Here is a 53,626-nt window from a genome sequence, read left to right as displayed (position 1 = left end):
CGCAAGCGAGATGGCTTCGGTCAGGTCTTCCGACAGCCCCAGGCTGCGCGCCAGCGTGCGCGCAATCTGCGCCACTTCCAGGCTGTGCGTAAGGCGGGTGCGGAACAGGTCGCCTTCGTGGTTCACGAAGACCTGCGTCTTGTATTCCAGGCGGCGGAACGCGCCGGAATGAACGATGCGGTCCCGGTCGCGCTGAAACTCGGTGCGGTTTTCAGGCGGCGGTTCAGAATAAGTCCGGCCGCGCGATTGAGACGGGTCGGATGCGTAGGAAGCCAGTTCTTTCATCTGCAACACCGTCTCCATCACGGTTACTGAGTGGTTCGTGCCAGGACGGCGCGCACCGCGTCGTCCGGGGCGGCGCGCATGAACGCTTCGCCAATGCGGGGCATGAGCACGTAGCGGATTGAGCCGCCTTCGGTCTTCTTGTCGACCTGCATCAGGTCCAGCCAGCGATCCGCGCCCAGGTCGGGCGCCACGACCGGGCAGCCAATCGCCGCCACCAGCGCGCGCACGCGTTCAACGTCGGCCCGGGCAAAGCCCGCCACGTCGGCGGACAGCTCGGCCGCCTGCACCATGCCGCAGCCCACGGCTTCGCCGTGCAGCCAGGCGCCGTAGCCCAGCCCGGACTCGATGGCGTGGCCAAAGGTGTGGCCCAGGTTCAGGATGGCGCGCAAGCCGGACTCGCGCTCGTCCTTGCCCACCACCTGCGCCTTCAGCTCGCACGAACGGCGGATGGCGTGGGCGACGGCCTGCGGGTCCAGAGCGCGCAATTTTTGCGCATTGTCTTCGCACCACGTCCAGAAGTCGGGGTCCAGGATCAGGCCGTACTTGATGACTTCGGCCAGCCCGGCCGACACTTCGCGCGCAGGCAGCGTGTTCAGCACATCGGTATCGATTTCCACCGCAACCGGCTGGTAAAACGCGCCGATCATGTTCTTGCCCAGCGGGTGGTTCACGGCCGTCTTGCCGCCCACCGATGAATCCACCTGCGCCAGCAACGTCGTGGGCACTTGCAGGAAGCGCACGCCACGCATGTAGACGGCGGCAGCGAACCCGGTCATGTCGCCAATGACGCCGCCACCCAGGGCCACCAGCACGCAGCGGCGGTCCAGGCGGTGGGTCAGCAAGGCGTCAAAAATCAGGTTCAGCGACTGCCAGTCTTTGTAGGCCTCGCCGTCGGGCAGTTCAATGCGCAGCACGCGTTTACCGGTGCGAGCCAGCGCGGCTTCGGCGCGTTCGCCATACAGCGCCGCCACCGTGGGGTTGGTGACGACCGCAATCGCGGTGGCGTCGGCGGGGATGCATTGGTCCAGGGCATCGATGCGGCCGGGGCCGATGTGGATGGGATAGCTTCCGCCCGGGGTGTCGACGTCAACAACGTTCATATACGCTTCTCAAAGGCTTGTAATTGCGGCAGCAACGCCTTGACCAGGGTGTGGATGGGCATCGCGCCCGTTTCCACCACCAGGTCGGCGACTTCCTTGTAGAGGGGTTCCCGCAGGGTCATCAGGTCGCGCAGGGTGCCGCGGGGGTCCGCCGTAGCCAGCAAGGGGCGGTTACGGTCGCGGCAAGTACGGCGGAACAATTCGTCCACACTGGCCCTCAAATAGACGACGATTCCGCGTTCGTGCAGCCGCTGACGATTTTCGGCCGCCAGGATCGCGCCCCCGCCGGTTGCAAGAATAATGTTGCGCCGTTGGGTACACTCTTCCAAGGCGGCGGACTCTCGGCGACGAAAACCGGCTTCGCCCTCGATTTCGAAGATAACCGGCACCCGCACGCCGCAACGCGCCTCGAGCTCATGATCCAAATCCATAAACTCGCGCCCCAGCGCACGCGCCAGGCTACGGCCGATGGTGGTCTTGCCTGCGCCCATCATCCCGACCAGGAAGACGGGCAGGTCGTGCGGCAACGACACGGTCTTGCCTGTGCACTCCATGGCGCAAGGCAAGTTTTCAGGCGCCTCGTCGGAGGGCGCTGGGTCCGGGTCAGCCTCCGGACATGAGTGGGCGGAAAAGTTCATGTCGGCATTATCACATCTGCCGCCAGTTGCCCGCGTACCACACAGAACTATCTTGTTACAGAAACCGATCCCGAGCGCTGAGCCGGGACCGGAGTTACCCGTAAAATCGCCGCGATGAGCAAGCCCCAGAATTCCTCCAAGAAAGACAAGCCCGCCAAGAGCGGCTCCCCGATCCTGCGATTCTTCGTAAAAACCGGCATCCTCTTTGCCGGCCTGTTCCTGTGCGGCGTATTGCTGGCGGGAATGGCGCTGGCGCTGGCCTGGCCCAACCTGCCAGACCTGAACGCCATGACGGACTATCGCCCGCGGGTGCCGCTGCGCGTCTATACGGCGGATCGCGTCCTGATCGGCGAATTTGGCGAAGAACGCCGCAACGTGCTGCGTTTCAATGAAATTCCGGACGTCATGAAGTCCGCGGTGCTGGCGGCCGAAGACGACCGCTTCTATCAGCACGGCGGTATCGACTGGATGGGCGTTGCGCGCGCGGGCCTGACGAACCTGATCAACATGTCGAAGACGCAGGGCGCCAGCACGATCACGATGCAGGTCGCGCGCAACTTCTACCTGTCGTCGGAAAAAACGTATTCGCGCAAGTTCTACGAACTGCTGCTGACGTTCAAGATCGAGTCCGAGCTCACCAAGGACCAGATCCTTGAGCTCTACATGAACCAAATTTATCTGGGCCACCGCGCCTACGGTTTCGCCGCCGCCTCGCGCACTTACTTCGGCAAGCCGCTGGCGGAAGTGACGCCGGCCGAAGCCGCCATGCTGGCCGGCATTCCGAAGGCGCCTTCGCGCTTCAATCCGATTTCGAACCGCCCCCGCGCCGAACTGCGCCAGCGCTATGTGCTGGGCCGCATGCAGTCGCTGGGTTACCTGACCGAGCCGGAATACAAGCAGGCGATGGCGCAGCAGATCGTCATGAAGTCGGCGGAAGGCACGCCGGCCGGCGGCTATTCCATTCATGGCGAATACGTGGCGGAATTGGCGCGCCAGCTGCTGTTCAACGTCTACCAAGACAACGTCTACTCGCGCGGCATCAACATCTACACCACCGTGCAGTCGAAGGACCAGGAAGCGGCATACCGCGCCGTGCGTGAAGGCGTGCTGGAATACACGCGCCGCGCGCCCTACCCTGGCCCCGAGGAACAGCTGGACCTGCCCCCCGGCACCGAAAACAATCCGGCGGCGCTGGACGAATTCCTGGATGGCGTGTTCGACAAGTTCAGCGATAGCGGCGACCTGCTCACCGCGCTGGTCCTGTCGGCCAGCCCCACCGAAGTGAAGCTCGCGCGCAGCTCGCGCGAAATCATCACGGTGACCGACAAGAAGGTGCTGGGCGTTGTCGCCCGCGCACTGAACGACAAGGCCAAGCCCGAACAGCGCATCAAGCGCGGCTCGGTGGTCTACATCCGCAAGTTCGGCGACAACTGGGAAATCATCAACCTGCCTTCGGTGCAGGCAGCGTTCGTGGCCCTGTCGCCGCAAGACGGCGCCATCCGCGCCATGGTCGGCGGTTTCGACTTCTATCGCGGCAACTTCAACCGCGTGACGCAGGCGTGGCGCCAGCCGGGCTCGAACATCAAGCCCTTCATCTACGCCGCCTCGCTGGAACGCGGCCTGACGCCGGCCACGCAAATCTCTGACCAGCCGTTCGAACTGACCGCCGCGCAAACCGGCTCCAAAGCCTGGAACCCCAAGAACTACGGCAACCAGTACGAACCGATGCTGACGTTGCGCCAGGGCTTGTACAAGTCGAAGAACATGGTGTCGATCCGCATCCTGCAAGCCATCAGCCCGCAGTACGCACAGGACTACCTGACCCGTTTCGGTTTTGACAAGGCCCGCCAGCCGGCCGTGCTGCCGCTGGCGTTGGGCGCAGGCTCCGTCACGCCGCTGCAACTAGCCGGCGCGTTCTCGGTGTTTGCCAACGGCGGCTACCGCGTCACGCCGTATCTGATTGACCGCGTGACCGACAGCAACGGCAAGGTCATCATGCAATCCAAGCCGGTGGTGGCGGGCGACGCCGCTGCCCGCGCGATCGACCCGCGCACCGCCTGGGTCATGGACGACATCCTGCGCGGCGTGGCCACCTACGGCACCGCGGCGCGTGCTCGCGTGCTGCTCAAGCGCAACGACATCGCGGGCAAGACGGGCACGACCAACGAATCGGTGGACGCCTGGTTCTCGGGCTACACGCCGAACCTGGTTGCAACGTCGTGGCTGGGCTTTGACCAGCCGAAGTCGCTGGGCTCGCGCGAAACGGGTGGCGGCGTCGCCATGCCGATCTGGGTCGACTACATGCAAGACGTGCTCAAGGGCGTGCCGGAAGAAAAGCCGCGTGCGCGCCCCGACGGCATCATCGTGGAAAACGGCGAGTTCTATTTCTCGGAATTCCCGCCTGGGCAGGCCGTGGCCCGCCTGGGTCTGGCCGAGGCCGACACGCTGGGTGAGTTCCTGCATGGCTTGGGCAGCAGCAGCAACGAAGATACGAAGATCAAGGTAGCGCCGGGCGTGGGAACGCAAAACGCGGCCCCGTGGTCGCAGAAGATCCCGTTCTGATGAAAAAAGGCCGGCCTGTGATGGCCGGCCTTCAGTTGCTGATGGGCAGCCGGCTTTCTACTGAAGCACCGCTTCGGCCGGCCTGAACCGCTTGAAATCCCAATGCCGGCCCGGCGCGGCGTCCAGCAACTGGCGCGTGTAGCCATCCTGCGGCCGGGTCAGCACCGCGGCCGCCTCCCCCGCTTCGACGATCTGCCCCGACTTCATCACAACAATCGAATCGCAGATCTGCGCCGCCACGCGCAGGTCGTGTGTGATGAACAGCACGGCCGTATCGGTACGGGTGCGTATGTCTTCAATCAGTTCCAGCACCTGCGCCTGTACCGACACGTCCAACGCGGAGACCGCCTCGTCGGCGATCAGGATGTCGGGCCGCAGGGCCAGGGCGCGCGCAATGCAGATGCGCTGGCGCTGCCCGCCCGAGAACTGATGCGGATAGCGCTCCATGGTGTCCGCGCCCAGCCCGACGATATCCAGCAGCTCTATCGCCCGCGCTTGCGCCTCGTCTTGTGGCACGCCGAAGTTGCGCATGCCCTCGATGATCGAATCGCCGACGCGAAGGCGCGCATTCAGCGACCGGTACGGGTCCTGGAACACCACCTGGATGCGCTTGCGCACAGGATGGAATGCCCGTTTGCTGGCCGTGGCGATTTCGGTGCCATCCAGGCGCACGCTGCCGGAACTGGGATCGATCAGGCGAGCGATGCAGCGCGCCAGGGTGGACTTGCCCGAACCGGATTCGCCCACGATGCCCACGATCTCTTTCTTGCGCAGTGTGAAGCTGACATCGCGCACCGCGTGCACCGCGCGCTTTGCCTTGAAGAAGCCGCGCTCGCTATAGGTCTTTTGCAGACCGTTGACGACCAGCACAGGTTCGCCCTTGGGCGCCTGCCGAGCCGACGGCGCCAGCCCCGGCACCGATGACACCAGCATGCGGGTGTAAGCCTCTTTCGGACGCGCCAGCACCTCGTCGCGCGTACCCACCTCGACCAGCTTTCCGCGGTTCATCACCGCAATGCGATCGGCAATTTCCGCCACCACGCCGAAGTCATGCGTGATGAACAGCACCGCAGTGTTGTGCGACTTCTGCAACTCCAGAATCAACGCCAGGATTTGCTTCTGGGTAGTCACGTCCAGCGCGGTGGTGGGCTCGTCGGCGATCAGCAGCTTGGGGTTCAGAATCAGCGCCATGCAGATGACGATGCGTTGGCGTTGTCCGCCTGAAAGCTGATGAGGATAGGACTGGTAGATGCGTTCCACGTCCGGCAGCCGCACCGACTCCAGCATGTCCAGGATCTTGCGCTTGCGTGAGGCCGCGTCCATGGCGCTATGGGTGCGCAGTACCTCGTCGATCTGCCAGCCCACCGTGCGCACCGGATTGAGCGCCGTCATGGGCTCCTGGAAGACCATGGACATGCGGGTCGCGCGTAGTTCGCGCAGGCGCTCCGGCGTGCACGCCAGCACGTCTTCGCCGTCAAGCAGGATGCGCCCTGCGCTGGGCCGCAGCGCATCCGGCGCCAGCAGGCCCATTACCGAAAATGACGTTACGGATTTGCCCGATCCGGACTCCCCGACCACACACAGTGTTTCACCGGCGTGTATGTCGAAGCTGATGCCTTCGACCACGTGGCGCGGCTCATCCACCGGCGCGCCTACGAGCGACACCGACAGATTCTGCACTTGCAGCACGGGCATTGTGGAATCGTTCATGTCAGACCCTTCTCGCCATCTTGGGATCAAGGGCATCGCGCATGGCGTCACCCAGCATGTTCACGCTAAGCACGGTCAGCGCCAGGAACACGCCTGGCAGCAGAATCAGCTCCGGCTTGATCTGGAAGTACATCCTGCCTTCGGCGATCACGTTGCCCCAGGACGGAAACTCTGGCGGCATACCGACGCCCAGGAAGCTCATGACCGCCTCGGACAGCATGGCGGACGCAAAGATGAAGGTGCCCTGCACGATCAGCGGCGCCACCGTGTTCGGCACCAGATGGCGCAGCATCAGCACGTGCGTGGGCGTGCCCAGCGAAATGGCGGCTTCCACATAAGGCTCGTCACGCAGGCTCAGGATCAGGCCGCGTACCAGGCGCACCACTCGCGGAAACTCAGGCACGGCAATGGCGATGAGCACCGTCAACATGCTGGCGCCGGTTACCGCCACCAGCGCGATGGCAAGCAGGATGCTCGGCACGGACATGATGCCGTCCATGACGCGCATGATGACCATGTCCGCCGTGCGAAAGTAGCCCGCGATCACGCCCAGCGCCAGCCCGGGTATCAACGCGGCCACGGCCGTGCCCGCCCCGATCATCAGCGAAATGCGTGCGCCATGGACCACGCGTGACAGCACGTCGCGGCCATAGGCGTCGGTGCCAAACCAGTGCTCGGCGGAAAAGCCCTTCAGGCGCTGCATGGGATTGATGGCCATCGGGTCAGCCAGGCCCAGCAGGTTGGCCGAGACAGCGGCCAGGACGATAAGCGCAAGCGCCGCCAGCGCCGCCATGACAGGCCAGGTGGACAGCGTGCGAACCAGCGCGGACGCGGGTCGCTTGCGGATGGCAGGCGCAGCGCCGGCCCCACCCGCGATCGAGTGTATGGAAGTGGACATGCAAGTTCCTTCAATAACGGATGCGCGGATCGAACACCGAGTACAGAACGTCGATGGTCAGGTTCACACCGATGTAGACCAGTGAAAACAGCAGGATCAGCCCTTGGATCAGCGGATAATCCCGGGCCAGCACGGACTCGACCACCAGCCGGCCCAGGCCGGGCAGGTTGAACACCGATTCCGTGACGACCACGCCGCTGATCAATAACGCGATGCTCACGCCGATCACGGTGATGATGGGAACGGCCGCAGTTCGCAGCGCATGCGCCATCATCACGGCGCGTTCGGTGATGCCCTTGGCGCGCGCGGTGCGAATGAAGTCTTCGCCCATCACCTCCAGCACGCTGCTGCGTGCAATGCGCGCAATCAAGGCGACAAAGCCCGTGCTCAGTGCGATGGTGGGCAGCAGCAGGTGCAGGCCGAAGGCCACCAAGCCCGCCGACGGCGACTTATAGCCTTGCACGGGCAGCCAGCCCAGCTTCATGGCAAACAGCAGGATCAGCGCGTAGCCGGTGACAAAGATGGGCACCGAAAAACCCAGCACCGAAAATGCCATCACCGCCCGGTCTGTGCGGGTGCCGCGCCGCCACGCCGAGAACACACCCAGCGGCACCGCGATCAGCGTGGACAGCAGGATGGTCGACAGCGCCAGCGCCAGCGACGGCCCCACGCGGGCACTGATCATCGCAGTGACGGGCGTGCCCGAATGCAGCGACACGCCCAGATCGCCTTGCAGCACCTGGCCGCTCCAAAGAAGGAACTGGGTGGCCAGCGACCGGTCCAGCCCCATGTGCTCGCGAATCTGGGCCAGCTGCGTCTCAGTGGCCGCATCGCCTGCCAGCATCAGCGCCGGGTCCCCCGGCGTCAGACGCAGCAGGCAAAACACCAGCACGGCCACCGTCAGCACCACGGGAACGGTTGCAAGGATGCGTCTGAGTAGGTAGCTGAACATGCTGGCTTACCGGCTTTTCTTAATGTTCCAGAACACCGGCGCGGGTGATTCCAACACGCCCGACAGCTTCTTGCTGTAGGCGGCGGCGGTCTCGATCTGGCCCAGTGTGACGGCTACGCCTTCGTCCAGCATCACGTCCTGAAGCTGGTCGGCGATCTGCTTGCGTTCAGGTTCCGTCGCCGCCACCAGGAACTGATCACGCAGTGCCTCGACTTTCGGCACGGTCGGCCAACCAAACCAGGCCTTCTCGCCGTTGGCCGACACGCCATAGTTGCGCAGCGGGTCCATGATTTCGCTGACGTGCCACGTGGTCACGAAAATGCTCCAGCCGCCCTTGGCGGGCACGTCGCGGTTGGCGCGGCGCGACAGCATGGTCATGAAGTCCATGGCCTGCAATTGAACGTTGAAGCCAGCCTGGCGCAACTGCTGCGCCATCACCACGGGAATGGCGGACGCCATGGCGATGTCGGTGGCATGCAGGATCACGACGGGCGCGCCGTCATACTTGGCCTCCTTCAGAAGCGCCTTCGCCTTGTCGATATTGGACGGCACGATCATGTCGGCACGGGTATCGCTGGAATACGGCAGGCCGCAGCCGAACACCGCGCCACAAGTCTTGAAGAACTCCGGATCGCCCACCTGCGCCTTCAGGATGTCGCCCTGCCCGACCGCATACATGGCGGCCTGGCGCACCAGCTTGTTGTCGAAGGGCGCATTAAGTTGGTTGAAGCGGTACATGGGCTGGTAGCCCATCTTGTCCAGCACGCGCAACGTCACGTCCGGTGCACTTCTGACCATCGGCACCAGGTCAAAAGGCACGGTCTCGATGTAATCGACCTCTCCGCCCAGCAGGGCATTGACGGTCGTCATCGGGTCGGCCATGGCCACCCATTCCACGCGGTCCACGTTGACCACCTTGCCGCCGGCCGTCCAGCTGGGCGCTTCCTTGCGCGGCACGTAGTCGGTATTCTTTTCGTAGACCGTCTTCACGCCCGGCTGGAATTCCTTCTGCACGAACTTGAAGGGCCCGGACCCGGTGTAATCGCTGATGGCCTGCGCCACCGGCGTTTGCGCCACGCGCTTGGGCATCATGAAGCTGGGCAGGCCGCTGGGTTTGCCCAGTGCGGACAGCACGTCCGCCGGCGCCGTCAGCACGATCTTGAAAGTCTTGTCATCGATGACGTCCATCGATGCAACCAAGGGCATGAGCTGGCGGCCGGTCTTGTCCGACTGTGCCCATCGCTGAATCGAAGCCACGCAGTCCTCGGCCTTCACGGCGGCGCCATCGTGCCATTTCAACCCATCGCGCAGCGTGAACGTATAGGTCTTGCCGTCCGGCGAGACTTCCCATTTGTCCGCCATCTGCGGCTGGATCTTGTTGTTCGCGTCCGTCGCCAGCAGCGTGTCGTAGATCATGTAGGCGTGGTTGCGCGTCTGGTGCGACGCCGTCAGCACGGGGTCCAGCACCGTTAATTTGCTGGCCATCACCACGGTCAGGGTTTCCGCCTGCGCGGGCGCCCAGGCCAGGGCAACGGCGCAAGCCAGCGCGGCGCCGACGCGGCCCAGGCCGTAGCGAGATTCAACTCTTTGAGCGTTCAGAAAAGCCATGTCATTCCCTTGAAGTTTTATGGAAGAACGGGGCCTGTGCCGGCCCTTCGGATGGAGTTGCGATCAGGTCACACAACGTCAAATGACAGCGGCGACATCTGTTGGGCGCTGCGGCCGGCCACCAGATCGCGCGAAGGCACCAACGCCTCGGCGCGGCGCTGGGCCTCGTCCACCTGCTCGGCGGCCTTGCGGTAATCCAGCGAGTGCACCTGCCCTTCGTGCAGCACGCGGCGGCCGTCGATGTACACGGTGTGCACGGCGCGGTCCGCAGCGGCGTAAACCAGACTGCGCACCGGATCGCGCGACGGGCGCATCAAGTGATGCGTCATGTCCACCATCACGAGGTCGGCGCGCGCGCCCACCGCGATGCGGCCCAGGTCTTCTCGGCCCAGCGCCTTCGCGCCGCCAACCGTCGCGGCGTGGAACACTTCGCCGGTGGTGACCGCGCGCGGTGTTTGCGCCATCAAGCGAGCCAGGTAACCCACGTGGCGCATTTCCTCGATCATGTTGTGCGGATAGGTATCCGTGCCGATACCCAGGTTGATGCCCGCGCGTCGATAGCGCCCAAAGTCGCGCAGCGCCATGCCCCGGCGCATGAAGACCGTGGGGCAATGCGCCACGCTGGCGCCCGTTTCGGACAGGATGGACAGGTCGGTCGCCGTGCCCCAGTGCGTATTCGGATGGTCGTCCACAAAGATGCCGTGGCCCACGATGCTGCCGGGGTCCAACACGCCCAGGCTGTGCAGCCACTGAACGGGTGTAAGCCCATGGCGGCGCGTGATTTCGTGGAATTCCGGAAGCGACTGTGCGGCATGTGTCTGCCAGCCAATGCCGCGACGCTTCGCCTCTTGATGACTGGCCTTCAGCAGTTCGGGCGTGCAGGTGTCGATCTGCGCGGGCACCAGCATGCCCGTCAGGCGGCCGCACTCGTGCGCCTCGGCCTTGTCGATCAGCGCCAGCGCGCGCTCCATGCCCGCCTCGCCGGCCTTCTCGTTCCAGTCGTACTCCACCACATGGCCGTTGCGCGTGTACCAGCGCGCCGAGCGGAACATGGGCGCGATATAAGCCCGCAGGCCGCTTTGCACCATGATGTCGATCCAGTGCTCGTGCGCGACCGACATGTCCACGACGGTCGTCACGCCCGACATCAGCAGTTCGGCGGCGGCCAGCGTCAGCTGCGCGGGCGCGGCTTCGTCGTCGCCTTCCATCGTGGGCATGTACTCGTACAGATTCGAGTTGTACAGGCCCGGTGACCCGGTTTCGTCCGTGTAGCCCTTGTTGATGGGTTCGTGCACCAGATGGCTGTGGATGTCCACCAGACCCGGCATCACCATCATGCCGCTGCCGCTGACGATTTGCGCATCCGGCGTGGCCGCCTGCGCCCCCGCCCCGACGTGCGTGATACGGCCGTCCGCAAACGCCACGTCGGCGTTCTTCATGTAGACGTGCTGCTGGCGCGTGTCGTCCCAGGCAACCACGAATTCGGCGTTCTTGATCAAGGTAGTCTTCAACGCAATTTCCTCCGAAATGATTTTCGAGTGTCCATGTGGCGCGTTGCGTTAGCGCCAGTCTGGCCGCGTGCCCTTGCGGGCGCTTGGCGGCGCCAGGCTGGGCAGCCCGCGCGGCAAAAACTCTCCTTGACCCGGCGCGCCCGTAAAGCGCTTGCCGTCCCAAACGACTTGTCCACGCAGCAGCGTCATCGCGGGCCACGCCCGCAGCGTCATGCCCGCGTACGGCGTGTAGTCCACCGCGTGGTGCAGGTGTTCATTGGCGAGCGTGAATTCACGCTCTTCCCAGATCACCAGGTCGGCATCGCTGCCGATGGCCAGCGTGCCCTTTCGCGGGTACAGGCCATAGGCGCGCGCCGGCTGGGTGGCGGTCAGCTCTACGAAGCGGTTCAGGCTGATACGACCGGCCAACACCCCTTCGGAATACAGCAACGGCATGCGCGTTTCGATGCCGGGGATGCCATTCGGAATATGACGGAATGCCACTTCTTGGCCGCCGGGCGTCTTGCCGTCCTCGCCCGTCAGGTTGAATGGCGAGTGGTCAGACGAAAACACCGTGAAAAGGCCGTCTGCCAGCCCCTGCCAGATCTGCTCCTGGCTGGACTTGTCGCGCGGCGGTGGGCTGCACACGCAGCGCGCGCCGAAATAGCTGTCGTCCGTGCCAAGATCCGCGGCGGTCAGCAAGAGGTACTGCGGGCAGGTTTCGGCATAGACATTCAGGCCCTTGGCGCGCGCCTCGCGGATTTGCGCAACCGCTTCGCCGCCCGAGATGTGCACCAGCAGGATGGGCACGTCGATGAGCTCGGACAGAGCGATCGCGCGATGCGCGCCCTCGCGCTCCACCAGCATCGGCCGCGAAACGGCATGAAACCGCGGCGCCGTGCGGCCCGACGCCTCCAGCCGGCGCGTCAGCCAGGCGATGCAGTCGGAGTTCTCGGCATGGATCATCGCCATGCCGCCATGCACGCGCGCCACGTCCAGCACGTCCAGGATCTGGGCGTCGGACAACTTCAGCGCGTCGTACGTCATATACAGCTTGAACGAGCTGTAGCCGGCCTCTATCAGGCGCGGCAGCTCTTCAGCCAGCACGGTCGGCGTAGGGTCGGTCAGGATCAGGTGAAACGCATAGTCCACGCAGGCTCGGCCGCCGGCGCGCTGGTGGTAATCGTCGATGGCCGCCTGCACCGTCGCGCCCTTGCGCTGCGCCGCGAAGGGGATCACGGTGGTCGTGCCCCCGCAGGCGGCCGAGCGCGTACCGGTAAAAAAGTCATCCGCCAACTTCACGGGCGGCGCCATCGGCTGGTCCAGGTGGCAATGGGCATCGATGCCGCCGGGCGTGACCACTCGTCCGGCCACATCGATTTCACACATGCCCGGCGCCAAGCCGCGGCCGATCTGCACGATGCGGCCGTCCACGATCCCCAGATCCGCGCGACAGGTATCGCCAGCCGTTGCCAGCACCGCGTCACGCAGCACCAGATCAAAACCTTGCTTCGTCATATGCGTCAGCCCGTCTGATCCGCCCTTCCCCTGCCGCGAAGGCGTGGCGGGATGGGCATGTTGTGAGCGGATTCTAGGCCGAATACAAAAATGATTACGCTAGTGATTACCCTGAAATATACATTTCACGGCTGAATTGTTAACATTATTTTGGGCGCTGGCTGGCGGGCCTTGTCCAACGGCGGCGGCTGATCGGGTATCTTCACGTTCATCCGCCATGTTGCTGGCAACATGCGGCCTACAAGCGGCAAGCGACTGCTCATTACCCACGGCGGCGATCCCGCCCTGGCTTCTCACGCGCAAACCAAGAACGAGCCCATGGCATCAGACAAACGCGAAAACTCGGTCACCGGCATCTACGAGCGCATCTACCGCGCCATCCTGGACAACCGCCTCAAGCCCGGCACCAAGCTGGTCGAAGAGCGTCTGGCCGAAATCTTTGAAGTCAGCCGGCCGCGCATCCGCGAGGTTCTCGCGCGCCTGGCCCACGAACAGATCGTCGAACTATTCCCCCAGCGCGGCGCCTACGTCGCCAAGCCGTCCATCGAAAAAGCGCGTGACGTCTTCGAGGCGCGCCGACTGATAGAGCCTGCCGTCGTGCGGCGCCTGACGCAGAACCTTACGCCCGAGAAGCTGGCGCGCCTGCGCGAGCACGTCCTGTTGGAACACGATGCCCGCAAGCGCGACGACAAGCGCGCCATCATCCGGCTGGCGGGCGAATTTCATATTCTGCTGAGCGAGCTGGCGGGCAACGGCGAACTGGCGCGCACCATGCGCGAGCTGTCCACGCTGACCTGCCTGGTCATCTTTCTGTACAACCTGCCCACCGCCACCAGCTGCCGCGACGACGAACACGAGCTCATTACCGAAGCCATCGCTGCGCGTGACGCCCAGCGCGCCGAGGAACTGACGCTGCATCATCTGGAGCACATCGAACAAAGCGTGAAGCTGGAATCGGTGGAAGAATCGGTGGATCTGGAAGAAGTCTTCAAATTCTGACCCACCTTGACCCATGCCCCAGCGAAAATAACGAAAAGCCCCGGGGGGTAAAACCCGGGGCTTCTTGGCACCTGAAAAGCCGGACTATGGCGGCCGGCCTATTTTTTACTGACCGGACACGCCAGCTTTATAGTTTCAGCGTAACGGGCACGCCCGCCGCGGCGGAACAGATTTGAGACAAGGCGTCCGGCATCTGCGGGCCGCCTCGGGTATCGTTCCAGTGCTGGCCGTCATAGCGGTAGTGAAAGCCACCGCTGCGCGCGGCGACCCACAGCTCCTGCATGGCAGCCTGGCTGTTCACGACGACGTGGGTATTGTCTTCAAAAACCATTGTCAGCACATTGCCGCTGCGGCTGGTTTCAACGTCGACGTCGAGCGAAGCCGCCCAGTCATCGGCCTGGCTTTCGATGCTGTCCAGCACCTGGTCGATCAACGCAAGAAATTCGGTTTCGGTCATAATCGAGCCTGCAAGAATTACGGAGTTCCCAGTGTTCCAATTGGCATTCAGCCGCATGGCTCTTCGCATTGTAGCCACGCTCGTGGCCTCCGGCATGGTCGCGGCCTGCGGGTACAAGGGGCCTTTGTATATGCCGACCCCTGACGGCAAGCCGCCCACGCGGTCGCAAACGCCGGCATCGCAAATCCCGCCCGCGCCATCGATCCCATGACCGCCGCCTTCCCCACGCCGCCAGAACTGGCCGGCCACCCTTACTTCCAGTACCGCAACAACGTACTGTACGCCGAGGATGTGCCGCTGGACCATCTGGCGCATGGGCTAGGCACACCGCTCTACGTCTATTCCCGCGCAGCGCTCAAAGGCGCCTGGGAAACCTACCGCAGCGCCATTGGGCAACGCCCCGTCCTGGTCTGCTACGGCATGAAGGCCAATTCGAACCTGGCGGTGCTGAAGGAATTCGCACGGCTGGGCGCGGGCTTTGACATCGTGTCCGGCGGCGAACTCAAGCGCGCGCTGGCGGTGGGCGCCGATCCCTCCAAGATTGTGTTTTCCGGCGTAGGCAAACAAGCCTGGGAAATGCGCGCTGCGCTGGCGGCCCAGGTGAAGTGCTTCAACGTCGAGTCCGAAGCCGAGCTGCACCGCTTGTCCGACGTGGCTGAAGAACTGGGCGTGCGCGCCCCCGTGTCGCTGCGTGTGAACCCCGATGTGGACGCGCAGACGCATCCCTACATTTCCACCGGCCTGAAAGAAAACAAGTTCGGCATTGCCATTGAATCCGCGCTGGACGTCTATCGCGTCGCGCAGTCTTTGCCGGGCCTGGACATCGTGGGCGTCGATTGCCATATCGGTTCACAGCTGACCGACATCAGCCCCTATTTCGATGCGCTGGAAAAGTTGCTGGACCTGATCGACGCGCTGGATCAGGAAGGCATCCGCATCGCCCATCTGGACCTGGGCGGTGGCCTGGGCATCCGCTACACGGATGAGACGCCCCCGTCACCCCAGGCGCTGCTTGACCGCGTGTTTGAACGCCTGAACGCGCGCGGCCAGGGGCACCTGCACCTGGTGCTGGAACCAGGCCGTTCGCTGGTGGGCAATGCGGGGGTGCTGCTGACTACGGTGCAATATCTGAAGCACGCCGAAGCGCGCAACTTCGCCATTGTCGACGCCGCCATGAACGACCTGCTGCGCCCCGCGCTCTACGAGGCGTTCCATGGCGTGCAGCCGCTGCGCCCGCGCGCCGGCGATCAGGTGGAATACGACATCGTCGGCCCGGTGTGCGAAAGCGCCGACTGGCTGGCCCGGCAGCGCAAACTGGCCATCCAGCAAGGCGATGTGCTGGCGGTGGAATCCGCAGGCGCTTACAGCATGGCGATGGCCAGCAACTACAACACGCGCGCCCGCGCCGCTGAGGTGATGGTGGACGGGGCCAATTACCACGTGGTGCGCCAACGCGAGACGCTGGACGATCTGCTGCGCGGCGAATCCACACTGCCTTGAACGCAACCCGCGCAGTGCGTGTTGCCCCCAATGAAAAAGGCCCCTCGCGGGGCCTTTCTCTTTTCCCTTTCCGTCATCGGCAGCACGCCGCAAGACGCGATCCGGAATTACAGCTGCCCGTACGAGTGCAGGCCCGACAGGAACATGTTCACGCCCAGGAATGCGAAGCCGGTGATCAGCAGCCCCATCAGCGCCCAGTAGGCCGCCATGGTGCCGCGCAGGCCCTTGATCAGGCGCATGTGCAGCCATGCCGCGTAGTTCAGCCACACGATCAGCGCCCAGGTTTCCTTCGGGTCCCACTGCCAGTACGCGCCCCAGGCATCCGCGGCCCACAGCGCGCCCAGAATGGTTGCGACGGTGAAGAAGGCGAAGCCGATCGCGATGGCGCGATACATGATGTCGTCCAGCACCTCAAGCGAGGGCAGCGCGGCCGCAATGCGGCGGCGGCCCAGCAAGATGGCGCCCACAATCACCGCCCCCACGCCGAAGTACAGCATCCAGGTGGCCGACAGGCCATCGGTGCGAAACACCATCGGTTCGGCGCACAGCAGCACGCCCAACACGAACAGCGGCGCCAGCTTGGCCCATGACGTAGTCTGACCATGTTGCTTGACGAGGTACGCGAAACCCACCATCGCCGCCAGCGAGAACGTGCCATAGCCGATGAAGTTGGCTGGCACGTGCAGCTTCATCCACCAGCTTTTCAGCGCGGGCACCAAGGGCTGGATCTGCCCCGCATCCCGCGTGAACGAATACCAGAGCAGGAACACGACGGCGGACGTCACCACCAGCAGCACGAAGCCGCCCAGCGCGCGGGTCGCGTATTTGCGTTCGTAGTACAGGTAGAACAGCGCCGTGATCAGCGAGAACAGCACGAACACTTCGTACAGGTTGCTGACCGGGATGTGGCCCAGGTCCGGGCCCATCAGATGGCCTTCGCGCCAACGCACCAAGAGGCCGGTGACGCCCGCGAAGACTGCGCCCCAGGTCAGCGCCGTCCCCAGCCATGCGGCCGTGGGGCTGAACACGCCGATCCAGTAGCAGACCATGGCCAGCGCGAAGAGCGCGCTCATCCACAAAATGGCTGACTGGGACGAGAACAGATACTTCAGGAAGAACACCTGCTCGGCGCGGGCAAGGTCGTTGCCGTACAGCATCAACGCCAGCCCCGACGAGATCGCACAGGCGATCATCAGGTGGCGCATCGGACGCCACAGCCAGCCCATCCAGGCCAGTGCGGGCACGGTGCCGCAGAGAATGATCTTCTCGTAGTAATCCATCGCGTTGCCGTAGCGGGTCAGCGCGAAACCCGCGCCCACTGCCAGCAACAGGAAGAAAACGACATCGGTCCAGTCAGGCTTGCCGCGCCGGGCGCGGCTGTCGCCGGTTTCCGACAATCTGTCTTGCCAGAGCGTGTCGGGCGACGCGGCGAGCGTGTCCGGTGAGGAAGGATGCGTGGTGGTCGTAGTCGACATAAAAAACCTTAAGACCGGTTCTGGCGCAGCAGCGCCTGCTTGAAGCGTTCGAACTCTTGATTGAAGTCGAGTGTACGCTTCTGGGACGTCATGGCCGCCAGGACGCTGCTGCCGTTACCTTGCGGCTTGACCCAGATCCAGACGCGGCGGTCTCGAATATAGAACATCGAGAACACCCCCAGGACCAGCAACAGGCTGCCCAGGTAGACCGTGTTCTTGCCCGGCGTGCGGCTCACTTGGAACACACTGGCCTGCACGTGGTTGAAATCCGCCAGCGACAGGAAGACGGGCGCGGGGTAGACCGTCAGGTCCGACAACGCCGCCACGGCCAGACGCGACCACACGGCGGCGCGTTCGCCTTCGGGGCCTTCGACCGCCACGGCGGGCAGGCCGGCGCGCTCGCGCTCAATGGCGCGCAATTCATTCATGCTGGCGCCGATCAGGCGGATCACCACGTCAGCCGCGCGCTCCAGGTCGGCGGCGGGCGTATTGGCTTGCAGGAAAGCCGCCACGGCTTGCAGGCCACCCGATGCGAAGGTCTCCAGCGCGCGCTCAGCGGCCGTCTGCAAGGGCTGGCGGTCGGCGCCTGACGGGCTGTTGCGCTCGGCGAAGCGGCGCGCGGCTTCCTGGCGTGCTGCCGGGTCGGCGAGTGTGGCGCGCAGGCGCATGAACTCGGCGATCGAGCTGTCGTCGTCCGCCGGAATACGCAGGTAGCGGAACGGTTCGGCGGCGTTGTTGCGCACGCCAGCCAGGAACACGCTGGCGCCATCCAGCTGCATGGGCAGCATGTAGTTCTGGAATTCGTGCGCCTGGCCCGCGTCGTCGATCAGCTTGTATTCGACGCTGGGACCCACGTTGCGCAGGTTCTCGTTTTTCTTGCCCGCAGCGCTGCCGGAGACCGACGCCACATGCTCGGCAAAGCTCTGGTTGGCGCCCTTGGGGTCGCCACGCGTCAGGTCTTCAACGTTGATCGGGCGCATGGCCGTGATCTCGACGCCCATGCTGCGCGGGCCGCCCGTGGTGCTGGCGGTGACTTCACTGGTCTTGCCCACGGTGCCGTTGACGTTGAACGTGGCGGCGTTGGAACCTACCAGCGGGTAGCCCTTCAAGACGACCGTGCTGCCGCCGTCATCGAAGCTGGACTGATAAACGGTCATGCCCTTGAAGCGCAGCGGCTCGTTGACTTCGATGGTGGAATCGAACGTCTTGCCGGTGTCGGGGTCGGTCACTTCCACTTCGCTGGCGAAGCGGCTGGGCATGCCGGTGGAGTAGTAGTCGACAACGAATTTCTTCAGCTTCAGCGTGAAGGGCATCGGCTGCACCAGCGCGCCATCACCCACCATCACAACCGCCGTGCTGGCCTGGCCGCCTTCAGGCACCAGCACGCTGGCGCGAAAGCTCGGGTTATTGACCGACAGGCGCCCGCTTTCGGGTACTTCGGAAATCAGCATGTTGTCGACAATCGGCTGCTTGCCGCCGAACATCACCTGCAAACGCACCGGCAATTCGCTATCGAGCAAGCCGCCGATACAGATGATGACCATGGCTGCGTGCGCAAACACATAGCCCAGGCGGTTGGCGCTGCCTTTCTTGGCCGCCAGCAGCACGCCGTCGCTGTCCTGCCGTTGGCGCACCGCGTAACCCAAGCGTTCCAGCAGCAGTTTCAAACCGGCCGCGGTTTGCGGCACATCGGTGGGTTCCTGGGTTTCCACGCGATGCGGGAAGGCGCGCAGGCTGCTTGCCCGCACATGCTCGCGGAACGAACGCGCATCGCGCAGCATCTTGGGCGCATTGCGGATCAGGCAGACCGAGGTAGACACGACCAGGAACCCCATGATCACCAAGAACCACCAGCTGTTGTAGACGTGCCAGATCGAGAATTTGTCGAACACTTCGTACCAGAACGGGCCGAATTGATCGATGTAGTTGTTGGACGAGCGGTTCTGCTGCAACACGGTCCCGACCAGGCTCGCCACGCAGATGAACATCAGCAGGCTGACGGCGAAACGCATCGAACCCAGCAGTTCGAAGAAGTCGCGGGGCAGGCTGCGCAGGGAGGGTCGGGTATGGGTTCGTGTTGAATTCATGAAAAAAGGGGGGCCGCGCAATCGGCTACCCCCCTCATAGACAGCGCGCAACGGAATCAGGTTCCGTCACGCCCAAGTTGCATGAACGCGGACCAGCCGCGCGTGTTGCGGGCTTTCGCCTACCGCAGGCCAGCCGCGTAGTCCGACACCGCCTTGATATCGGCGTCCGACATGCGATCCGCGATCGCGAACATGATGTCGTTCTTGCGGTCGCCGCTGCGGAACAGCTTGAGCTGCTCTTCGATGTACATGGGGAACTGCCCCGACAAGCGGGGGTACTGGGCGGGCATGCCCGCGCCATTGGCAGAGTGGCACGCCGCGCAAGCCGGGACGTTGCGTTCAGGCAAACCGCCGCGCCAGATCTTCTGACCCAGATCAACCAGTTTCTCCTGGCCTGCCGTGGCGGGCTCCTTGAGAGGCTGCTGCGCCAGGTAAAGCGCGATGTTCTGCATGTCGGCCGGCGTCAGGTTCTGCGCCATGGCCGTCATCGGGGTGGGGTTGCCGCCCGCGCCGTTACGTACCGGCAGCTTCGCACCCTGCTTGATCTGGAAATCCGCCAATTGCTTGGCCAGGTATTCGTGGGGTTGCGCGGCCAGGTTAGGGTTCACCGGGATGGTGCTGTTGCCCGCCGCGCCATGACAGGACGCACAGGCGATGATGCCTCTTGAGGCGTCGCCTTGGTCAAACAGCTGACCGCCCTTGGCGGCATCTGGCTTGGCCGGGCCCGCAGCGCCGTCAGCGGCGAAACTGGGTGTAGAGAAGGCGGAGGCGCCGAGCAACAGCCCGCTCGCAACCAACATCCGGGACAGCACACGCTTCATGAAGACCTCGACGATCACATCGATCAAGGCGCAAAAAGGCGCCCACGCCTGCCCCGCACACCCTGGAATACCGTATCGAACCTCATTTGCCCGTTCTGCCTGCCAAGTTGCGGAAAACAACCTAAACAGTAAGCAAAAAAGACGGCTCCGCGCACGGGGACCACTGTTGCAAACGCCGGATTATACAATAGGGCTCGAAACCAACCGTATCCAAAGCCCATCCGTGTCCCTCCTACATCGCGCCTCCTTCCTTACCTCCGCAGCTCGCCTCGACCAGTTGCCGGCCGCCGGCGCTCCCGAGGTCTGCTTTGTCGGCCGCTCGAACGCCGGCAAATCCACGGCAATCAACGTGCTGTGCAACCAGCGCCGTCTTGCGTTTTCCAGCAAGACGCCGGGCCGCACGCGCTTGATCAATATGTTCGGCTTGCCCGACCCGTTGGACCCGGAAGGTCACATCGGTTTTCTCGTCGACTTGCCCGGCTACGGCTACGCGTCTGTCGCCCGCAATGAAAAAGAAAAGTGGGCGGACATTCTCGGCGGCTATCTGCGCGATCGCGAATCGCTTGCGGGCATCGTGCTGCTGATCGACATCCGCCGCGGCGTCACCGAGCTTGACCGCCGCCTGGCCAACTTCATCGCCCCCACCGGACGCCCCGTGCTGGCGCTGCTGACCAAGGCCGACAAACTGCCTTATGGCCAGCGCATGCGAACCGTCTTCTCGGTCCGCAAGGACCTGGCGGATATCGGCGCCCTGCACACCATTCCTTTCTCGGCGCCCGAGCGCATCGGTCTGGAAGAGGCCGGCGCCCATATCGAAAATTGGATTTCCCCCAAGGTCGAATCATGAACCCGCAGATCATCACCCCCGAGTTTCCGGTTTCCCGCCCTCGCCGCCTGCGCCGCGACGACTTCACCCGCCGCCTGGTGCGCGAGAACGCGCTGACGGTCAATGACCTGATCTACCCCGTCTTCGTCGCCGATGGCACAGGCGTGCAGCAAGCCGTGCCGTCGCTGCCCGGCGTGGTCCGCTATTCGCTGGACACGCTGTTGCCGGTGGCTGAGCAATGTGTGGAATTGGGCATTCCGGTGATGGCGCTGTTCCCCGTCATCGACCCGTCTTTGAAGACGCCCGACGGCATCGAAGCGACCAATCCGCGCGGCCTGATTCCGCGCGTGGTTGGCGAACTGAAAAAGCGTTTCCCCGAGCTCGGCATCCTGTGCGATGTGGCGCTGGACCCCTACACCAGCCACGGCCAGGACGGCGTCATCGACGAAAACGGCTACGTCATCAACGAGATCACGGTTGAAATCCTGGTCAAGCAGGCGCTGACGCAAGCCGCCGCCGGCGTTGACATGGTTGCGCCCAGCGACATGATGGACGGCCGCATTGGCGCCGTGCGCCGCGCGCTGGAAGACAACGGCCACATCCACACGCAGATCATGGCCTACTCGGCCAAGTACGCCAGCGCGTTCTACGGCCCGTTCCGCGACGCCGTGGGCTCGGCGACGAACCTGGGCAAGTCCAACAAAATGGCTTACCAGATGGACCCGGGCAACCTCGACGAAGCGCTGCGCGAAGTCGCCGCCGACTTGCAGGAAGGCGCCGACATGGTCATGGTCAAGCCCGGCATGCCGTATCTGGACGTGCTGCGCCGCGTGAAGGACACGTTCCGCGTGCCGACCTTCGCCTATCAGGTCAGCGGTGAATACGCGATGATCAAGGCCGCCGCCGCCAATGGCTGGCTGGACCACGACAAGGTCATGATGGAAGCGCTGCTCGCGTTCAAGCGCGCGGGCGCCGACGGCATCCTGACCTACTTCGCGATCGAAGCGGCCAAGCTGCTGAAAGCCCAGCGCTGATTGCGCGGCAAGACAGGCTCGGGCGTGCGGTCCGGGCCTGTCCCGTCATCGCGCGGGATCAGCGCATGTCGCCTGGCTGGCTTGCCACAGGCGCACTGCGGCGCAATCCCAGATACGTTCCGCCCAGCACGCAAGCAAGGCCCATCACATGGGTCAGCGTGACGTGTTCGTCCAGAAACAGTGACGCAAACAGCAGCCCGAAGATCGGCAGCCAGTTCACGAACAAGGCCGCGCGGCTGATGCCCAGCCGCGCGATGCCGGCATTCCAGATGATGTTGCTGACGCCCGAGGCAATCACCGCCGAGAACAGCAGCACGATCCACGGCCAGCCCGTCATCTGCCACGTATCGGTCTGGTAAGACGACGGCGTGATCGCCGCATGCACAACCAGCATCAGCCCGCCCGCCAGGTACATGTACCAGAGCATGCCCAGCGGGTCCATGGAACGCGACATGCGTTGAATCACGAGCCCGCCGAACACGAACACCAGCACAGCCACGAACACGATGGCGTCGCCCCAGCCCGTCAGGCCGAATTGCGCGCCACTACCGGCCACAACCATGCCCACGCCAAGCAGGCCCAGCAAGGCGCCCGAGATCCGCACCAGCGTGAGTTTTTCGCGATAGAAAAGCGCCGCCAGCAACGCCGACAGCAAGGGGCTGGTGGCCATGATCAGCGTGCCGTTGGCCGCCGATGAAAAGCGCAGCCCCGACACCAGCGCAACCTGGTGCGCGTACACCACTAGAAAGCCGGCCAGCGCCACCCAGCCCAGCTGCACGCGGCCCAGCTTGGGGATGCGGCCGCGGCGCGCCTTGATGATCAGGGTGACGGTGATGAACGCAATGACGATCCGAACGGCGGCAAGCGCCTGGATGTCCATGTGTTGCGTGAGGTACTTGATGGAGACGATGTTCAGGCCCCAGGTGGCCATGACGAACATCAATTGAAGATAGATAAGACCTTGCGGGTCCTGGCTTGCATCAACTGTTGGGGACGTCACGGGCGCCGGCCTGATGGGAGGGTGGTGCGCCGCCCACGCGGCGCAGCAGCCATGGTATACGTCCGCGCGTCAGCGCACCAGCACCTTATCCAGCGATTCCGTGAAGCGCTTGGCATCCTGGAAACCCACGACGCGCGCATCGGGCAGCTCTTTGCCGCCGGGTTCAAAGAACATGATTCCGGGCGGGCCGAACAAGCGGAAGCGCTTGAGCAAGGCGCGGTCATCGGCGTTGTTGGCCGTCACGTCAGCCTGCACCAGCAGCATGCCCGACATGCGTTGCGCGACGCCGGGGTCGGTGAACGTGAAACGCTCCATCTCGCGGCACGACACGCACCAGTCGGCATAGAAATCCAGCATCACCGGTTGGCGGCTTTGCGCCAGCAGCGCGTCCAGCTCGGCGTTGTTGCGTACCCGCGTAAAGTGGACATCGCCCTTTGTGGCGGTGGCGCCCGCCACGCCCGCCTGGCCATCCGCGCGCGCGGCGAAGTGCGACAACGGTTGCAGCACATCGCGTCCGCCGCTTGCCGCGCCGATCAGCCACGCTGCGGCAGCCAGCGCCAGCAGCAAGCCCAGGCCCTTGCCGAACATGCGCGCGGCCCCTGCCCCCGCGGGCAAGGCGTCAAAGGCGCGCAGCATTACCGCGGAGACGATCGCCAGGAACGCCCAGCCGGTCATCTGCACCCACGTCGGCACCACGGGAATCAGCATCCACCAGGCGGTGCCCAGCAGCAGCATGCCGAACAGGCGCTTGACGCCATCCATCCACGGGCCCGCCTTGGGCAGCAAGGCGCCGGACGATGCGCCCACGATCAAGAGCGGCACGCCCATGCCCCAGGCCATGGCGAACAGCGCCGCCGCGCCCAGCACGACATCCCCCGTCTGCGAGATATACAGCAGTGCGCCAGCCAAGGGTGCGGCCACGCAAGGCCCGACAATCAGTGCGGACAAGGCGCCCATCACCAGCGCGCCCGTGTAGCGGCCGCCAGGCACCCGCGAGGAACGGTCAGACAGTTTGGCCTGGATGCCCGAGGGCATCTGGAAGGTGAAAACGTCGAACATCGCCAGCGCCAACACGGTCAGCAACAAGGCGAACAGCGTCAGAATCCAGGGCGTCTGCAACCACGCAGCCAGCCCCGCGCCACTTAGGCCCGCAGCCACGCCCAACGCGGTGTAAACCACCGACATGCCCAGCACATACGTGGCGGCCAGCGCCAGCCCGCGGCCGCGCGAGGGCCTGGGCTGCGCCACGCCGCCCAGCACAATCGACGACAAGATCGGAATCATCGGCAACACGCAGGGCGTGAACGCCAGCAACAGTCCCAGCACCAGGAAGACGCCGGCGGTCTTGATCCAGCCCAGGCCACCCAGCGCATCGGCCAAGCCGGTGTCGCCTGCGGTGAACAGTGCGCCAAGTCCGCCCGACGATGTGCTCGATGTTGAGGCAGACGATGATGCTCCGCCTGTTGCGGCCCCGCCCGCCACCGCGTAGCCCCCCGCCACCGGCGTGAGCTTGACGCTGCTGTCCATCGGCGGATAGCACAAGCCCGCGTCTGCACAGCCTTGCCCGGTCAGGGTCAGCGTGAAGGGTTGATTGCCCGCGCCCACCGGCACGCGGATCACGACGTCCTTGTGGAAGACCTCCATGTCTTTCTCAAAGGTCGGGTCGTACTTGACCTCGCCCTTGGGGTAGACGGCCTCACCCAGTGTCGTGGCGCCAGCCGGGCTGATCGTGATGCCGAAGCGCTCGCGGTACATGTAGTAGCCCGGGGCGACCTTGTACCGCAGCTCCAGCGTGTCCGGCGCGGCCATCTGGGCGCTGAACACAAAGGCTTTTTCGGGTTCGAGGAATTCGGTGTCGGCCTGGGCGGCCGCCTGCCAGCCCAGCAGCAACAGCGCCGTCGCCAAAAACATCAGGCAGTGCCTGAGCAGGGCGCGCATCGCGCGCGTGGCGTGAATCGGGCGCGAGGGCGCGCCGACAATACCGGCAAGTTGCAACATCAGTCTCTCTTGTTATTCGTGACGGCCGTCTGCTCGCGCACCCAATCCAGGTAGGGCGCCGCGCCGCCAATGACCGGCAGCACGATGATTTCGGGCACATCATAGGGATGCATCTGCGCCAGGGCCTGAACAACAGCTTGATGGCGCGCGTAAGTGGTCTTGATGTGGATGGGGACTTCTTCCGTCCCCTCGACCGTTCCATTCCACAGGTAGATGGACAGGCCGGGCGCGCCAAGGTTCACACAAGCGGCCAATCCGTCTTCGACCAGCACATGCGCGATGCGCTTGGCCAGCAACAGATCCGGCGCATTGCTGATGACCAGCACGACGTCGTCATCGCGCAACATGGAGCCTCCTTGGGATACCCGTGTGGGATGGTAGTCGAGGTATTTTATCGGTATTGCCGCCGCCGTCCGGAACTGCCGGAAGCGCGTTCAGCTTCATGCCACCCGTTTTCACCGAGGCTTGCATGACCGATAACTGCTTGTTCTGCCGGATCGCCCGGCACGAGATTCCCGCGCACATCATTCACGAAGACGACCGCCTGATGGCCTTCCTGGACATCCAGCCCGTGCGTCCCGGCCATACGCTCATCATTCCCAAACAGCATTACCCGTACTACGAAGACATGCCGGCCGACCTAGCGGGGCATATCGTGAACCTGGGGCAGAAGCTGGGGCGCCACATGAAGCGCCTTTATGGCGTGGAACGGGTAGGGTTTGCGTTCACCGGGATCCACGTAGCGCACACGCACGCGCACGTCATCCCGATGCATCACACGCAGGACGTCACGTCCACGCAATACATCGAACAGCAGAACCTGACGTTCAAGATGCCGCCCCAACCGCCTCAGGAGGCCCTGGCGGCTACCGCAGCCGAGTTGCGGGGGGAGTTGCACGCTTCGTGATTTGAAGCCCGTGGCGGGCGTGCAGATCGGGTGAGCAAATCGCTCGTACAGATCGCTCGTACAGATCGCGCGTGCGGATCGAACGCGCAAATAAAACAAGGGCGGGTCCGAAGACCCGCCCTTGTCGCTTATCGAGCTACCGAGAATTACTCGGCGCTGTCCGCAGCGGCTTCATCAACTTCCGGACGGTCAACCAGTTCCATGAAAGCCATGGGAGCGTTGTCGCCTTGACGGAAGCCCATCTTCAGCACGCGGGTGTAGCCACCGTTACGGGCCGCGTAGCGCGGGCCGATTTCGGCAAACAGCTTCACCACCGCATCGCGATCGCGCAGACGGGCAAATGCCAGACGCTTGTTCGCCAGCGTGGGCTCTTTGCCCAGCGTGATCAGGGGTTCGATGACGCGGCGCAATTCTTTCGCCTTCGGCAGCGTGGTCTTGATGGCTTCGTGGGTGATCAACGAAACGGCCATGTTGCGGAACATGGCAAGACGGTGACTGCTGGTGCGGTTGAGCTTACGCAAGCCATTACCGTGACGCATGATAAGTTTCCTTTGAATCTAAAGATGGCGTTCGCCATCGGGTTGCCGGCTCTTCTATCAACCTGCAATCAGGCCGCGGTCCGGTAGAAAACGGTGCATTTTACGACGAATTCGCAAACCGCCCGGCGGGGTTGCCGGGCGTTGCAGGAGACGCCCCATTTCTGAGGCGCCACCTGTTTAAAGCTTAGGGACGCTCGAGGCCCAGGGGCGGCCAGTTCTCGAGCTTCATGCCCAGAGTCAGACCACGTGCAGCCAGAACTTCCTTGATTTCGTTGAGCGACTTGCGACCCAGGTTCGGGGTCTTGAGCAGCTCGTTTTCGGTACGCTGGATCAGGTCGCCGATGTAGTAGATGTTTTCGGCCTTCAGGCAGTTGGCCGAACGCACGGTCAGTTCCAGGTCGTCGACCGGACGCAGCAGGACCGGGTCGATCTGCGGCGTGCCGCGGACCGGCGCTTCGTACGAATCGCCAGCACCTTCCAGAGCAGCGAAGACCGAGATCTGGTCCATCAGGATGCGAGCCGACTGGCGCACCGCTTCCTCGGGCGAAATAACGCCGTTGGTTTCGATGTCCAGAACCAGCTTGTCCAGGTCGGTGCGCTGTTCCACGCGGGCGCTTTCCACCGCGTAGCTGACGCGGCGAACCGGGCTGAACGAAGCGTCCAGAACGATGCGGCCGATGGTGTGGGTGCGGTCTTCCGACAGCGCGCGCACGTTGCCCGGCACGTAGCCGCGGCCCTTTTCAACCTTGATCTGCATTTCCAGCTTGCCTGCGTCCGTCAGGTTGCAGATGGCATGGCCGGGGTTGATGATCTCGACGTCGTGCGGCAGTTCGATGTCGCTGGCCAGCACGGTGCCCGCGCCGGTCTTGCGCAGAACCAGGGTCACTTCGTCGCGATTGTGCAGCTTGAAGACCACGCCCTTCAGGTTCAAGAGGATGTCGACGACATCTTCGCGAACGCCCGGGATGGTCGAGTATTCGTGCACCACGCCCGTCATTTGGACTTCGGTCGGCGCGTAGCCGGTCATCGAAGACAGCAGGATGCGGCGCAGGGCGTTGCCCAGCGTGTGACCGTAGCCACGCTCGAACGGCTCCATCACGAYCTTGGCATGGTGCGTGCCGACCGGTTCGACTTCAATGGAGCGCGGCTTCAGGAAACCTTGAGTGGACATTTACTGTGTTCCTTTTCAATACCCTCGGCTCGTTACACCGATAAGGCTGATGGACAGGGTGAAACATGAAACTCGGACGGCGCGAAAACGCCAGCCGATACTTACCGCAAAGCCCGCCCCACCAAAAGGCGGAAAGCGGGCTGCTGCGAGACGTGCAAACGGGTCGCGGGACCAGTAGCCGGCACACCTGCGAAGGAGGCGCCGGCCGACCTGATTAACGCGAGTACAGTTCGACGACCATCGATTCGTTGATGTCGCGAGCGACGTCAGCGCGGTCGGGAGCCGACTTGAACGTACCGGTCAGCTTGGTCGCGTCGACTTCCACCCATTGGGGGATGCCGATGCTGGTGGCCAGGTCGAGCGATTCCTTGATACGGCCTTGCTTCTTGGCCTTTTCACGGATCGAGATGACGTCACCAGCCTTGACCAGCATCGAAGCGATGTCAGCCGTGTGGCCGTTCAGTTCGATGGCGCGGTGGCTGACCAGCTGGCGAGCTTCGGCGCGCGTCGAGCCGAAGCCCATGCGGTAGACGACGTTGTCCAGGCGCGATTCCAGCAGCTGGATCAGGGTTTCGCCGGTGTTGCCACGGCGACGCTCTGCTTCAGCGAAGTACTTGCGGAATTGCTTTTCCAGCACGCCGTACATGCGCTTCAGCTTTTGCTTTTCGCGCAGCTGCAGGCCGTAGTCGGAAGTGCGGGCACCCGAAGTGCGGCCGTGTTGGCCAGGCTTGGAATCCAGCTTGCACTTGGAATCCAGCGAGCGACGGGCGCTCTTCAGGAACAGGTCAGTACCCTCGCGGCGCGAGAGCTTGCATTTGGGTCCAATATAACGTGCCATGTGGATTCCCTTTAGATACGACGACGCTTCGGCGGACGGCAGCCGTTGTGCGGAACGGGCGTGATGTCGGCGATGGACGAAATCTTGATGCCCAGCGCGTTCAGAGCGCGGACAGACGATTCGCGGCCAGGACCGGGGCCCTTGATGCGCACTTCCAGCGTCTTGATGCCGTATTCCAGCGCGACGCGGCCAGCCGTTTCAGCGGCGACTTGCGCGGCAAACGGGGTCGACTTACGCGAACCCTTGAAACCAGCACCACCCGAAGTGGCCCACGACAAAGCGTTGCCCTGACGGTCGGTGATGGTGATGATGGTGTTGTTGAACGAAGCGTGAACGTGCGCGATGCCGTCCGAGACGTTCTTCTTAACCTTTTTGCGCACGCGCGAAGCGCCGCTGGTGGAAGCTTTCGCCATAATCCAGTTCCTCGATTATTTCTTCAGGGACGCAGCAGCACGACGCGGGCCCTTACGGGTCCGGGCGTTGGTGCGAGTGCGCTGGCCGCGCACGGGCAAACCGCGCTTGTGACGCATACCGCGGTAGGTTCCCAGGTCGATCAAACGCTTGATCGAGAGCTGTACTTCACGACGCAGGTCGCCTTCAACCGTGAACAAACCAACATGTTCGCGGACGCGTTCCAATTCAGCGTCGTTCAGATCCTTGACCTTTTTGTCAAAGGGTACGTTTGCCGCTTCGCAAATTTTGCGAGCGCGCGTACGACCAATGCCAAAAATGGCGGTCAGTCCGATCTCGGCGTGCTGTTGCGGCGGGATGTTAATGCCAGCAATACGGGCCATGACTATTCCTTGAATAAATCTGTTGCGTAGTCGCTAACCCGAGTTAGCCTTGACGCTGCTTGTGACGCGGGTCGGTGCAGATAACACGCACCACGCCGTGACGTTTGATAACTTTGCAGTTGCGGCAGATCCGCTTAACCGATGCCATTACTTTCATGGTTGACTCCTAATTTTCCGTAATCCGGTTCCGCTCATTTGGAGCGGAAAACTATCCTGGCTCGCGTCAGATCATAGGGCGTGAGCTCCACTGTGACCTTGTCACCCGGCAGGATCCGGATGTAATGCATACGCATCTTGCCGGAAATATGGCCCAACACCACGTGGCCGTTTTCGAGCTTGACGCGAAATGTCGCGTTCGGGAGGTTCTCAAGAACCTCGCCTTGCATCTGAATGACGTCGTCCTTGGACATTCTTTTGCTTACCGCATCGGCAAACCCGCGCCCTTGAAGTTAGCCTTCTTGAGCAACGAGTCGTACTGGTGAGACATCATGTAGGCCTGAACCTGTGCCATGAAATCCATCGTCACCACCACAATAATCAACAGAGACGTACCACCGAAGTAGAAAGGAACGTTCCAGCGCATCACCAAGAATTCAGGCAACAGGCACACCAAAGTGATGTACAAGGCACCCGCGAGCGTCAGACGCATCAGGATCTTGTCGATGTAGCGCGCCGTTTGCTCGCCCGGACGAATACCCGGAACAAACGCACCACTCTTCTTCAGGTTGTCCGCCGTTTCGCGGCTGTTGAACACCAGAGCCGTGTAGAAAAAGCAGAAGAAAATAATCGCGACGGAATACAGCGTGATGTAGAGCGGTTGACGAGGCGACAGGGCCGCAGCCAGATCGCTAAGCCAGCGCATGTTCTCACTGCTGGAAAACCAGCTCGTGATCGTGGCCGGGAACAGAATGATCGACGATGCGAAGATCGGCGGAATCACCCCTGCCATGTTCAGCTTCAGCGGCAAATGCGAGCTTTGACCACCGTAGACCTTGTTGCCGACCTGACGCTTGGCGTAGTTCACCGTGATCTTGCGCTGTCCGCGTTCCACGAACACCACAAAAGCGGTAACCAGCACCACCAGAGCCACAATGAACAGTGCCGAAAGCACGGACATCGCGTTGGTGCGGACCAGGTCCAACAGTGCAGCCAGCGCCGCGGGCAGACCCGCAACGATACCTGCGAAGATCAGGATGGAAATCCCGTTGCCAAGACCACGTTCAGTGATCTGTTCACCCAGCCACATGACGAACATGGTGCCAGTGACCAGGGTCACAATGGTCGTGAAGCGAAACAGCATACCCGGATCGATCACCAGTCCCTGCTGGGACTCCAACGCTACCGAAATGCCCACTGCTTGCACCAGCGCCAGCACGACTGTGCCGTAGCGGGTGTATTGGGTAATCTTCCGACGTCCGGACTCGCCCTCTTTCTTGAGCGCTTCCAGCGACGGCACCACCACCGACATCAACTGCATGATGATGGATGCCGATATGTACGGCATGATCCCCAGGGCAAAAATCGAGAAACGCGAGAGCGCCCCGCCCGAGAACATGTTGAACAGGCCCAGGATCCCGCCCTGGTTCTGACGGAACAAGTCCGCCAGCGCATCCGGATTAATACCCGGTACGGGGATGTGTGTACCCAAACGGTAAACCACCAGGGCGAGCACCAGGAACACAAGACGGCGCTTCAAATCACCGTACCGTGCTCCGGTTTTGCCTAATGCCTGCGCGTTAGCCACTCGTCACCTCATGATCAAGCAAGCGAGCCGCCCGCGCCTTCGATGGCGGCGCGAGCGCCGGCCGTCGCGGTAATGCCCTTGAGCACGACCTTGCGCGAGAGTTCACCCGACTTGATGACCTTGGCGTAACGAACCGCCTGGCCAATCACGCCAGCCGCCTTGAGCACTTGCACGTCGACTTCGTCGATGGGCAGGGCTTGCAGGTCCGACAGACGAACTTCGGCGTACAGGTGTTGACCGAGCGGGGTGAAACCACGCTTGGGCAGACGACGCTGCAGCGGCATTTGACCGCCTTCGAAGCCAACCTTATGGAAACCGCCCGAGCGCGACTTCTGGCCCTTGTGACCACGGCCGGCGGTTTTACCCAGACCCGAACCGATGCCACGGCCGACGCGGCGCTTGGCGTGCTTGCTGCCCTCAGCGGGCTTCAGCGAATTAAGTTGCATATCCGACATGGTGATTCCTTAGGCTTCCGAGACGGAAACGAGATAATCCACCTTACGGATCATCCCACGCACCTCGGGCGTATCGACCAACACGCGGCTGCTGTTGATGCGGCCCAAGCCCAAACCGCGAACCGTATCACGGTGCGATTGCTTGGTACCGATCACCGAGCGCACGAGGGTCACTTTGATCTGCTTCTGAGCCATGATTTACCCCAGGATTTCTTCGACCGACTTGCCGCGCTTGGCAGCAACATCGGCCGGGGTCAGGGAAGCGCGCAGACCGTTCAACGTGGCGCGAACCATGTTGTAGGGGTTGCTCGAGCCCAGGCTCTTGGCAACCACGTTACGCACACCCATCACTTCAAAAATAGCGCGCATCGGGCCGCCGGCGATAACGCCAGTACCTTCAGCAGCGGGCGAGATCAGCACGGTAGCGGCGCCATGCTTGCCAACCACGGTGTGGTGCAGCGTGCCGTTCTTCAGCGCAACCTTGAACATGCCGCGGCGGGCTTGTTCCATTGCCTTCTGAACGGACACCGGCACTTCACGCGCCTTGCCCTTACCCATGCCGACGCGACCATCGCCATCGCCAACCACGGTCAGCGCGGCAAAGCTCATGGTGCGACCACCCTTGACCACTTTGCTCACGCGGTTGACCGCGATCATCTTTTCGCGGAGGCCGTCATCGTTCTCTTTTTCCGCGGCGTTCTTGCCTTGTACTTTAGCCATTTGACAGATCCTCGCTTAGAACTTCAGGCCGGCTTCACGCGCGGCATCGGCCAGCGCTTTCACGCGGCCATGGTAACGAAAGCCCGAGCGATCGAAAGCGACCAGTTCAATACCGGCAGCCTTGGCCTTTTCGGCCACGCGCTTGCCAACCAGCGAAGCAGCGGCAGTGTTGCCACCCTGACCGGTTTGGCCGGCCAGTTGCGCACGCACTTCGGCTTCCACCGTCGAGGCGCTGACCAGAACGCGATCGCCTTCCGGCGAAATGATGTTGGCGTAGATGTGCTGGTTCGAGCGGAAGACCGAGAGGCGGTGAACGCGCAGCTCGTTGATCTTCCGGCGGGTCGGAACCGCACGACGCAAACGGGAAACTTTTTTGTCCATGATTCGTCCTTGCGTGCGCCGTTATTTCTTCTTGGTTTCTTTGATGACGACGCGTTCGTCCGAGTAACGCACACCCTTGCCCTTGTAGGGTTCGGGTTCGCGGTACGCGCGGATTTCAGCGGCCATCTGACCGACGACTTGCTTGTTGGCGCCCTTGATGACGATTTCCGTCTGGGTGGGGCATTCGGCCTTGATACCGGCCGGCAACTGATGCAAAACGTCGTGCGAGAAACCGAGCTGCAGCTTAACGGCATCGCCTTGGATCGAGGCGCGGTAACCCACGCCAACCAGGGTCAGCTTGCGCTCGAAGCCCTTGCTCACGCCGGTAACCATATTGGCCACCAGAGCGCGCACGGTACCCGACATGGCATTGGCGTGACGAGTTTCGTTGGCGGCGGCAAACGTGAGCTTGCCTTCGTCCATCGCAACCGTGACGTCGCCAGTCAGGGCTTGAGTCAGGGTGCCCAACGGGCCCTTGACAGTGATCTGATCCTGCTTGATGTCAGCTTCGACACCCTTGGGCAGTTCGACCGGATACTTAGCGATACGTGACATTCGAATTTCTCCTTAGGCCACGTAGCACAGCACTTCGCCGCCGACGCCGTTGGCGCGAGCCTTACGGTCGGTCATGACGCCGCGCGAGGTCGAAACGATAGCCACGCCCAGGCCGTTCATGACCTGAGGAATGCTGGTACGGCCCTTGTAGATACGCAGACCGGGGCGCGAAACGCGTTCAATGCGCTCGATAACCGGACGGCCAGCGTAGTACTTCAGGGTGATCTCGAGCTCAGGCTTGGCCTGGGTGCCCTTGATTTCAAAGCTGTCGATGTAGCCTTCGTCTTTCAGCACAGCAGCAATAGCTGCCTTCAGCTTCGAGGAGGGCATGCTCACCGTAACTTTGTCCACTTGCTGCGCATTGCGAATGCGGGTCAGCATATCGGCGATGGGATCGCTCATGCTCATAATGTATCTCCTACCAGCTGGCCTTGGTGATGCCGGGGATTTCGCCCTTCATCGCCATTTCACGCAGTTTGTGACGCGTCAGGCCGAACTTGCGGAACACGCCGCGCGGACGACCGGTGACCACGCAACGGTTACGTTGGCGCGTCGGATTGGCATTGCGCGGCAGCTGTTGCAGCTTGAGCCGAGCTTGGTAACGTTCTTCGTCGGTCTTCGACTGGTCGTCGATGATCGCCTTCAACTCAGCGCGCTTGGCAGCGAACTTGTCAGCCAGCTTGGCGCGCTTGATGTCGCGATTGATGAGGGAAAGTTTAGCCACGTCATCAGCCCCTTAGTTACGGAACGGGAAGCTGAAGGCCGTCAACAGCGCCTTGGCTTCTTCGTCGGTCTTCGCGGAGGTGGTGATGCTGATGTTCAGCCCACGCAGCGCGTCGATCTTGTCGTACTCGATTTCGGGGAAAATGATTTGCTCTTTCACCCCGATGTTGTAGTTGCCGCGGCCGTCAAACGCACGACCCGAGATACCACGGAAGTCACGCACGCGAGGCAGCGCGACCGCAACGAGGCGATCCAGGAATTCGTACATGCGTTGACCACGCAGCGTGACCATGCAACCAATCGGGTAGTTTTCGCGGATCTTGAAACCGGCGATAGCCTTCTTGGTCTTCGTCACGACAGGCTTTTGGCCAGCGATCTTGGTCAGGTCCGACACCGCGTGTTCGATAACCTTCTTATCGGACACGGCTTCCGAGACACCCATGTTCAGGGTGATCTTGGTGATGCGCGGCACTTCCATGACGCTCTTGTAGCCAAACTTGGCCTGCAGGTCGGCAGCGACCTTGCTCTTGTAGAAATCTTGCAAACGAGACATGTCTATCGCCCCTTACGCCTTGGCGCCGACAACGGCACCATTGGAACGGAACACGCGGACCTTGCGACCTTCGACTTCTTGAACGCCCACGCGGTCGGCACGACCGGTTGCGGGGTTGAAGAGCGCCACATTCGAGATGTGGATCGGCATGGTCTTTTCGACAATCCCGCCCGGGTTGTTAGCCATCGGGTTGGCTTTGACGTGCTTCTTGGCAACGTTGACGCCTTCGACCAGGACGTGGTCGGCATCGACGCGAGCCAGCACGGTACCGCGACGCTTCTTGTCGCGGCCGGTCAGGACGATGACTTCGTCGCCTTTACGAATGTTGTTCATCGTAGGGCTCCTTACAGCACTTCCGGGGCCAACGACACGATCTTCATGAACTTCTCGGTACGCAGTTCACGCGTAACGGGTCCGAAGATGCGGGTGCCGATGGGCTCCAGCTTGGCGTTGAGCAATACGGCGGCATTGCCACCGAACTTAATCAGCGAACCGTCTTTACGGCGCACGCCCTTGGCGGTACGAACCACCACGGCATTGTAAATTTCGCCTTTCTTGACGCGTCCGCGCGGAGCCGCATCTTTGACGCTCACCTTGATGATGTCGCCGATACCGGCATAACGGCGCTTGGAGCCACCGAGCACCTTAATGCACATGACATGACGCGCACCAGTGTTATCGGCCACGTCCAGCGTGGTCTGCATTTGGATCATGATTTTTCCTGTTCCAACTTAACTGGAAATACTGTTTTCCCGGGGTTTTCCCCCCGAGGAACTCTGCAATTCCTGCCAGTTTTGGTCCCGTCAGGTCTGCCGCCCTGCTTTTGTGTTGTAGACCTAGAGCTTTCGCTCTACCTCTGCAACGGGTTGGCAACGCAACGACCCTGGGTTGAAATCCTGCGGGTATTCCCCCAACTCGATGAGCTAATTTTTCCTTAACTCAATCGACAATCTGGGAAAGCTGATCATTCTAGCGTGGTTAAATTTTGAGCGCAAGTACTTTGTTGGAACGGCGCACAAAAGACCACGCTCCCCTATAAGGGGAACGGTTTGCGGGCTATCTGCCCCCTATTTCTGGCGGTAGTAGCCCTTCTCCCAGGCGTCATGATTGGCTTTGCCGCGACGGATTTCGTCCGTGAACGGGGCCGCTCTGAGCACCAGGCGATTCAGCCATTTTACCGGAACGCGGCAAGGCCGTTCAAAGTCGACGAACAGCACCGCCCGCAGCCCGGGCGTGTCGTTGTGGACCTGGTGCGGGTACAGGTCGTCAAACACCACGGCCCGCCCTTCCCGCCAGCTGTACCGTTCGCCCCCAACTTCGATCCAGCATTGGTCGGCAGGCTCTGGCACGACCAGGCCCAGGTGCAGGCGCAGCACGCCGTTGTACGGACCCGTGTGCAGCGGAATCCGCTTGCCCGGTTCAAGGATGGAGAAGAACGCGCTGCGTATGCCCGGAATGCCTTCCAGCGCCCGCGCGGTGGCCGGGCAGCGCGCCAGGTTGCGCTCGGAACGCAGCCCGTATCCCATAAAGAGGAAGGTCTTCCATTGATCGTCCGATGTGATCATGCCGACATCCGGCGAGATCTCATGGAACGCAGGCAGGTGCTGACGTTCGGCCAGCAGCTCGGTCAGCTCGGCGCGGATGGCTGGCGTCTGCGCTTCCAGCGCGGGAATCCACGGAAACTGGCTGTTCTGAAAGATGGGCCGGTCGCCCACCAGCGATGCACTCGCAATTCGCTGACGCAACCAATCAATGAAGCGGAAGAACACGCGGGAGTAAACACTGGACTTACCGGCGGGACGCGCGTCAACGGGTTGCACGATAGATTCAGACATAGCAGCCAAGGACGCCTTATTGTGTCCAAGCGGACTCGTACTGGCAAGGCGGCCGGGCCGCGCGCACGAACGCCTATTGGCTCCAAGGCCGCGATGCCGATTGGACCTCCCCGCCGCGGGAAAGAAGGTTTAGACTGGCGTGGGCGATACGCGATCGCACTCCACTCCCGCATTCCATTCCCATTTCGCAAGGAAAGACAGGCATGTATGAACAGTTGGCGCTGTATATCGACGGCGAATTCATCTCCGGCGAGGGCAGGCGCACCCAGGACGTCATCAACCCGGCCACGCTGGAAGTGCTCGGCCAGCTGCCTCACGCCACCGAAGCGGATCTGGACCGTGCGCTAGCCGCCGCCCAGCGCGCGTTCGAATCGTGGAAGAAATCTTCTCCCATGGATCGTTCGACCATCCTGCGCAAGGTCGCTACGCTGTCGCGCGAACGCGCCAAGGAAATCGGCCGCAACATGACGCTGGACCAGGGCAAGCCGCTGGCCGAAGCCGTGGGCGAAGTCACCTCCTGCGCTGAACACGCCGACTGGCACGCCGAAGAATGCCGCCGCATCTACGGCCGCGTAGTCCCGCCGCGCAACCCGGACGTGCGCCAGTTCGTCGTGCGTGAACCCATCGGCGTCTGCGCCGCGTTCACGCCGTGGAACTTCCCGTACAACCAAGCCATCCGCAAGATCGCCGCCGCACTTGGCGCCGGTTGCACGGTGGTGCTGAAGGGTCCGGAAGATTCGCCCAGCGCCGTCATGGCCATTGCGCGCATGTTCCACGATGCCGGCCTGCCCAAGGGCTGCCTGAACATCGTCTGGGGCGAACCCGCCAAGATCTCTGACTACCTGATCCGTTCGCCGATCGTGCGCAAGGTTTCGTTCACCGGTTCCGTGCCGGTGGGCAAGCAGCTGGCCGCGCTGGCCGGCGCGCACATGAAGCGCGTCACGATGGAACTGGGCGGCCACTCGCCCGTGCTGGTGTTTGACGACGCCGACATCGACCGCGCCGCTGAAATGCTGGCCAAGTTCAAGGTCCGCAACGCCGGTCAGGTCTGCGTGTCGCCCACCCGCTTCTACGTGCAGGAAGGCGCCTACGAACAGTTCCTGGCCCGCTTCTCGGACGTGCTGAAGAACATCAAGGTCGGCGACGGCCTGGAAGCTGGCACCGACATGGGCCCGCTGGCGCACGAACGCCGCGTGCCCGCCATGAGCGCCTTCATCGACGACGCCAAGAAGCACGGCGGCAAGGTCGTGGTTGGCGGCGGCCCGCTGGATCGCAAGGGCTTCTTCTTCGCCCCCACGGTCGTGACCGATCTGCCGGACAACTCCATGCTGATGACCGAAGAGCCCTTCGGCCCCGTCGCACCGGTCGTCCGCTTCAAGGACACTGACGAAGTCCTGCGCCGCGCCAACAGCCTGCCGTTCGGCCTGTCGTCCTACGTGTTCACGAACTCGCTGAAGACGGCCACCAAGGTCTCCAACGGTCTGGAAGCCGGCATGGTCAACATCAACCACTTCGGCAGCGCGCTGGCCGAGACGCCGTTTGGCGGCATCAAGGACAGCGGCATCGGCAGCGAAGGCGGCCTGGAAACGTTTGACGGCTACCTCGTCACGAAATTCATCACGCACATCTGACCGGTTCCGACCGTCAGCCAAAAAGCCCCGCAAGGGGCTTTTTTTTCGCCCCGCACCAAGCGGCGGCATGCACGGCGATGCGTTTCATGATGGTGTCACAGGCGTCCGGGAACATTGCGCCTCGCTGACAGGCAGCTGACCTTGAGCAAGGCACTGCCTGGCCCACTTTCCAGGAAATGTACGCGCAATGAATGCCCTCTCCCGCTTCGCCCGCACGGCCGGCGCCGCCACCCTCGTGGCGCTGCTCGCCGCTTGTGGCGGCGACGATGACGACAACAACTCCCCCGTCGCCGAGACGCCTCCGCCTGTCACGGAAACGCCGGCCGCACCGCCCGCCCCCGTGCAAGTCGCGTTCATGCCCGACATCCACTTTCATGACGTCTACGCCGACTTCAAAGATGGCTCGTTTCCTGGCATTCCGAATCCGAAGCATGGCGACAACGCCACCATTCGGACGATGTACGCGCAACTGACGTCGACCCGCCTGTTCAACGAAAACTACTTCGCGTTCCTGGCCGCGCTGGATGACGCCGTGTCGCGCGGCGTGAAGTACATCGCCCTGCCCGGCGACTTCTCGGATGATGGCCAGCCCGTGCACATGCGCGGGCTGGTCAAGATCATGGACGAGTATTCGAAGAAGCATGGCATCCAGTTCTTTGCGGCCCCGGGCAACCATGACCCCAACCGCCCCTTCAACCAGGCCGCCGGCAAGAGCGACTACCTGGGCCTGGACCCGGCCACCGGCGCCATCGGCTTCTCGCAACCGATCTACAGCCGCGGCGGCAATGCTGCGTGCAGCACCCCCTACAGCGGTGACTGGGCGCTGGTCGGCAGCACGTATTGCACCGAAGAAGTCCTGCACATGGGGTACGCGGGCATCACCGACGCATTGAAGCAGCACGGCTTCATGCCGCAGCCGCAAAACGTCTATTACGAAACGCCGTACAGCACCTACAAGTACGAAGACTACGACTACACCACTGCGCGAGACCAGGCCAACTGGATCAATCGCCAGTACGAAATCTGCGCCGAAGGCACGGGCGGCCCGAACAAGCCGCAGAACTACACGCTGTGCAAGATGGTGCCCGATACGTCCTACGTGGTGGAACCGGTCAAGGGCGTGTGGCTGGTCGGCATCGACGCCAACGTCTATGTGCCCACCGGTACCGGTGCGAATGATTTCACCGGCTCGGGCGACCAGGGCTACAACAAGATGCTCACGCACAAGGCGCACGTCATCAAATGGCTGAAGGACGTGGTTGCGCGCGGCAAGGCGCAGGGCAAGCAGGTCATCGCCTTCAGCCACTTCCCGATGTCGGAATTCTTCAACGGTGCGTCGGACGATATCGAAGCGCTGCTGGGCGCCAACAAGATGCAGATGATCCGCCGCCCGGCCGAGAACACCACGCGCGCGCTGGCCGAAACCGGTTTGAAGGTGCACGTGGGCGGCCACATGCACTTCAACGACATGGCGGCGCGCAACTACGGCGCGGACACGGCGCTGTTCAACATCCAGGCGCCGTCGATGGCGGCCTACGTGCCGGCCTACAAGCTGATGACGCTGCAAAGCGCGGACGAGATCGAAGTGCAAACCATCCGTCTGGACAAGGTGCCGCGCTTTGACGAACTGTTCGACCTGTACCGCGCCGAGAACGCCTACACAACGCCCGCGCGCTGGGACGTGTCGATTCTGGACGCCAAGGACTACGGCGACTTCACCTATCGCTACATGAGCGAACTGGTGCGCCTGCGCCTGCTCAACGACGACTGGCGCTGCGAGATGCGTGAACTGGTCAAGAGTCCGCTCACCGGCGCTGATCTGCTGACGCTGTCGCAACTGCAAACCACCGTCACGCTGAAGGAACTGGCGAACACCGGCAATCAGAACAATCTGACTTCCGCCTTCTTCGCTTGCCTCTCCGACGGCGGCGGCAGCGGCGGCAGCGGCGCCAGCAATGCGGCGTATGCCGGCAACCTGGCGGACGCCCAAGCCCGTGCACAAGCGCTGGCGCAAGCCAACGGCATGCAGCTGTCGGACTTCGCGCAGTGGAAGGCGTTGGATATGGCGGGTGACTTCGTGCGCATTGCCAACGCGGGCGACCTGGCGTTTGCCGACATCCCCGCGCAACGCGCCAATCAGTACAAGTTGCTGGCCCAGGCGCTTGCCAACACGAACGCGTCGGTGCAGATGAACGGCAACAGCGTCAGCAACGCCAACACGCTGGCCGACCTGTTCAAGGCGCGCTTCAAGCCGCTGATGGCGATCATGCTGAAGCTGGCTGCGGGTGCTCCGTCGGAACACATCCGGCTGGACCTGAGCAGCAACAGCATCGTCAATCTGTCGACCCAGCCTTCACCCTTCTAAAACCGACAACAAGCGCGAGTTGATGGCAAACGGCTCACGATCAGTGAGCCGTTTGCTTAACCGCGAGCGCGCATGTCCCGAGGTGTCATGCCGAACCGGTTCTTGAACAGGCGGCTGAAGTGCGACGGGTGGGTAAAGCCCACCTGATACGCCAGCTCGCCGATACCGCGATGCTGATGCCTGGGGTCCAGCAGCAATTCGCGGCAGCGATCCAGACGCTGATCGAAGATGAAGGACTCCACCGACAAGCCGCCTGCCCGCAGGATGCGATGCAGATACGCCACCGACACCCCACAGCCCTGCGCCACGTGTTGCGGCGACAGTGCCGGGTCGGCCAGATGCTGTCGGATATACGCCAGCACCCGCTGCCGATGCGCCAAGGTAACGCTGCTATCCGATTCAGACGCATGCCCCTGCCCCGACTGCACCAGGAACAGCACGATCAAATCGATCAAGCGTTCGCCAAGCTCGGTGACTTCAGTGTCCGACCAGCCGCCCATGCCTTTGAACAGATGGTCCATGTAGCTGGCCAACATCGCACCGCGCGGGGAGCCGTCGTCGATGCGCAGCTTGTGGAACGCGCCGATACGCGAATCCCGCTGCGACAAGGCGCTGCGCGGAAACGACACGCTCAGGCTGCGATAGCCCGATGAGCCCAACGCCGTCGCCTGATACGGCAGGCTTTGGTTCATCAGGTACACGCACCCCGGTTCGACCTGGAATTCACGGCCTTGCTGGCGCACGGCCAGCGGGCCGGACAACGGCAGGCCAAAGGTGTAGAACTCCTGGTCCAGCCGCGACACATTTCCCACCGTGCGCTCCAGCTTCTGTCCCTGATAGTGCAGGTCATTGAATTGAAGGCTGGCGCGGCGGGCGTAGCGCACGTGTCCCGCAAAATGATCCGGCTTGCCGCGGTGCACTTCAAACGGGCCGAACGCGTCCGACAAAGCCGCTCGCCATTGCTCACGCCCGTCGGCGCCGGCGCTGGCCGAAATGGCGAATTCCGTATCGGGCATGTCGCGGTCTCCTGTACGCGGCGGGAAGCGCAATTTGATCTTGCGTCTACAACCTTTTGACTCACCCTGCTCTGGGGTGCGCGACGCATTGTGGATGCATCTGGCGCAAGTCTATAGTCAGCCCGATAAGCACACAACCTGGACAACCCGGGAGGAGACTCATGGCAAACGCGCCCGTAACGGCAGGCCGCCACACGCCTGTTTCGCGCTATCTGCGCTGCGAAGGCCGCGAGCTGCACTACATGGAATGGGGCACGCCCGACGCGCCCCCCATCGTCATGTGGCACGGGCTGGCCCGCACCGGCCGCGATTTCGACGACTTGGCACAAGCGCTGGCGGATGACTACCGCATCCTGTGTCCCGACACGATCGGGCGCGGCCTGTCGCAATGGAGTCCCGACCCGGTGGCCGAATACCAGCTGGATTTCTACGCGCGCCTGGCGCGAGCGTTCGTCRATGGCTTGCAGCTAACCCACTTGCGCTGGGTGGGCACGTCAATGGGCGGCGCCACCGGCATGCACGCCGCCGCTACAACCTTGCGCGACCGCATCTCGCACCTGGTGGTCAACGACATCGGCCCGGAATTACCGCAGCCGGCCATCGAGCGCATCCTGGCCTATGTCGGCAACCCGCCCGCCTTCGACACCGTCACCGAATTGGAAGCGTGGCTGCGCGTTGCCTACAAGCCCTATGGCTGGCAAAGCGATGCGCAATGGCGGCGCATGGCCGAGACCTCGGTGCGGCGCCTGCCTGATGGGCGCGTCACCGCGCATTACGACCCGGCCATCGCGGGACAGTTCAGCCACCACCCCAACGACTACAACCGCTGGAGCGGCTACGACTCGCTGCGCATGCCGCTGTTGCTCTTGCGCGGCGCAGATTCCGACTTGCTGTTGCCCGACGTCGCCCACGCCATGACGCAACGCGGCCCGCGCGCCCAACGCATCGACTTCCCCGACTGCGGCCACGCCCCCGCCTTGAACGTGGCGTCGCAGATCGACGCCATCCGCCACTTCCTTGCCACGCCCGCCGCCCCGGCAGACACGCGCGCCCACTGATACCAGGAGACTCCCCATGAATCGCATTCTGCTTGCCGCGCTGGCGGCCCTTTGCATGAATTCGGCCGCTGCGGCGAAGGACTTCGTCGTGGCTCATGTTTACGACAAAACGGGCCCGCTGGAGGCCTACGCCAAACAGACGCAGAACGGCCTGATGCTGGGCCTGGAATACGCAACCCAAGGCACGATGACGGTTGCCGGCCGCAAGATTCGCGTGATCGAAAAAGACAACCAGGGCAAGCCCGATGTGGCGCGTGCGCAGCTGGCGTCCGCCTACGCCGACGATAACGCCGACATCGCCGTCGGCCCGACCTCGTCTGGTGTGGCGCTGGCCATGCTGCCGATCGCCGAAGAGTACGAAAAGATCTTGCTGGTGGAGCCCGCCGTGGCCGATTCCATCACGGGCGAAAAGTGGAACAAGTACATCTTCCGCACAGGCCGCAACTCGTCGCAGGATGCCATCGCCAACGCGGTGGCGTTCGACCAGGCAGGCACGTCCATCGCCATGCTGGCGCAAGACTATGCCTTTGGCCGCGACGGCGTGAAGGCCTTCAAGGGCGCGCTGAAGAACGCCAAGATCGTGCACGAAGAATATCTGCCCGCCAACGCCACCGACTTCACCGCTGGCGCGCAGCGTTTGTTCGATGCGCTGAAAGACAAGCCGGGCCGCAAGATCATCTTCATCTTGTGGGCGGGTGCGGGCAACCCGTTCAAGATCGCCGATCTGGACCCCAAGCGCTTCGGCATCGAGATCGCCACGGGCGGCAATACGCTGGCCGCGATGACGCCGTTGAAGTCTCTGGCGGGCATGGAAGGCGCCACGTATTACTACTACGGTATCCCCAAGAATCCGATCAATGATTGGCTCGTTGCCGAACACCAGAAGCGCTACGGCCAGCCGCCGGACTTCTTCACAGCGGGCGGCATGTCGTCGGGCATTGCGATCGTGGCCGCGCTGAACAAGACCGCAGGCAACTCCGACACCGACACGCTCATCAAGGCGATGGAAGGCATGAGCTTCGACACGCCCAAGGGCAAGATGACCTTCCGCCCCGAAGACCATCAAGCCATGCAATCGATGTACCACTTCCGCATCAAGAACGATCCGTCGGTGCCATGGGCTGTGCAGGATCTGGTCAAGGAAATCACGCCTGACCAGATGAACGTGCCGATCCAGAACAAACGCTGAACGCCGCCACCAACATGCTGGAAACCCAATCGCTCACGATCCGTTTCGGCGGGCACGTGGCCGTCAACAATGTCAGTTGCCGCTATGCGCCTGGCACGCTGACGGCCATCGTCGGCCCCAACGGCGCGGGCAAAACGACCTACTTCAATCTGATCTCGGGCCAGCTGCGCGCAAGCGCAGGCTCGGTGAGTTTGAACGGGCGCGACCTGACATCGTTATCAGCCCCGGCTCGCATGCATGCCGGCCTGGGCCGCGCCTTTCAATTGACGCAACTGTTCCCTCGCCTGACCGTGCATGAGAACGTGCGGCTGGCGCTGCAATCGCGCCAGCAAGGCATGAGCTGGCGCCGCATCCGCTTCTGGCGCACTTGGGACGATGACCGCAACCTGCTCGCGCGCGCCGATGCGTTACTGGAACGCACCCGCTTGTCGGCGCGGCGTGACCAGGCCGCCGCCGACCTGCCGCATGGCGATCAACGCAAGCTGGAAATCGCCATGCTGATTGCGCTGGAACCGCAAGTGTTCATGTTCGACGAACCCACGGCCGGCATGAGCGTGGACGACGTGCCCGTGGTGCTGGAGCTGATCCGCGAAATCAAGACGGATTCATCGAAAACGATTCTGCTGGTGGAGCACAAGATGGATGTGGTGCGTGAATTGGCTGACCGCATCGTCGTATTGCATAACGGCCAGCTGATGGCGGACGGCGACCCGGCCACCGTCATCGCGTCTCCCATCGTGCAACAGGCCTATCTGGGCATCAGCCCGACGGAGACGCCGGCATGAGCGCCCCGCTGCTGCTGGAGCTGCAAGGGGTGCATACCCACATCGGCGCGTACCACATCCTGCACGGCGTGGACCTGGCGGTGCCGTCTGCTGGGGTCACCATGCTGCTGGGCCGCAACGGCGCCGGCAAGACCACGACGCTGCGCACGATCATGGGGTTGTGGCGGGCCTCGCAAGGCCAGGTGACGTTTGACGGCACCCCGATTGGCGGGCCGGGCACACGCAAATCACCGCCTGACATGGCTCGCATGGGCATGGCCTATGTGCCCGAAAACATGGGCATCTTTGCGGATTTGTCGGTGAAGGAAAACATCTTGCTCGCTGCGCGCCAGGCGCGCAGCGCGGACCAGCTCGACACCGCCCGGCTGGAATGGATCTTCGGCTTTTTCCCGGCGCTGAAAAAATTCTGGCTGCATCCGGCAGGCAAGCTGTCGGGCGGACAGAAGCAGATGCTGGCAGTGGCGCGCGCCATCATCGAGCCGCGCCGGCTGCTGTTGATCGACGAACCCAGCAAGGGTCTTGCGCCCGCCATCATCCAGAACATGATCGACGCCTTCATCGAGCTCAAGCAGGCTTCCACCACCATCCTGCTGGTTGAGCAGAACTTCAATTTCGCACGGCAGGTCGGCGATCACGTCGCCGTCATGGACAACGGCCGTGTCGTGCATGCCGGCGGCATGCGCGAGCTGGCGGACGACGACGCGCTGCAAACCAGTCTGTTGGGCCTGTCTTTGGGAAGCCATCAATGAGCACCGTGGATATTGATACCCCGCTGCCGCGCGTGCGCGCGGACCTGCGGCCCGTGCTGCTGGTGCTGGCGCTGGCCGCCATTGCGCTGCCGCTGGTCGGCTCGCTGTCGACCTGGGTCACGCTGACGCTGGCGGGCCTGGCCATGGGCATGATCATCTTCATCGTGGCCTCTGGCATGACACTCGTGTTCGGGCTGATGGACGTGCTGAACTTCGGGCACGGTCTCTTCATCGCCATCGGCGCCTACATGGCGGCCACGGTACTGAGCGGCATGGCCGACTGGACACAATCCGGCAGCCTGTGGATGAACCTGGCGGCCGTACTGCCTGCGATGATCGTCGGCATGCTCGTGGCCGGTGCTGTCGGGCTGGCATTCGAACGCGTGATCGTGCGGCCGGTGTATGGGCAGCACCTGAAGCAGATCCTGATCACGATGGGCGGGATGATCATCGGTGAGGAAATCATCAAGATGATCTGGGGTCCGCAGACGCTATCCTTGCCGCTGCCCGAGGCGCTGCGCGGCGCGTTCCTGTTGGGCGATGCCGCCATCGAGAAGTTCCGCATCGTGGCGCTGGTGGTGGGCGTGCTGGTGCTGGGCGGCATGCTGTGGCTGCTGAACCGCACCAAGCTGGGCCTGCTGATCCGCGCGGGCGTCGAAGACCGGGAAATGGTGGAAAGCCTGGGCTACCGCATCCGGCATTTGTTCGTCGGCGTGTTTGTGGCCGGGTCGATGCTGGCCGGGCTGGGCGGTGTGCTGTGGGGGATGTATCAGCAATCGGTTGTGCCGCAGCTGGGTGCGCAGGTCAATGTGCTGATCTTCATCGTCATCATGATCGGCGGGCTGGGGTCGACGGTAGGCTGCCTGATCGGTGCGCTGCTGGTCGGCTTGATGGCCAACTACACCGGCTTCCTGCTGCCCAAGGCTGCTCTCTTTTCGAACATAGCGCTGATGGTCGCCATTCTGTTGTGGCGGCCGCAAGGCGTGTATCCGGTCACGAACCGCTAGGAGCCGCGATATGTCTTTCCGCCTGCTCTCCGGCGACCCGCCCCGCAGCCCGCTATTGGCGTTGGCGCTGATCGCGATTGTCGCCTTGCTTGCCACGGCGCCCTTCCTTTTTCCCGGCCCGAAGTCGCTGGCGGTGGCCGCGAAGATTCTGGTGTTCGTGATTTTGGTCGCAAGCTATGACCTGCTGCTGGGATACACCGGCATCGTGAGCTTTGCGCACACCATGTTCTTTGGCATCGGCGCCTATGGCGTCGCGATTGCCAGCATCCGCATGGAGCCGGGCTGGACCGCCGTGTTCGCGGGTGTGGGTGCGGGCCTTGCGGTGTCGCTGGCGTTCGCGTTGTTGATCGGCCTGGCCAGCCTGCGCGTGCGAGCGATCTTCTACGCAATGATCACCTTAGCCGTCGCGGCGGCGTTCCAGACGTTGGTGTCGCAGTTGTCTGATCTGACGGGTGGCGAAGATGGCCTGAACTTCAAGGTGCCCCAGATGTTGCGACCGGCGTTCCGGCCATTTTCCGAGCCGGTGTTCGGCGTCACGATCGACGGCCGCATCATCACGTACTACCTGATCGCCGCGGTGTGCGTCGTGCTGTTCCTGATGCTGCTGCGCATCGTTAACTCGCCGTTTGGCCGAGTGCTGCAAGCCATCCGCGAGAACCCGTTCCGAGCCGAGGCCATTGGCTATCGCACGGTGCTGTATCGCAGCCTGTCAAACCTGCTTGCCGCCGCCTTCGCCACGCTGGCGGGCGCGATGTACGCGTTATGGCTGCGCTACAACGGGCCGGATACCTCGCTGTCGTTCGAGATCATGCTGAACATCCTGCTGATGCTGGTGATTGGCGGCATGGGCACGATGTACGGCGCAGTGGTCGGCGCGAGCCTATTTGTGTTCGCACAAAGCTATCTGCAAGATGGCCTGCACATCATTCACGATGCGGTGACGGGCGTGGCGCCCCTGGCGCTGCTATTCGAACCCGACCGCTGGCTGCTGTGGCTGGGGATTTTGTTCGTGGTGTCGGTGTATTACTTCCCGACGGGTATTGCCGGGCGGCTGCGGGAATTTACGCGGCGGCGCTGAATAGCCGTCGCCTGCCCGGCGCCGCTGGCGTCAACGGCCACGGTTACCCAAGTCGTCGGCATCACGCCTCAGGCCATTGACGCGCCGTTGCATCTCGTCAACGCTGCGCCGGGTATCGCTACCGGTACGATCCAGTTGCGAGCCTGAAGGCGTGGGCGCTAGCTTCGGCATGTTCATCGGCGCGCCGGCGTTCAACGGAATCATTGCTGGGGGATGCGGATCTGCTGCGGCGGGCCTTTCCGTCAGCAGCTTCTCAAGCATGCGCAACTGGTCACGCTGGGTTTGCAGCGACCGTTCCTGGTCCATCAGCGCCTGCTCATTTTCGTCGTCGGTGCCAAAGATGGCGGCGTGATCGCGTGACGAGCCATCGAGGCGCACACGAGCGTCCGGTCCCGCATTCAGCAACGCCCGTCCAAGCGAGGCATGGTCCGTAATGGGCGCGGCCGCAGCTGGTGTCGCAGCGGTAGCGGCAGGCGCGGCCTCGGCAGTGCTTGGAGCGCGAGGGGTTGCGTCGGCATGGGTCGTCTGTGGCTGCGCTTGCACCTGCGCGGGTGTTTGCGGCTGCGGCTGCGGCTGCGCCACGCTGCCCGCGCTCAACAAGCCCAACCAGAGCCCCGTCATAAAGCGGCGCATGATGTCGTGTGATCCTCCACTTTCGAAATGCGAAAAAAAACGGCAAGGGGTTTAGCCCTTGCCGTTTTATATCAGAACGGCGAACCGTTCCGATGAACTGCTTTACTTAGATGATACGTGCGGCTTCAACCAGACGCACCACACGCCACGACTTCGAGCGCGAGATGGGGCGGCCTTCAGCGATTTCAACCGTATCGCCTTCGTTGTATTGGTTCGATTCATCGTGCGCCTTGTACTTCGCGGAGCGCATGATGATCTTGCCGAAGATGGGGTGCTTGACGCGGCGCTCGACGAGCACAACGACAGTCTTGTCCATCTTGTTGCTGACGACCTTGCCAACCAGCGTACGCTGGCGCTTGGCCACTTGGGTGTTTTGAGTTTCGCTCATGTTTATTTCCCTGCCTTCTCGGTCAGCAAGGTACGAACGCGCGCGATGTCGCGACGCACGTTGCGCAGCTGGCTGGTGTTGGCCAGTTGCTGCGTGGCCTTCTGCATACGCAGACCGAATTGTGCCTTCAGCAGGCTTTCGAGCTCTTTGCCGAGCTCGGCGGCGTCTTTCGAACGGAGTTCGCTAGCTTTCATGTTAGGTCTCCTTAAGCACCGATGTGACGAGCGACGAACGTCGTCGAGATCGGCAACTTGGCAGCGGCCAGACGGAAAGCTTCACGTGCGATTTCTTCGCTCACACCTTCCATTTCGTAGAGCACTTTGCCGGGTTGAATTTCAGCGACCCAGTACTCCGGATTGCCCTTACCGTTACCCATGCGGACTTCGGCAGGCTTTTGCGAGATGGGCTTATCCGGGAAAATGCGGATCCAGATACGGCCGCCACGCTTGATGTGACGATTGATAGCACGACGAGCGGCTTCGATCTGGCGAGCGGTCAGACGGCCACGGCCGGTGGCCTTCAGACCGAATTCGCCGAACGACACGTGGGTACCACGAGTCGCCAGACCGGTGTTGCGGCCCTTCTGCTCTTTGCGATACTTTCTGCGAGAGGGTTGCAGCATGGTTATTCTCCTTCAGGCGCCGGAGCAGCGTCCGCCTTGCGGGGACCACCACGACCACGACCACCCGGACGACCGGTGCGAGCACCGTCCGGACGATCACCACGCGGAGCGCGGCGCGGACGACGTTCTTCTTCGCGCGGGGCAGCGGTTTCCGGCGGCAATTCGCCGTTAGCCAGCATGTCGCCCTTGTAGACCCAGACCTTGATGCCGATCACGCCATACGTGGTGTGGGCTTCGGAGGTGCCGTAGTCAATGTTGGCCTTCAGGGTGTGCAGCGGCACACGGCCTTCGCGATACCACTCGGTGCGAGCAATTTCGATACCGTTCAGACGGCCCGAGCTCATGATCTTGATGCCTTGGGCACCCAGACGCATCGCGTTTTGCATCGCGCGCTTCATTGCGCGACGGAACATGATGCGCTTCTCGAGCTGTTGCGAGATCGAGTCGGCGATCAGTTGAGCATCGGTTTCCGGCTTGCGGATTTCTTCGATGTTGACGTGCACAGGCACGCCCATCAGACGCTGCAGATCAGCCTTCAGGCTTTCGATGTCTTCGCCGCGCTTGCCGATCACCACGCCCGGACGAGCCGAGTAGACGGTGATGCGGGCATTCTTGGCCGGACGCTCGATGATCACGCGACCAACGGAGGCGCTCTTGAGCTTCTTCTTCAGGTACTCGCGAACGCGAATGTCTTCGGCAAGCATCGTGCCGAAGGCCTTGTCGTCGGCGAACCAACGCGAGGACCAATTACGGGTGACCGCGAGACGGAACCCAGTGGGGTGAATTTTCTGACCCATCGTGACTCCTTAAGCTCCGACCTTGACCGTGATATGGCAGGTCTGCTTCTCGATACGGTTGCCGCGGCCCTTGGCGCGAGCGGAGAAGCGCTTCATCGACTGAGCCTTGTCCACAAAAATCGTGGTGACTTTCAGTTCGTCGATATCGGCGCCGTCGTTGTGCTCGGCGTTGGCGATGGCGGACTCGACAGCCTTCTTCAGGATGACGGCAGCCTTCTTCGGCGAGAAGGTGAGGATTTCCAGGGCACGGCCGACCTTCTGACCACGGATCAAGTCCGCAACCAGACGCGTCTTCTGTGCCGAGATGTGCACCCCACGGATAATGGCAGTAGTTTCCATCGCTTACCTCTTCGCCTTCTTGTCCGCAGCGTGGCCCTTGAACGTACGGGTCAGCGCGAACTCGCCCAGCTTGTGACCGACCATGTTCTCGTTGATGTACACGGGGACATGTTGCTTGCCGTTGTGCACAGCGATCGTCAGACCGATGAACTCGGGCAGGATCGTGGAACGACGCGACCAGGTCTTGATCGGCTTCTTGTCTTTGCCCGCGACGGCCGTGTCCACCTTTTTGATCAGGTGAGCATCGACAAACGGGCCTTTCTTGATCGAACGTGACATAGTGTTCGCCTCTTACTTGCGCTTGCGCCGTTGGACGATCATATTGTTCGTCCGCTTGTTGCGACGGGTCTTGAAACCCTTCGCCGGAGTACCCCACGGGCTGACCGGTTCGCGTGCTTCACCGGTACGGCCTTCGCCGCCACCGTGCGGGTGATCCACCGGGTTCATGGCAACGCCACGAACCGTCGGGCGGATACCGCGCCAACGCATTGCACCGGCCTTGCCAATTTGGCGCAGGCTGTGTTCTTCGTTACCGACTTCACCGATGGTGGCGCGGCATTCGATGTGCACACGGCGGACTTCACCCGAGCGCAGACGCACTTGAGCGTAGATGCCTTCGCGAGCCAGCAGGACGGCGGAAGCGCCGGCCGAACGGACCATCTGAGCACCCTTGCCAGGCAGCATTTCAACGCAGTGAATCGTCGTACCCACCGGGATGTTGCGGATCGGCAGCGTGTTACCGGCGCGGATCGGAGCATCGGTGCCCGACAGCAGGGTTGCACCCACTTCCAGACCACGCGGAGCGATGATGTAACGACGTTCGCCGTCGGCGTAGCACAGCAGAGCAATGTGCGCCGTACGGTTGGGGTCATATTCCAGACGCTCAACCTTCGCCGGGATACCGTCCTTGTCGCGACGGAAGTCGACGACACGGTAGTGTTGCTTGTGACCACCGCCGCGATGGCGGATCGTGATGTGACCGTTGTTGTTACGGCCAGAACCACGGGTCTTCTTTTCCAGCAGCGGCGCGTAGGGCTCACCCTTGTGCAGGTTCGGGCTAACAACCTTCACCATGCCACGGCGGCCAGCCGAAGTCGGCTTAACTTTTACGAGGGCCATTTACTTCACCTCCGCAAAGTCGATTTCCTGGCCGTCCTTGAGCGACACGTAAGCCTTGCGCTCATTACGGCGACGGCCAACGAATCGGCCAAAGCGCTTGACTTTGCCCTTACGGTTGAGGACCTGCACGGACTCGACCTGCACCTTGAAGAGCAGTTCGACGGCAGCCTTGATTTCCGGCTTGGTAGCGTCAGCCACGACACGGAAAGCGACTTGCTGATTCTTCTCAGCGACGAACGTGGCCTTTTCGGTCACGATCGGAGCCAGAATGACTTGCATCAAGCGTTCAGCGTTCATCCCAGCATCTCCTCGAGTTGAGCGATGGCCGGCTTGGTGATCAGCACTTTCTTGTAGTGGACCAGCGACAACGGATCGGCATAACGGGGCTCGACAACAGCAACGTGCGGCAGGTTGCGGGTGGCGAGGTAAACATTCTCATCAACGCTGTCGGTGATGATCAGGACCGAGTCCAGGCCCAGGCTCTTCAGCTTTGCAGCAGCAGCCTTGGTCTTGGGCGATTCCAGATCAAACGATTCGACAACAGCGATGCGGTCTTCACGGGCCAGTTGCGACAAGATCGAACGGATCCCGGCGCGGTACATCTTCTTGTTGACCTTCTGGGTGAAGTTCTCTTCGGGCGAGTTCGGGAAAATCCGACCACCGCCACGCCACAGCGGCGACGAAGTCATACCAGCGCGTGCGCGGCCGGTACCCTTCTGGCGCCAGGGCTTCTTGGTCGAGTGCTTAACTTCAGTGCGATCCTTCTGAGCGCGGTTGCCGGCACGGGCATTGGCTTGGAAAGCCACCACGATCTGATGAATCAGCGCTTCGTTGAAGTCACGGCCGAAGATCGTATCGGGCGCGCTGAACGTAGCAGCGGCCTGACCTTGGTCGTTCAGGAGCTTGAGATCCATTTACTTACGCTCCCTTCTTGGCCGGGGCCTTGATGGCCGGGCGCACGACGATGTCGGCGCCAGCGTGGCCGGGGACAGCGCCCTTGACCAGCAGCAGGCCACGCTCAACGTCAACGCGAACGACGTCGAGGTTTTGAACGGTGCGGGTGACATCACCCAGGTGACCAGCCATGCGCTTACCCGGGAAAATGCGGCCCGGATCTTGTGCTTGACCAATCGAGCCGGGGACGCGGTGCGAACGGGAGTTACCGTGCGAAGCGCGTTGCGAACCGAAGTGGTGACGCTTGATGGTACCGGCGAAGCCTTTACCAATGGTCGTGCCCGTCACGTCGACCTGTTGGCCGGCTTCGAACACGGATTCCACGGCGATCACGGCACCGGCTGCAAATTCAGCAGCGCGAGCGGGATCAAGGCGGAATTCTTTGAGGATGCTACCGGCTTCAGTGCCGGCTTTGGCGTAGTGGCCCGTTTGCGGCTGAGCCACACGCGAGGCACGACGAGTGCCATAAGTCACTTGGATCGCGGCGTAGCCGTCGGTTTCCAGCGACTTAACTTGGGTCACGCGGTTGTTAGACACGTCCAGCACGGTTACCGGGATGGATTCACCTTCCTCGGTAAAAATGCGGGTCATGCCGACCTTGCGACCCACCAGCCCCAGCCGGTGAGCGGCGGGCGTGGGTGTCGAATTCGACATCGTTTTCTCCATTCCTGACTGCGATTGGTCAGGGCTAATCAGGCAAAAGGTAACGGCCTTTGCCCTACGACTATGTTCAACCTGGTTGGTATTGCCTGAGCCCGTCGTAGCTGTAAATCCCCGCGTGAATCTGCGGTACAGCGTTATGGTTCAGGTCATTCCGCCCATAGTTAGACTTGCCACAAAATGGCAAGCTTTGCATATTAGCATGATTTTTTCAGGCGGTACAAGTACTTAGCGCACTTTGGCTCAGCGCAAGCTGGCAATTTTGCGACACTGGCTTCGTCGCGGAACTGCCCCGCCAAGCGGGCGGACGTCAGCCGAACAGTAAGTGTTCGCTAACCCCGAGCGACGGCCAAGTGACGGCCAGGCGACGCATCTACAACACTGGCACCGTCCAAAACAAAATGGCCGCACTCCCTGAGGAATACGGCCATTTTTTTCGAGCCTACCGGCGAAGGTAGCAGGCTCGGTACGCCTTACTGCAGCGCGATTTCGACGTCGACGCCGGCCGGCAGGTCCAGACGCATCAGAGCGTCAACGGTCTTGTCGGTGGGATCAACGATGTCCATCAAGCGCTGATGGGTACGGATTTCGAACTGGTCACGCGACGTCTTGTTGACGTGCGGCGAACGCAGAACGTCGTAACGACGGATACGCGTGGGCAGCGGCACCGGGCCGCGGACAACGGCGCCCGTACGCTTGGCGGTGTCGACGATTTCAGCGGCCGATTGATCGATCAGCTTGTAATCGAAGGCTTTCAAGCGGATACGGATCTTTTGGTTTTTCATGGCGTTTCCTAAAGAACGAGAGGCGAAGGCGACGAGGCGCCCTCGCTGTTTGTTTGCTGCTTAAGTGATCCGAATTACTTCAGGATCTTGGCGACGACGCCGGCGCCGACGGTACGACCGCCTTCACGAATGGCGAAACGCAGACCTTCTTCCATGGCGATCGGAGCCAACAGCTTGACCGTCATGGCCACGTTGTCGCCCGGCAGAACCATTTCCTTGTCGGCCGGCAGCTCGATCGTGCCCGTCACGTCCGTCGTGCGGAAGTAGAACTGGGGACG

Annotated in this window: 64 protein-coding genes (1 of these 64 cut by a window edge); 15 read left to right on the top strand and 49 right to left on the bottom strand. The window is 62.6% G+C overall.

The window, feature by feature from the left end:
- The 3 genes in view from AC1DSJ_RS19330 to AC1DSJ_RS19320 are tightly spaced (at most 23 nt apart) and all read right to left on the bottom strand, a layout consistent with a single transcriptional unit that may run on beyond the window.
- Positions 1-285, bottom strand: the start of a protein-coding gene (locus AC1DSJ_RS19330; RefSeq protein ID WP_175170406.1) for a deoxyguanosinetriphosphate triphosphohydrolase. Its footprint begins 843 nt before the window's first position; the window shows 285 of its 1,128 coding nt (coding positions 1-285); the start codon lies at positions 283-285; its stop codon lies off the left edge, out of view.
- 23 nt (positions 286-308) lie between these two features.
- Positions 309-1,385: a 3-dehydroquinate synthase gene (gene aroB, locus AC1DSJ_RS19325; protein ID WP_346552559.1), complete on the bottom strand. Its 1,077-nt coding sequence runs from the start codon at positions 1,383-1,385 to the stop codon at positions 309-311.
- Positions 1,382-2,023, bottom strand: coding sequence for a shikimate kinase (locus AC1DSJ_RS19320; RefSeq protein WP_420840123.1), 642 nt, complete (start codon positions 2,021-2,023; stop codon positions 1,382-1,384). Before AC1DSJ_RS19320 ends, aroB begins: the two co-directional genes overlap by 4 nt.
- Before the next feature lie 114 nt (positions 2,024-2,137).
- On the opposite strand from AC1DSJ_RS19320, the gene AC1DSJ_RS19315 reads away from it, so the two are divergent.
- Complete coding sequence (locus tag AC1DSJ_RS19315; RefSeq protein WP_054420830.1) at positions 2,138-4,585, top strand: penicillin-binding protein 1A; 2,448 nt, start codon at positions 2,138-2,140, stop codon at positions 4,583-4,585.
- 57 nt (positions 4,586-4,642) lie between these two features.
- On the opposite strand, the gene AC1DSJ_RS19310 is transcribed toward AC1DSJ_RS19315, so the two are convergent.
- The 6 genes from AC1DSJ_RS19310 to hydA form a co-directional block, all read right to left on the bottom strand.
- The gene (locus AC1DSJ_RS19310) at positions 4,643-6,295 is read right to left on the bottom strand and encodes an ABC transporter ATP-binding protein (RefSeq protein WP_441371930.1); all 1,653 of its coding nucleotides are present in this window, start codon (positions 6,293-6,295) and stop codon (positions 4,643-4,645) included.
- Between the two features lies 1 nt (position 6,296).
- Positions 6,297-7,193: an ABC transporter permease gene (locus tag AC1DSJ_RS19305; protein WP_054420832.1), complete on the bottom strand. Its 897-nt coding sequence runs from the start codon at positions 7,191-7,193 to the stop codon at positions 6,297-6,299.
- A gap of 10 nt (positions 7,194-7,203) precedes the next feature.
- Positions 7,204-8,145, bottom strand: a complete 942-nt coding sequence (locus AC1DSJ_RS19300; protein ID WP_054420833.1) for an ABC transporter permease — start codon at positions 8,143-8,145, stop codon at positions 7,204-7,206.
- 6 nt (positions 8,146-8,151) lie between these two features.
- A complete protein-coding gene (locus AC1DSJ_RS19295) occupies positions 8,152-9,753 on the bottom strand; it encodes an ABC transporter substrate-binding protein (RefSeq protein ID WP_441371929.1) in 1,602 nt (533 codons plus the stop codon).
- Positions 9,754-9,821: 68 nt separating this feature from the next.
- Positions 9,822-11,264, bottom strand: coding sequence for an amidohydrolase family protein (locus AC1DSJ_RS19290; RefSeq protein ID WP_054420834.1), 1,443 nt, complete (start codon positions 11,262-11,264; stop codon positions 9,822-9,824).
- A gap of 48 nt (positions 11,265-11,312) precedes the next feature.
- On the bottom strand, positions 11,313-12,761 hold the full coding sequence (gene hydA / locus AC1DSJ_RS19285) for a dihydropyrimidinase (RefSeq protein WP_427947833.1): 1,449 nt from the start codon (positions 12,759-12,761) through the stop codon (positions 11,313-11,315).
- Between the two features lie 318 nt (positions 12,762-13,079).
- Between hydA and AC1DSJ_RS19280 the strand changes: the two genes are divergently transcribed.
- Complete coding sequence (locus tag AC1DSJ_RS19280; protein WP_054421363.1) at positions 13,080-13,760, top strand: GntR family transcriptional regulator; 681 nt, start codon at positions 13,080-13,082, stop codon at positions 13,758-13,760.
- 127 nt (positions 13,761-13,887) lie between these two features.
- Here AC1DSJ_RS19280 and cyaY read toward each other — a convergent pair whose 3' ends face one another.
- Positions 13,888-14,217: an iron donor protein CyaY gene (gene cyaY / locus AC1DSJ_RS19275; protein WP_054420836.1), complete on the bottom strand. Its 330-nt coding sequence runs from the start codon at positions 14,215-14,217 to the stop codon at positions 13,888-13,890.
- Here cyaY and lptM point away from each other — a divergent pair.
- Positions 14,168-14,428, top strand: coding sequence for an LPS translocon maturation chaperone LptM (gene lptM / locus AC1DSJ_RS19270; protein ID WP_346552557.1), 261 nt, complete (start codon positions 14,168-14,170; stop codon positions 14,426-14,428). The genes cyaY and lptM overlap by 50 nt on opposite strands.
- Positions 14,425-15,717 carry a diaminopimelate decarboxylase gene (lysA, locus tag AC1DSJ_RS19265; protein WP_342066417.1) on the top strand — a complete coding sequence of 431 codons (1,293 nt, stop codon included), beginning with the start codon at positions 14,425-14,427 and terminating at the stop codon, positions 15,715-15,717. Before lptM ends, lysA begins: the two co-directional genes overlap by 4 nt.
- A gap of 107 nt (positions 15,718-15,824) precedes the next feature.
- Here the strand turns inward: lysA and ccsB are convergent, their stop codons facing one another.
- From ccsB to AC1DSJ_RS19250, 3 genes are all read right to left on the bottom strand, one after another.
- Complete coding sequence (gene ccsB, locus AC1DSJ_RS19260) at positions 15,825-17,192, bottom strand: c-type cytochrome biogenesis protein CcsB (protein WP_441371928.1); 1,368 nt, start codon at positions 17,190-17,192, stop codon at positions 15,825-15,827.
- Positions 17,193-17,200: 8 nt separating this feature from the next.
- Positions 17,201-19,279, bottom strand: a complete 2,079-nt coding sequence (locus AC1DSJ_RS19255; protein WP_427947837.1) for a cytochrome c biogenesis protein ResB — start codon at positions 19,277-19,279, stop codon at positions 17,201-17,203.
- A 119-nt stretch (positions 19,280-19,398) separates the two neighbouring features.
- Positions 19,399-20,100 (bottom strand): c-type cytochrome, encoded by a 702-nt coding sequence (locus tag AC1DSJ_RS19250; protein ID WP_100857537.1) that lies wholly within the window; start codon positions 20,098-20,100, stop codon positions 19,399-19,401.
- A 223-nt stretch (positions 20,101-20,323) separates the two neighbouring features.
- Between AC1DSJ_RS19250 and yihA the strand changes: the two genes are divergently transcribed.
- Together yihA and hemB are read left to right on the top strand one after the other, a co-directional pair.
- Positions 20,324-20,947, top strand: a complete 624-nt coding sequence (yihA, locus tag AC1DSJ_RS19245; protein WP_006216506.1) for a ribosome biogenesis GTP-binding protein YihA/YsxC — start codon at positions 20,324-20,326, stop codon at positions 20,945-20,947.
- On the top strand, positions 20,944-21,960 hold the full coding sequence (hemB, locus tag AC1DSJ_RS19240) for a porphobilinogen synthase (RefSeq protein ID WP_054420840.1): 1,017 nt from the start codon (positions 20,944-20,946) through the stop codon (positions 21,958-21,960). The genes yihA and hemB overlap by 4 nt, the downstream gene beginning before the upstream one ends.
- 58 nt (positions 21,961-22,018) lie before the next feature.
- Here hemB and AC1DSJ_RS19235 read toward each other — a convergent pair whose 3' ends face one another.
- From AC1DSJ_RS19235 to cutA, 3 genes are all read right to left on the bottom strand, one after another.
- Positions 22,019-22,900 carry a DMT family transporter gene (locus AC1DSJ_RS19235; RefSeq protein WP_441371987.1) on the bottom strand — a complete coding sequence of 294 codons (882 nt, stop codon included), beginning with the start codon at positions 22,898-22,900 and terminating at the stop codon, positions 22,019-22,021.
- Positions 22,901-23,029: 129 nt separating this feature from the next.
- The gene (gene dsbD / locus AC1DSJ_RS19230; RefSeq protein ID WP_342066427.1) at positions 23,030-24,898 is read right to left on the bottom strand and encodes a protein-disulfide reductase DsbD; all 1,869 of its coding nucleotides are present in this window, start codon (positions 24,896-24,898) and stop codon (positions 23,030-23,032) included.
- A 59-nt stretch (positions 24,899-24,957) separates the two neighbouring features.
- Positions 24,958-25,305, bottom strand: coding sequence for a divalent-cation tolerance protein CutA (gene cutA, locus AC1DSJ_RS19225; RefSeq protein WP_054420841.1), 348 nt, complete (start codon positions 25,303-25,305; stop codon positions 24,958-24,960).
- A 122-nt stretch (positions 25,306-25,427) separates the two neighbouring features.
- Between cutA and AC1DSJ_RS19220 the strand changes: the two genes are divergently transcribed.
- On the top strand, positions 25,428-25,865 hold the full coding sequence (locus AC1DSJ_RS19220; RefSeq protein WP_054420842.1) for an HIT family protein: 438 nt from the start codon (positions 25,428-25,430) through the stop codon (positions 25,863-25,865).
- Between the two features lie 146 nt (positions 25,866-26,011).
- On the opposite strand, the gene rplQ is transcribed toward AC1DSJ_RS19220, so the two are convergent.
- From rplQ to AC1DSJ_RS19125, 19 genes are all read right to left on the bottom strand, one after another.
- Positions 26,012-26,404 carry a 50S ribosomal protein L17 gene (gene rplQ, locus AC1DSJ_RS19215; protein WP_006216513.1) on the bottom strand — a complete coding sequence of 131 codons (393 nt, stop codon included), beginning with the start codon at positions 26,402-26,404 and terminating at the stop codon, positions 26,012-26,014.
- A 184-nt stretch (positions 26,405-26,588) separates the two neighbouring features.
- Positions 26,589-27,575, bottom strand: a complete 987-nt coding sequence (locus AC1DSJ_RS19210; RefSeq protein ID WP_476760370.1) for a DNA-directed RNA polymerase subunit alpha — start codon at positions 27,573-27,575, stop codon at positions 26,589-26,591.
- Between the two features lie 214 nt (positions 27,576-27,789).
- Entirely contained in the window at positions 27,790-28,413 is a 624-nt protein-coding gene (rpsD, locus tag AC1DSJ_RS19205) for a 30S ribosomal protein S4 (RefSeq protein WP_054420843.1), read from the bottom strand.
- Positions 28,414-28,424: 11 nt separating this feature from the next.
- Positions 28,425-28,826, bottom strand: coding sequence for a 30S ribosomal protein S11 (gene rpsK / locus AC1DSJ_RS19200; protein ID WP_006216516.1), 402 nt, complete (start codon positions 28,824-28,826; stop codon positions 28,425-28,427).
- A 15-nt stretch (positions 28,827-28,841) separates the two neighbouring features.
- Positions 28,842-29,207: a 30S ribosomal protein S13 gene (gene rpsM / locus AC1DSJ_RS19195; RefSeq protein ID WP_006216517.1), complete on the bottom strand. Its 366-nt coding sequence runs from the start codon at positions 29,205-29,207 to the stop codon at positions 28,842-28,844.
- A gap of 43 nt (positions 29,208-29,250) precedes the next feature.
- Positions 29,251-29,364 (bottom strand): 50S ribosomal protein L36, encoded by a 114-nt coding sequence (gene rpmJ, locus AC1DSJ_RS19190; protein WP_003806928.1) that lies wholly within the window; start codon positions 29,362-29,364, stop codon positions 29,251-29,253.
- Positions 29,365-29,398: 34 nt separating this feature from the next.
- A complete protein-coding gene (gene infA / locus AC1DSJ_RS19185) occupies positions 29,399-29,617 on the bottom strand; it encodes a translation initiation factor IF-1 (protein WP_003806927.1) in 219 nt (72 codons plus the stop codon).
- Between the two features lie 8 nt (positions 29,618-29,625).
- Positions 29,626-30,951: a preprotein translocase subunit SecY gene (gene secY / locus AC1DSJ_RS19180; protein ID WP_054420844.1), complete on the bottom strand. Its 1,326-nt coding sequence runs from the start codon at positions 30,949-30,951 to the stop codon at positions 29,626-29,628.
- Positions 30,952-30,965: 14 nt separating this feature from the next.
- Positions 30,966-31,406 (bottom strand): 50S ribosomal protein L15, encoded by a 441-nt coding sequence (gene rplO / locus AC1DSJ_RS19175; protein ID WP_013397002.1) that lies wholly within the window; start codon positions 31,404-31,406, stop codon positions 30,966-30,968.
- A gap of 9 nt (positions 31,407-31,415) precedes the next feature.
- Positions 31,416-31,601: a 50S ribosomal protein L30 gene (gene rpmD / locus AC1DSJ_RS19170; protein WP_006216520.1), complete on the bottom strand. Its 186-nt coding sequence runs from the start codon at positions 31,599-31,601 to the stop codon at positions 31,416-31,418.
- A gap of 3 nt (positions 31,602-31,604) precedes the next feature.
- Entirely contained in the window at positions 31,605-32,126 is a 522-nt protein-coding gene (gene rpsE, locus AC1DSJ_RS19165; RefSeq protein WP_006216521.1) for a 30S ribosomal protein S5, read from the bottom strand.
- Positions 32,127-32,141: 15 nt separating this feature from the next.
- A complete protein-coding gene (rplR, locus tag AC1DSJ_RS19160; protein WP_054420845.1) occupies positions 32,142-32,507 on the bottom strand; it encodes a 50S ribosomal protein L18 in 366 nt (121 codons plus the stop codon).
- Positions 32,508-32,528: 21 nt separating this feature from the next.
- Entirely contained in the window at positions 32,529-33,062 is a 534-nt protein-coding gene (gene rplF, locus AC1DSJ_RS19155) for a 50S ribosomal protein L6 (RefSeq protein ID WP_050728385.1), read from the bottom strand.
- Positions 33,063-33,074: 12 nt separating this feature from the next.
- Complete coding sequence (gene rpsH, locus AC1DSJ_RS19150) at positions 33,075-33,470, bottom strand: 30S ribosomal protein S8 (RefSeq protein WP_006216525.1); 396 nt, start codon at positions 33,468-33,470, stop codon at positions 33,075-33,077.
- A 10-nt stretch (positions 33,471-33,480) separates the two neighbouring features.
- Positions 33,481-33,786: a 30S ribosomal protein S14 gene (gene rpsN, locus AC1DSJ_RS19145; RefSeq protein ID WP_006216527.1), complete on the bottom strand. Its 306-nt coding sequence runs from the start codon at positions 33,784-33,786 to the stop codon at positions 33,481-33,483.
- Between the two features lie 12 nt (positions 33,787-33,798).
- Positions 33,799-34,338: a 50S ribosomal protein L5 gene (rplE, locus tag AC1DSJ_RS19140; RefSeq protein ID WP_054420846.1), complete on the bottom strand. Its 540-nt coding sequence runs from the start codon at positions 34,336-34,338 to the stop codon at positions 33,799-33,801.
- 12 nt (positions 34,339-34,350) lie between these two features.
- Positions 34,351-34,671, bottom strand: a complete 321-nt coding sequence (gene rplX / locus AC1DSJ_RS19135) for a 50S ribosomal protein L24 (protein ID WP_054420847.1) — start codon at positions 34,669-34,671, stop codon at positions 34,351-34,353.
- Positions 34,672-34,682: 11 nt separating this feature from the next.
- Entirely contained in the window at positions 34,683-35,051 is a 369-nt protein-coding gene (rplN, locus tag AC1DSJ_RS19130) for a 50S ribosomal protein L14 (RefSeq protein ID WP_046807446.1), read from the bottom strand.
- Between the two features lie 354 nt (positions 35,052-35,405).
- The gene (locus AC1DSJ_RS19125; RefSeq protein ID WP_254600614.1) at positions 35,406-36,173 is read right to left on the bottom strand and encodes an aspartyl/asparaginyl beta-hydroxylase domain-containing protein; all 768 of its coding nucleotides are present in this window, start codon (positions 36,171-36,173) and stop codon (positions 35,406-35,408) included.
- 203 nt (positions 36,174-36,376) lie between these two features.
- Between AC1DSJ_RS19125 and AC1DSJ_RS19120 the strand changes: the two genes are divergently transcribed.
- Together AC1DSJ_RS19120 and AC1DSJ_RS19115 are read left to right on the top strand one after the other, a co-directional pair.
- Complete coding sequence (locus AC1DSJ_RS19120) at positions 36,377-37,804, top strand: NAD-dependent succinate-semialdehyde dehydrogenase (RefSeq protein WP_441371927.1); 1,428 nt, start codon at positions 36,377-36,379, stop codon at positions 37,802-37,804.
- Between the two features lie 187 nt (positions 37,805-37,991).
- Entirely contained in the window at positions 37,992-40,169 is a 2,178-nt protein-coding gene (locus AC1DSJ_RS19115) for a metallophosphoesterase (RefSeq protein ID WP_441371926.1), read from the top strand.
- Positions 40,170-40,225: 56 nt separating this feature from the next.
- On the opposite strand, the gene AC1DSJ_RS19110 is transcribed toward AC1DSJ_RS19115, so the two are convergent.
- A complete protein-coding gene (locus tag AC1DSJ_RS19110) occupies positions 40,226-41,185 on the bottom strand; it encodes an AraC-like ligand-binding domain-containing protein (RefSeq protein ID WP_441371925.1) in 960 nt (319 codons plus the stop codon).
- Positions 41,186-41,346: 161 nt separating this feature from the next.
- On the opposite strand from AC1DSJ_RS19110, the gene AC1DSJ_RS19105 reads away from it, so the two are divergent.
- Genes AC1DSJ_RS19105 through AC1DSJ_RS19080 form a run of 6 tightly spaced genes read left to right on the top strand, consistent with a single transcriptional unit; the run spans position 41,347 to position 47,051 of the window.
- Positions 41,347-42,243, top strand: coding sequence for an alpha/beta fold hydrolase (locus tag AC1DSJ_RS19105; protein WP_476760369.1), 897 nt, complete (start codon positions 41,347-41,349; stop codon positions 42,241-42,243).
- Between the two features lie 16 nt (positions 42,244-42,259).
- Positions 42,260-43,432, top strand: a complete 1,173-nt coding sequence (locus AC1DSJ_RS19100; RefSeq protein WP_054420852.1) for a substrate-binding domain-containing protein — start codon at positions 42,260-42,262, stop codon at positions 43,430-43,432.
- Between the two features lie 14 nt (positions 43,433-43,446).
- Positions 43,447-44,217 carry an ABC transporter ATP-binding protein gene (locus AC1DSJ_RS19095; RefSeq protein WP_054420853.1) on the top strand — a complete coding sequence of 257 codons (771 nt, stop codon included), beginning with the start codon at positions 43,447-43,449 and terminating at the stop codon, positions 44,215-44,217.
- Positions 44,214-44,966: an ABC transporter ATP-binding protein gene (locus AC1DSJ_RS19090; RefSeq protein WP_054420854.1), complete on the top strand. Its 753-nt coding sequence runs from the start codon at positions 44,214-44,216 to the stop codon at positions 44,964-44,966. Before AC1DSJ_RS19095 ends, AC1DSJ_RS19090 begins: the two co-directional genes overlap by 4 nt.
- Positions 44,963-45,973: a branched-chain amino acid ABC transporter permease gene (locus AC1DSJ_RS19085; RefSeq protein ID WP_054420855.1), complete on the top strand. Its 1,011-nt coding sequence runs from the start codon at positions 44,963-44,965 to the stop codon at positions 45,971-45,973. Before AC1DSJ_RS19090 ends, AC1DSJ_RS19085 begins: the two co-directional genes overlap by 4 nt.
- A 10-nt stretch (positions 45,974-45,983) precedes the next feature.
- Entirely contained in the window at positions 45,984-47,051 is a 1,068-nt protein-coding gene (locus tag AC1DSJ_RS19080; protein WP_342066424.1) for a branched-chain amino acid ABC transporter permease, read from the top strand.
- 30 nt (positions 47,052-47,081) lie between these two features.
- On the opposite strand, the gene AC1DSJ_RS19075 is transcribed toward AC1DSJ_RS19080, so the two are convergent.
- From AC1DSJ_RS19075 to AC1DSJ_RS19015, 13 genes are all read right to left on the bottom strand, one after another.
- Positions 47,082-47,684 carry a hypothetical protein gene (locus tag AC1DSJ_RS19075; protein ID WP_245636237.1) on the bottom strand — a complete coding sequence of 201 codons (603 nt, stop codon included), beginning with the start codon at positions 47,682-47,684 and terminating at the stop codon, positions 47,082-47,084.
- Between the two features lie 106 nt (positions 47,685-47,790).
- Positions 47,791-48,072, bottom strand: a complete 282-nt coding sequence (gene rpsQ, locus AC1DSJ_RS19070) for a 30S ribosomal protein S17 (protein WP_006216549.1) — start codon at positions 48,070-48,072, stop codon at positions 47,791-47,793.
- A gap of 2 nt (positions 48,073-48,074) precedes the next feature.
- A complete protein-coding gene (gene rpmC, locus AC1DSJ_RS19065) occupies positions 48,075-48,266 on the bottom strand; it encodes a 50S ribosomal protein L29 (RefSeq protein WP_003806912.1) in 192 nt (63 codons plus the stop codon).
- Between the two features lie 11 nt (positions 48,267-48,277).
- Positions 48,278-48,694, bottom strand: coding sequence for a 50S ribosomal protein L16 (gene rplP / locus AC1DSJ_RS19060; RefSeq protein ID WP_006216552.1), 417 nt, complete (start codon positions 48,692-48,694; stop codon positions 48,278-48,280).
- 2 nt (positions 48,695-48,696) lie between these two features.
- Entirely contained in the window at positions 48,697-49,491 is a 795-nt protein-coding gene (rpsC, locus tag AC1DSJ_RS19055) for a 30S ribosomal protein S3 (protein ID WP_006216553.1), read from the bottom strand.
- A 9-nt stretch (positions 49,492-49,500) separates the two neighbouring features.
- On the bottom strand, positions 49,501-49,830 hold the full coding sequence (gene rplV / locus AC1DSJ_RS19050; protein ID WP_006227021.1) for a 50S ribosomal protein L22: 330 nt from the start codon (positions 49,828-49,830) through the stop codon (positions 49,501-49,503).
- Between the two features lie 3 nt (positions 49,831-49,833).
- On the bottom strand, positions 49,834-50,109 hold the full coding sequence (rpsS, locus tag AC1DSJ_RS19045; protein ID WP_006216555.1) for a 30S ribosomal protein S19: 276 nt from the start codon (positions 50,107-50,109) through the stop codon (positions 49,834-49,836).
- 12 nt (positions 50,110-50,121) lie between these two features.
- Entirely contained in the window at positions 50,122-50,949 is an 828-nt protein-coding gene (gene rplB / locus AC1DSJ_RS19040) for a 50S ribosomal protein L2 (RefSeq protein WP_006216556.1), read from the bottom strand.
- Positions 50,950-51,246: a 50S ribosomal protein L23 gene (gene rplW / locus AC1DSJ_RS19035; RefSeq protein ID WP_006216557.1), complete on the bottom strand. Its 297-nt coding sequence runs from the start codon at positions 51,244-51,246 to the stop codon at positions 50,950-50,952.
- Positions 51,243-51,863, bottom strand: coding sequence for a 50S ribosomal protein L4 (gene rplD, locus AC1DSJ_RS19030; protein ID WP_054420857.1), 621 nt, complete (start codon positions 51,861-51,863; stop codon positions 51,243-51,245). The genes rplW and rplD overlap by 4 nt, the downstream gene beginning before the upstream one ends.
- Positions 51,864-51,867: 4 nt before the next feature.
- The gene (gene rplC, locus AC1DSJ_RS19025; RefSeq protein ID WP_054420858.1) at positions 51,868-52,557 is read right to left on the bottom strand and encodes a 50S ribosomal protein L3; all 690 of its coding nucleotides are present in this window, start codon (positions 52,555-52,557) and stop codon (positions 51,868-51,870) included.
- 479 nt (positions 52,558-53,036) lie between these two features.
- Positions 53,037-53,348 carry a 30S ribosomal protein S10 gene (gene rpsJ, locus AC1DSJ_RS19020; protein WP_003806903.1) on the bottom strand — a complete coding sequence of 104 codons (312 nt, stop codon included), beginning with the start codon at positions 53,346-53,348 and terminating at the stop codon, positions 53,037-53,039.
- Between the two features lie 74 nt (positions 53,349-53,422).
- A partial coding sequence (locus AC1DSJ_RS19015; RefSeq protein ID WP_476757452.1) for an EF-Tu C-terminal domain-related protein occupies positions 53,423-53,626 on the bottom strand: 204 nt, incomplete at its 5' end.

The organism is Achromobacter sp. 01N37 (assembly GCF_056399725.1).
Note: the sequence above shows the minus strand (reverse complement) of the source record. Positions and strands in the feature narration are given on the sequence as shown.

What these genes read in the sequence shown, in the direction of transcription:
- AC1DSJ_RS19310 (WP_441371930.1), bottom strand. Translation starts at nt 6,295, where the DNA reads ATGAACGATTCCACAATGCCCGTGCTGCAAGTGCAGAATCTGTCGGTG.
- AC1DSJ_RS19075 (WP_245636237.1), bottom strand. Translation starts at nt 47,684, where the DNA reads ATGCGCCGCTTTATGACGGGGCTCTGGTTGGGCTTGTTGAGCGCGGGC.
- AC1DSJ_RS19305 (WP_054420832.1), bottom strand. Translation starts at nt 7,193, where the DNA reads ATGTCCACTTCCATACACTCGATCGCGGGTGGGGCCGGCGCTGCGCCT.
- rplD (WP_054420857.1), bottom strand. Translation starts at nt 51,863, where the DNA reads ATGGATCTCAAGCTCCTGAACGACCAAGGTCAGGCCGCTGCTACGTTC.
- rpsC (WP_006216553.1), bottom strand. Translation starts at nt 49,491, where the DNA reads ATGGGTCAGAAAATTCACCCCACTGGGTTCCGTCTCGCGGTCACCCGT.
- rplQ (WP_006216513.1), bottom strand. Translation starts at nt 26,404, where the DNA reads ATGCGTCACGGTAATGGCTTGCGTAAGCTCAACCGCACCAGCAGTCAC.
- AC1DSJ_RS19120 (WP_441371927.1), top strand. Translation starts at nt 36,377, where the DNA reads ATGTATGAACAGTTGGCGCTGTATATCGACGGCGAATTCATCTCCGGC.
- aroB (WP_346552559.1), bottom strand. Translation starts at nt 1,385, where the DNA reads ATGAACGTTGTTGACGTCGACACCCCGGGCGGAAGCTATCCCATCCAC.
- rpsK (WP_006216516.1), bottom strand. Translation starts at nt 28,826, where the DNA reads ATGGCGAAAGCTTCCACCAGCGGCGCTTCGCGCGTGCGCAAAAAGGTT.
- rplE (WP_054420846.1), bottom strand. Translation starts at nt 34,338, where the DNA reads ATGTCTCGTTTGCAAGATTTCTACAAGAGCAAGGTCGCTGCCGACCTG.
- cutA (WP_054420841.1), bottom strand. Translation starts at nt 25,305, where the DNA reads ATGTTGCGCGATGACGACGTCGTGCTGGTCATCAGCAATGCGCCGGAT.
- rplO (WP_013397002.1), bottom strand. Translation starts at nt 31,406, where the DNA reads ATGTCGGATATGCAACTTAATTCGCTGAAGCCCGCTGAGGGCAGCAAG.
- rpsQ (WP_006216549.1), bottom strand. Translation starts at nt 48,072, where the DNA reads ATGAGCGAAACTCAAAACACCCAAGTGGCCAAGCGCCAGCGTACGCTG.
- AC1DSJ_RS19110 (WP_441371925.1), bottom strand. Translation starts at nt 41,185, where the DNA reads ATGCCCGATACGGAATTCGCCATTTCGGCCAGCGCCGGCGCCGACGGG.
- rplN (WP_046807446.1), bottom strand. Translation starts at nt 35,051, where the DNA reads ATGATCCAAATGCAGACCACGCTGGACGTGGCCGATAACACTGGTGCG.
- lptM (WP_346552557.1), top strand. Translation starts at nt 14,168, where the DNA reads ATGCTGTCCAGCACCTGGTCGATCAACGCAAGAAATTCGGTTTCGGTC.
- AC1DSJ_RS19255 (WP_427947837.1), bottom strand. Translation starts at nt 19,279, where the DNA reads ATGAATTCAACACGAACCCATACCCGACCCTCCCTGCGCAGCCTGCCC.
- rplW (WP_006216557.1), bottom strand. Translation starts at nt 51,246, where the DNA reads ATGAACGCTGAACGCTTGATGCAAGTCATTCTGGCTCCGATCGTGACC.
- dsbD (WP_342066427.1), bottom strand. Translation starts at nt 24,898, where the DNA reads ATGCGCGCCCTGCTCAGGCACTGCCTGATGTTTTTGGCGACGGCGCTG.
- AC1DSJ_RS19235 (WP_441371987.1), bottom strand. Translation starts at nt 22,900, where the DNA reads ATGTTCGTCATGGCCACCTGGGGCCTGAACATCGTCTCCATCAAGTAC.
- AC1DSJ_RS19320 (WP_420840123.1), bottom strand. Translation starts at nt 2,023, where the DNA reads ATGAACTTTTCCGCCCACTCATGTCCGGAGGCTGACCCGGACCCAGCG.
- lysA (WP_342066417.1), top strand. Translation starts at nt 14,425, where the DNA reads ATGACCGCCGCCTTCCCCACGCCGCCAGAACTGGCCGGCCACCCTTAC.
- cyaY (WP_054420836.1), bottom strand. Translation starts at nt 14,217, where the DNA reads ATGACCGAAACCGAATTTCTTGCGTTGATCGACCAGGTGCTGGACAGC.
- rplR (WP_054420845.1), bottom strand. Translation starts at nt 32,507, where the DNA reads ATGGACAAAAAAGTTTCCCGTTTGCGTCGTGCGGTTCCGACCCGCCGG.
- hemB (WP_054420840.1), top strand. Translation starts at nt 20,944, where the DNA reads ATGAACCCGCAGATCATCACCCCCGAGTTTCCGGTTTCCCGCCCTCGC.
- infA (WP_003806927.1), bottom strand. Translation starts at nt 29,617, where the DNA reads ATGTCCAAGGACGACGTCATTCAGATGCAAGGCGAGGTTCTTGAGAAC.
- ccsB (WP_441371928.1), bottom strand. Translation starts at nt 17,192, where the DNA reads ATGTCGACTACGACCACCACGCATCCTTCCTCACCGGACACGCTCGCC.
- AC1DSJ_RS19315 (WP_054420830.1), top strand. Translation starts at nt 2,138, where the DNA reads ATGAGCAAGCCCCAGAATTCCTCCAAGAAAGACAAGCCCGCCAAGAGC.
- AC1DSJ_RS19125 (WP_254600614.1), bottom strand. Translation starts at nt 36,173, where the DNA reads ATGTCTGAATCTATCGTGCAACCCGTTGACGCGCGTCCCGCCGGTAAG.
- hydA (WP_427947833.1), bottom strand. Translation starts at nt 12,761, where the DNA reads ATGACGAAGCAAGGTTTTGATCTGGTGCTGCGTGACGCGGTGCTGGCA.
- rpsM (WP_006216517.1), bottom strand. Translation starts at nt 29,207, where the DNA reads ATGGCCCGTATTGCTGGCATTAACATCCCGCCGCAACAGCACGCCGAG.
- rpmC (WP_003806912.1), bottom strand. Translation starts at nt 48,266, where the DNA reads ATGAAAGCTAGCGAACTCCGTTCGAAAGACGCCGCCGAGCTCGGCAAA.
- AC1DSJ_RS19115 (WP_441371926.1), top strand. Translation starts at nt 37,992, where the DNA reads ATGAATGCCCTCTCCCGCTTCGCCCGCACGGCCGGCGCCGCCACCCTC.
- rpsJ (WP_003806903.1), bottom strand. Translation starts at nt 53,348, where the DNA reads ATGAAAAACCAAAAGATCCGTATCCGCTTGAAAGCCTTCGATTACAAG.
- rplX (WP_054420847.1), bottom strand. Translation starts at nt 34,671, where the DNA reads ATGAACAACATTCGTAAAGGCGACGAAGTCATCGTCCTGACCGGCCGC.
- rpmJ (WP_003806928.1), bottom strand. Translation starts at nt 29,364, where the DNA reads ATGAAAGTAATGGCATCGGTTAAGCGGATCTGCCGCAACTGCAAAGTT.
- AC1DSJ_RS19295 (WP_441371929.1), bottom strand. Translation starts at nt 9,753, where the DNA reads ATGGCTTTTCTGAACGCTCAAAGAGTTGAATCTCGCTACGGCCTGGGC.
- rplP (WP_006216552.1), bottom strand. Translation starts at nt 48,694, where the DNA reads ATGCTGCAACCCTCTCGCAGAAAGTATCGCAAAGAGCAGAAGGGCCGC.
- AC1DSJ_RS19090 (WP_054420854.1), top strand. Translation starts at nt 44,214, where the DNA reads ATGAGCGCCCCGCTGCTGCTGGAGCTGCAAGGGGTGCATACCCACATC.
- AC1DSJ_RS19085 (WP_054420855.1), top strand. Translation starts at nt 44,963, where the DNA reads ATGAGCACCGTGGATATTGATACCCCGCTGCCGCGCGTGCGCGCGGAC.
- AC1DSJ_RS19095 (WP_054420853.1), top strand. Translation starts at nt 43,447, where the DNA reads ATGCTGGAAACCCAATCGCTCACGATCCGTTTCGGCGGGCACGTGGCC.
- rplC (WP_054420858.1), bottom strand. Translation starts at nt 52,557, where the DNA reads ATGTCGAATTCGACACCCACGCCCGCCGCTCACCGGCTGGGGCTGGTG.
- rpsS (WP_006216555.1), bottom strand. Translation starts at nt 50,109, where the DNA reads ATGTCACGTTCGATCAAGAAAGGCCCGTTTGTCGATGCTCACCTGATC.
- rplB (WP_006216556.1), bottom strand. Translation starts at nt 50,949, where the DNA reads ATGGCCCTCGTAAAAGTTAAGCCGACTTCGGCTGGCCGCCGTGGCATG.
- rplF (WP_050728385.1), bottom strand. Translation starts at nt 33,062, where the DNA reads ATGTCACGTATCGCTAAGTATCCGGTCGAACTGCCCAAGGGTGTCGAA.
- rpmD (WP_006216520.1), bottom strand. Translation starts at nt 31,601, where the DNA reads ATGGCTCAGAAGCAGATCAAAGTGACCCTCGTGCGCTCGGTGATCGGT.
- AC1DSJ_RS19100 (WP_054420852.1), top strand. Translation starts at nt 42,260, where the DNA reads ATGAATCGCATTCTGCTTGCCGCGCTGGCGGCCCTTTGCATGAATTCG.
- AC1DSJ_RS19220 (WP_054420842.1), top strand. Translation starts at nt 25,428, where the DNA reads ATGACCGATAACTGCTTGTTCTGCCGGATCGCCCGGCACGAGATTCCC.
- AC1DSJ_RS19250 (WP_100857537.1), bottom strand. Translation starts at nt 20,100, where the DNA reads ATGAAGCGTGTGCTGTCCCGGATGTTGGTTGCGAGCGGGCTGTTGCTC.
- AC1DSJ_RS19300 (WP_054420833.1), bottom strand. Translation starts at nt 8,145, where the DNA reads ATGTTCAGCTACCTACTCAGACGCATCCTTGCAACCGTTCCCGTGGTG.
- rpsE (WP_006216521.1), bottom strand. Translation starts at nt 32,126, where the DNA reads ATGGCTAAAGTACAAGGCAAGAACGCCGCGGAAAAAGAGAACGATGAC.
- rplV (WP_006227021.1), bottom strand. Translation starts at nt 49,830, where the DNA reads ATGGAAACTACTGCCATTATCCGTGGGGTGCACATCTCGGCACAGAAG.
- rpsH (WP_006216525.1), bottom strand. Translation starts at nt 33,470, where the DNA reads ATGAGCATGAGCGATCCCATCGCCGATATGCTGACCCGCATTCGCAAT.
- AC1DSJ_RS19280 (WP_054421363.1), top strand. Translation starts at nt 13,080, where the DNA reads ATGGCATCAGACAAACGCGAAAACTCGGTCACCGGCATCTACGAGCGC.
- AC1DSJ_RS19080 (WP_342066424.1), top strand. Translation starts at nt 45,984, where the DNA reads ATGTCTTTCCGCCTGCTCTCCGGCGACCCGCCCCGCAGCCCGCTATTG.
- rpsD (WP_054420843.1), bottom strand. Translation starts at nt 28,413, where the DNA reads ATGGCACGTTATATTGGACCCAAATGCAAGCTCTCGCGCCGCGAGGGT.